The organism is Bellilinea caldifistulae (assembly GCF_001306055.1).
Taxonomy (GTDB): domain Bacteria; phylum Chloroflexota; class Anaerolineae; order Anaerolineales; family Anaerolineaceae; genus Bellilinea; species Bellilinea caldifistulae.
In genome coordinates, this window is the sequence record NZ_LGHJ01000006.1 from 56,793 (window position 1) to 112,784 (window position 55,992).

The window sequence follows — 55,992 nt, forward strand, 5'->3', positions numbered from 1 at the left end:
CGCCATGCCCGGGCGGTGATGGGCGAAATCCGCCGCCTGCAAAACCTGCCGGATGAGGAAGTGATGGCGTTTGCCAAACAAATCGGCGCGCCTTATGAGCTGGTGCTGGAAACCCGCCAGCTGGGCCGCCTGCCGGTGGTCAACTTTGCGGCCGGCGGGATTGCCACCCCGGCCGATGCCGCCCTGATGATGCAACTGGGCATGGACGGGGTGTTCGTCGGCTCCGGGATTTTCAAATCGGGCGATCCGGCCCGCCGGGCGGCGGCGATTGTCAAGGCCGTCACCCACTACAACGAACCGAAGATTCTGGCCGAAATCAGCCGTAATCTGGGAGAACCAATGGTCGGGCGGCAAATTTCCGCCATCCCCGAACATGAACTGATCGCCGGGCGCGGTTGGTAAGGCTTTTTTCTTCACAACGGTGGCTATGAAGATCGGAGTACTGGCTTTACAGGGTGCTTTTATCGAGCATCAAACCGTACTGGAAAAACTGGGTGTGGAAAGCGTGCAGGTGCGTCTGCCCGAACACCTCGACGGCCTCGACGGTCTGATCATCCCCGGCGGGGAATCCACCACCATCAGCAAACTGGCGATTGCCTTTGGGCTGATGCAGCCGCTGCGTGAATTTGCCGGGGAGCACGCCGTTTGGGGTACCTGCGCGGGGGCAATCTTCCTTTCCCGCGAAGTCGGCCGTGATCAACCCGTGCTGGGGTTGATGGACATCACCGTGCGGCGCAACGCGTTTGGGCGGCAGGTCGATTCCTTTGAAACCCTGCTGGATGTACCGGCGCTGGCCAGGGTGGATGCGATTAACCCGCCCTTCCCGGCGGTGTTCATCCGCGCGCCGTTGATCGAGAAGGCCAACGGCAGCGCCGAGGTGCTGGCGGCATTGCCGGACGGCGGGATTGTTGCCGTGCAGCAGGGGCGCTGGCTGGCAACCTCCTTCCACCCCGAATTGAGCGATGATGACCGCTTTCACCGCTATTTTTTGGAGTTGGCAAGATAGAGATTCGACTGTTTGCCTGGCATGACCTGTTGAACCTGTTCCGCTACCGCGATCAGGCGCAATGTCTGGATACGACTCTGGCGCTGACGCGCGGCAGCCCGGTTGGCGCGTGGGCGGTGCTCGATCATCTGCGGCTGGATAAGGGCAGCACCACCTGCGTGTTGAGTGCTACCGGTGGCAGTCCAGCGCTGATTGGGCAGGTGCGTTATGAAAGCAGCCACACCGCCCGGCTTTCCTTCGTTCTCCCCGCTCAGGCTGCCCTGCCGGAACGGCTGACCGCCTTGCTGGAAGGTCTCGTCCATCAGGCCGGGGCGCACGGCAGTCAGGTTGTGCTGGCCGAGGTTGAAGAACACAGCCCGTTGTTCGAGGCATTGCGCCGGGCCGGGTTTAGCGTGTTCACCTGGCAGCGCATCTGGCGAGTCCTTTCCCTGCCGCCCGGTGAAAGCAATGCCAGTTGGGAATTTGCCAGCGAGCTGGATCATCTGGCGGTGCGCAATCTGGTGCAAACCCTCATCCCGCCGCTGGTTCAAAGCGCCGAAGCCTTTCCGCACTCGCTGAGTGAGTCATGGGTGCTTTTTCAACAGCAGGAAATCCTCGGCTACGCTGCCCCGGTTTTCGGCCCGCGCGGGATTGTCGTTCAGCCAATCCTCCACCCCGCGGTGGAAGATGTGGCGGCGGCTTTGCGCGGTTTGATTACCGCCATGCCGTTTGTGCTCGGCCGCCCGGTATATGTGGTGGTGCGCGCCTATCAATCCTACCTCGAAAACGGGCTGGAAAAACTGGGCGCGGAAAGCGGCGAACGGCAGGCCGTGCTGGTCAAGCACCTGACCAGTTTACAGCGCAAGGCCATCTTTGTCACCCGCAACGGCAGCCTGGAAAAGCACCAGCCGGCATTGGTTGAACAAATCGGTGGTGAAACTTCCCTGCCGCTGGTACAATATGACTTAAGAGAAAGATTGAATTAGTTGTTGATATGACGCAAAGAAGAATAACCGACGATTTACATGCATTACTGGATGTCCTGCCGCCTCACATCCGTCAGGCGGTTGTCAAGGCAAACGACAGCGATAACCTGCTGGAAATTGTGATGGATTTGGGCCGCGTGCCGCTGGCGCGGTTTGTGCAGGGCGAGGTGGTTCTCGATCAAAACGAAATCACCCGCGAGGACATTGACCACGTGGTCAACAAAATTGGCGAATTTGACGCCGATAACCGCGCTGGTTTGGAGCGCACTCTGCACCGCATTTCAGCCATCCGCAACCGGCATGGCCACATTGTGGGCCTGACCTGCCGGGTTGGACGGGCGGTTTACGGCACGATTGACATCATTCAGGATTTGCTCGAATCGGGTAAGTCCATTTTGCTGCTCGGCCGTCCCGGCATTGGTAAAACCACCATGCTGCGCGAATCGGCGCGTATTCTGGCGGAAAAACACCGCGTAATCATCGTGGATACCTCCAACGAGATTGGCGGGGATGGCGATGTGCCGCACCCGGCGGTTGGACGCGCTCGCCGCATGCAGGTGGCCCAGCCTTCCTTGCAGCATGAGGTGATGATCGAGGCGGTCGAAAACCACAATCCCGAAGTGATCATCATTGACGAGATTGGGCGCGAGCTGGAAGCGCTGGCTGCCCGCACGATTGCCGAACGCGGTGTGCAGCTGGTGGCAACGGCTCATGGCCGTACCCTTGAAAACCTGCTGCTCAACCCGACCCTGTCCGACCTGATCGGCGGGATCGAATCGGTGACGCTTTCGGATGAAGAAGCCCGCCGGCGCGGTACTCAGAAAACCGTGCTGGAGCGCCGCTCGCCGCCTACTTTCGATGTGCTGATCGAGATTCAGGAACGCGACCGCATGCACGTTCATAAGGATGTGGCTGCAGCGGTGGATTCGCTGGTGCGCGGCTACCCGCTGCCTCCCGAAATCCGCTACCGCGATGAAAACGGTGAAATTCACATCGAAACGCCACCTGTGCAGGCTGCCCCGCGTCCGTTGCCGCAAACCAGCCGGCGTGCCTACGCCAACGGCAGCGATACCCAGCCTTTTAACCGCAAAAGCGGGCGTTCAACCCCGCCTGCCGGCCAGATGGTGAACGAAGAAATGCTGCTGCCTTCCGAGATGAACGCCCAGCCTTCGGCTCCGCTGCAGACCATCCGCATTTACCCCTACGGCGTGGCCCGCAATCGGCTGGCGCAGGCTGCCAAACGGCTGGGTGTGCCGGCGCTGGTGGTGCAGAATCTGGACGAAGCAGACGTGTTGATGACCCTGCGTACCTACTACCGCTCGCGTCAGCAGCCGGTGGTCGAGGCGGAAGAACGGCGAATGCCAATATATGTGCTGCGCGCCAATACCATCAACCAGATGGAACAGTCGCTGGGGGAACTGTATAACCTGAGCATGGATAGCAACTCTGCCGAGTGGGAAATCATTGCTGCCCAAACACAGGTGGCCATCCAAAATGTGCTGAACGGTCAACGGTTTGTGGATTTGCCCCCCGCACCGGCCAGCATCCGGCGGATGCAGCATGAGATGGCGCGCGCCCAGCAGCTGGTCTCACATTCCTACGGCAAAGAACCACACCGCCGCGTGCGCATCTTCCGCGATTGAGGCGGGTAGAAAACCGCCCCTCCCGCAAGGCCCCCACCTGCACTGCGCTCGACATGACGTGAACAAGGCCATGTCATTGTGGGCCGCCGTCAGGCGGCGTGGCAATCCTCCACTACGCCGATGGGGAGGCAGGGCGGGGAAACAATTTTCTCTACCCTAAAATCCCCGAATTTTGAACGCTCATCCCGCCAAGGTGCTATAATCGGCTGCGTTACCCATGGAACTGAACCTGTTCACCTGGACCCTGGCGCTGCTGCCGGTGCTGGTCGTCTTGATTCTGATGCTGGGCTTCAAGTGGGGTGGCAGTCGTGCTGGTGCAGCCGGCTGGGTTACCGCCGTACTGGTTGCCTGGATCTTCTTTGCCGCCGGCCCGCGTTTGATTGCCTACACCCAGGCCAAAGCAGTCCTGCTCAGTCTGGATGTGTTGTACATCATCTGGACGGCGCTGCTGCTCTACCACACCGCCGATGAAGCCGGCGCTGTGCGGATGATTGGCGTCAGTCTGCCGCGCCTGACCGCCGACCGCACCATGCAAGGACTGTTGATCGGCTGGCTGTTCGCCTCGTTTTTACAGGGTATGGGCGGTTTCGGTGTGCCGGTGGCCGTGGCGGCACCGCTGCTGGTTGGACTGGGTTTCAACCCGGTTCAGGCGGTGGTGATGGCGTGTATCGGCCACGGCTGGGCGGTCAATTACGGCTCGCTGGCAACCTCCTTCCAAACCCTGATGGCGGTTACCGGCCTGCCCGGCGAACTGCTGGCGCCCGATTCGGCCTGGCTGCTGGGACTTTCGGCGTATGCCTGCGGGGCGATTGTGGCACTGGTGGCTGGCGGCTGGCGCGGCCTGCTGCGCAGCCTGCCGGCGGTGATCGTCCTGGGGAGTGTGATGGCGCTCAGCCAGTACGGACTGGCGGTCAACGGGCTGTGGAATCTGGGCGCTACCGGCAGCGCCATGCTGGGACTGCTGGTCGGAATGGGTTTATGCCGCCTGCCCCTCTACCGCGGCAACCCGCAATCCACGCCGGCAGCCGATTTCGCTCACCTGAACGGCGGGGACGGGAAACCCCGTTCGCTGAAAATTTCGCTCTCGGCTTACGCCATTCTGGTGGTGCTGACTTTTGCGATCAACCTCATCCAGCCGCTCAACGCCTTCCTCGACCAGATTCAACTGAACCTCAACTTTCCGGAATTGCGCACTGGCCTGGGATGGGTCACTCCCGCCGGGCCGGGACGCTCCATCAGCCTGTTTGGACATACCGGCTCCATTCTCCTGTATGCCTCGCTGATTTCCTACTTCATCTACCGGCGGGCGGGTTATTACCGGCCGGGTGCAGCCGCCAGAATTGGCGAAAAGACCGTGAAGGGAGCGGTCAATTCCAGCTTGGGTATTCTGGCAATGGTGGGCATGGCGGTGATCATGTCACATGCTGGCATGACCAACCTGCTGGCGCTGGGCATGAGCCGCAGTTTTGGCGCTGCCGCCTACCCGCTGATTGCGCCGTTCATTGGGGGGTTGGGAGCCTTCATCACCGGCAGCAACAACAATTCCAATGTGTTGTTTGCCGTGCTGCAAATGCGCACTGCCGAACTCCTCGCACTGCCCGTGCCGTTAATACTGGGTGCCCAGACAGCCGGTGGCTCACTGGGCAGCATCATGGCCCCGGCCAAGGTGATTGTCGGTTGCAGCACGGTCGGTTTGAGCGACCGCGAAGGGGAAGTGATGGCGGCTGTCATCCGCTACGGCTTGATCCCGATTGCTCTGGTAGCGCTGGCGGCCTGGCTGGCTGTGTGACCCGTCAAACCAGGTACACAATATCCGACCCGCCGGTTGGGTATGCCCATGGAATTGCCCGGATGTCTTCGGAGGTCAATCCGCCCGCCATGGCGGCGATACCGTCGCGTCCCTCTGACGCGGACTTCACACCTGCACTTCCGGCCAGACCGGGTAGAACATGGCCCACTGACGCGGATAAGCGCGGATGATCTTCTCGGCTTCGGCCAGCACCGCTTCGGTATTGAGCAGCAGTTCGCTGTCGCGGTCGGGGTGTGGCTGAGGCCAGATGGGTGGACTGCACACCAGCCGGTAAAAGTGAGGGCGCGGGCTGACGCAGGCCACCACGTACATCGGCACGCCGCATTGCAGCGCCAGATGCACATAGGCAACCGGCAGAGGCGCCGGCCGTCCAAAGAAGCGCGGTCGCAGGCGGGCATCCGCCAGGGGGCGGTCGAGACCGGTCAGCACCACCCCGCCGCTGCGCAGGCGTTGTTTGGCTTTTTGGGTCGCTTCGATGCCCATCGGGGTAACCTCGATGCCGACTTCGGTGCGGATGCGGTTTTGCAGCTGATAACCGGAGGGCGGGCGCGGAAAGGAAAGCACCTGAAAGTTCAACCCGCGCAGGGCCAGCGAGCGCCCTGCCAGGTCAAAATTGCTGGTGTGAGGGGTGAGGAAAAGCGCCGGGTGCTGCCCGCTTTTGACCTGCTCGAACAGCCCGGCAAAGGATGGGTCAAAATCCGTGCGGCGCAGAACTTCCTGCGGACGGTCAAGGTTGTGGTAGAAGTCATATAACCCGTGGGTGTGCTGGTGTAATACCTCATACACGGCGCGCCGCAACTCTTTTTCGCTGAGACCGCCGCCGGAAATGACCCACTGATTGGCACGCAAGGCGCGCACCAGTGGACTGTGGCGCCGGGCGGCGGTGATGGCTGCGCCGAAATCGGCAATCCGATACCCCAGCCACGGCGGGGTGTGTTTGCTAATAGCCAGCGCCAGCCAGACGCCAAAGCGGCTATTCGTCAGGGTTTGCAGATTGATCCTGGAGGTGGTCATCGAGCAGGCTGCGATCTTCTCCGAGTGGAGATTGATTGAGAACTTGTTGAATGCGCTGCTGCAGGCTGGTTTTGGTGGGCTGCCGCCTGCCCAGTCCACGCAGGGATTCGAGCAACATGGCGGTCAGCGATTGGGTCAGGTTTTGCAGTGCGGCGGCAGAAAGCTTCTCGCCGCGTTCGAACCAGATCACGGCGGCATAGCCCATGACCACCGTCACCGCCGAGGCAATTGCCGCGGCCAGCAGCCACCCCGGCAAACCGCCCAGCTTGCTCAATTCGCCAAACAGAGTGCGCCCCAGCAATCCCAGCCCAAAGGTGGCGGCCAGTTCGCGGGCGCGTTCCAGCGTGATGCGGTAATTATAAATGCGGGCAATCCCCAGCACCATCACCGATTGGGTGACAATCAGCGGGGCAAAATCAATCATCGGCAGCGGGGTCAGCGCAATCACCGCAGCCACCGAGGCAGCGCTGACAATCGAGCGCCACGCCAGCTGCCAGCGGTAGTGCGGCAAGCCCTGCCCCAGCGCGGCGGTGATCTCCGGCTGCAGGGCAGCGATGGCCGCCAGAATTTGCGGCAGACCTTCGCCGTTCTTCGCCACCAGCGGCAGTACCTGGGCGCTTTCCAGGCCAAGGTTTTGGGCAGCGCGGGCAATCACCGCTGCTGATTGGCGGCGCACCAGATCCATCTTGTTCAAAACGACCACGTAAGGCTTGTTCAGGGCTTTCAAGCGCTGGTACAAATCCAGCTCGGTTTGTTTGATGCCCTGAATGGCATCGAAGACGATGATCAGCACATCGGCCTCAGCCGCGGCCAGTAAAGCCTCTTCCCGTTCGCGTTCGCCCACCTGCCCGACTGCATCCGCACCGGGGGTGTCCAGGATGGTGAATAGACCCGTATCGGCTTCCTGATTGGTGCGGGTCGTGCCGGGCAGTGGGCCAACCTCGGCACGGTCGCTTTTTTGCTGGACAAACTGGTTATACAGAGTGGATTTGCCAACATTGGCCGGCCCAACGATGGCAATCCGACTTTTGTGCCCAAAGGCGGTGCGGAACTGATGGGCTGACAGGCGCATCAGCACGCGCAACAGATTGGCATCCGGCGGCAGACCGCCAAGCAGGGCTTGCAGGGTGCTGCGGTCGGTCGGCGAAAGCGACTCCCACACGATGCGGAAGACTTCGCGGGTTTCAGGGGGTAGTTTGCGTAAGAGGTCTTGAAGGGTGGGCATCTTAAGTGGGTTAAATGGTATCACAAAGGCGAAAAATGGGGTATGATGAAGCCGTTTGAAATTCATTGGAAGGTCAAGGCGTTGCAATCACACTCTCGTTGGATGGTTTTAGGGCTGTGCTGCCTGTTTTTCTTTTCGCTGGGCGTCACAGTTGCTTCTTTTGGGCCGTTGCTGCCGGAACTTTCGGTCTTGAATCAGGTGGATTTAAGCCGGATGGGGCAGATTTTCACTTTTTACTTTTTGGGCTCGTTGATTTCCCAGATTCTCAGCGGGCCGTTCAGTGACCGCTTTGGCGAAAAGCCGCTGATGCTGGCCGCAACCCTGCTGCTGATGGTCAGCGTGGCAACGCTGCCGTTTAGCCACACTTTTTCCCTTAGTTTGCTGCTGTTCAGCCTGACCGGCCTGGGCGGCGGGGCAATTGTACTGGCCACCAATGTGCTGATCGCGCGCGTGTACGCTGACCGTTCGGTCTCGGCGCTCAATTTGCTCAACCTGTTTTTTGGGGTGGGGGCATTTCTCAGTCCGGCGCTGGTTGGGTTGATTGCCGGACAAACCGGCAACGGACGGCAAATCCTGTGGCTGGTGAGCGCTTTGCTGGCTTTGCAGGTGGTTCTGTTTGGCTGGCTGCGCATTCCGCCTCCCGCCCGTACGCCGCAGGCAAATGCCGGAACGGGCATGCGTTTTTTGCTGCGCAGCCGTTTGGTCTGGCTGCTGGCTTTCTTGCTGATGCTGTATGTCGGCGTAGAAAACGGCTTTGGCGGCTGGATTACGGTGTACATGCAGCGCACCGCTAACCTGCCGTATGAGCAGGCTGCCCTTTCGGCATCGGCATTCTGGCTGGCGTTGACCGCCGGACGGCTGGTGACGGTCGGCTTGGGGATGCGTTTGAGTGCTATGCGCATCCTTGCCCTCAGTCTGGGCGGAGCGCTGGCCGGCAGCCTGCTGATGGTGTTGGGCAGGGGCAACCTGCCGCTCAGCACCGCCGGCATCCTGCTGACCGGTTTTAGTTTTGCCTCCATCTTCCCCTCGACGGTCTCGCTGAGCAGTGCTTTCTTCCCGGAACAGGCCGGGCGGGCGATGAGTATCATCAACGGGATGGCCAGTATCGGCGCCATGGTGCTGCCGTGGCTGCAGGGAGTGCTGCTCAATACCATTTCGCCGACCGCCAGTACCCTGCTGACGCTGGGTGGGGTGGCAGGCATGGTGCTTTTACTGGCGGCCGTCCGCCCGCTGACCCGTTCCACAGCGCCTTCGTCTCTGCCGGAAGCGGCAGGTGGTTTTTCGGATGTGTTGCCCCGTTGAGCATGCTGCCCAGACCGTTTGAAACAGCCGAACAAATTGACCGCTGGCTGAATTCCGCAAAACCCCTTGACTAGAACAGATTTTCTGATAAAATAGGATATAATCAGTCAACAATTGTAAGGTCGTATCAACCGCCGCTGGCTGACGGGCTTACTTCAAAAGGAGATCCAAAATGAGCAGTGTCCGCGTACTGGTTGGCACCCGGAAGGGAGCCTTTATTCTATCGTCCGACGGCAAACGGCAAAACTGGCAGGTGGACGGGCCACACTTTGGCGGGTGGGAAATCTTCCATCTCAAAGGCTCGGCGGTTGATCCCAATCGAATTTATGCCTCACAGGCAAGTGAGTGGTTCGGACAGGTCATGCACCGCTCGGATGATGGCGGCAAAACCTGGCAGACGGTTGGTAATCAGTTTCAATACCGCGGCGAGGTCGGCAGCCACCAGTGGTTTGATGGAAGCATCAAGCCGTGGACCTTTCGCCGCGTCTGGCATCTGGAACCTTCTCCGCTGGACGCCGATACGGTCTTTGCCGGGGTGGAAGATGCCGCTCTGTTCCGCTCGACGGACGGCGGGCAAACGTGGGAAGAATTGAACGGGCTGCGCCAGCACGGCACAAGCGCCGACTGGCATCCCGGAGCGGGCGGTCTGTGTTTGCACACCATTCTGCTCGACCCGCAAAACCCGCGGCGGATGTTCGTTGCCATTTCGGCAGCCGGCGCTTTCCGCAGTGATGATGGCGGTGAAAGTTGGTTGCCCATCAACCGCGGGTTGAAATCGGATTACATTCCCGACCCAGAGGCGGAATTTGGTCATTGCGTTCACCGGATTGCCCTGCACCCCGCCCGTCCGCAGGTTTTGTTCATGCAGAAACACTGGGATGTGATGCGCAGTGATGATGCCGGAGAACACTGGTACGAAATCAGCGGTAACTTACCCAGCGATTTTGGTTTTGTGGTGGCGGTTCATGCGCACGAGCCGGATACCCTCTACGTTTTACCCATCAAAAGCGACTCGGAACACTACCCGCCCGAAGGAAAATTGCGGGTGTACCGCAGCCGAACGGGTGGAAACGAGTGGGAGGCGCTCACCCACGGTTTACCCCAGCAAAATTGCTACGTCAACGTCCTGAGAGACGCCATGGCGGTGGATGAACTCGATCCGGGCGGGGTGTACTTTGGCACCACCGGCGGGCAGGTGTATGTTTCAGCGGATGGCGGGGATCACTGGCAGTCCATCGTCCACGATTTACCGGCCGTGCTTTCGGTTGAGGTGCAAACCCTGCCATGATACGCGTCATCCTGCCGGCTCATTTACGGCGTCTGGCAAACCTCAGTGGCGAAGTCCACCTGGATCTCTCGCCGCCGGTCACGCCGCGCCGGATTGTGGATGAGATCGAACGGCTTTACCCGGCTCTGCGCGGCACAATCCGCGATGCGCACACCCGGCAACGCCGCCCCTACCTGCGTTTTTTTGCCTGCCGGGAAGATGTCTCTTTTGCCGACCCTGACCAGCCGGTAGCCCCGCCGGTAGCAACCGGAGAAGAGCCGTTCATTATTTTAGGCGCCATTGCCGGCGGTTAGGCAGCCAGTTTTTTTCTTGACATTACACCTTACCAGCGGTACAATTTGACCGCAATCGCCGAGATAGCTCAGTTGGTAGAGCACGCGACTGAAAATTGCGGTGTCGCCAGTTCGATTCTGGCTCTCGGCACACCCCCCGCTCCCTGCGCGGGGGTTTTTTCTTCCCGCAAAACTCTGTTAGAATCAGAGGAATGAACCACCTTACCAAACGATGGACTCTGGCAGCCGGTTTGTGCGTGCTGATTGGCAGTGTTCTGCTTTTCTTCGGCTTGCAGCGGCCGGTTACGCTGGTGGTAGATGGTCAACCTTATAGCCTATTCAGCCGTGCCTTTTCGGTGCGTGCTGTGCTGGCTGAGAGCGGTCTCCCCATCCATGAAGCCGACCGGATTACTCCCCCCTTGAACGCCGCGCTCGGCTGGGAAGCGGCCGTCCGGGTGGACCACGCCCGGCCGGTGCAGATTTTGGACACGGCATCCGGCAAAACTTTTTCTTTGACAACCGCCGAACGCATCCCGGCCAACCTGCTGGCGCAGGCCGGTCTGCGCTTGTTCCCGGCCGACCGGCTGGAATGGAACGGTGCGCCCTTCGACCCGGCTTCTCCCTTGCCGGATGCCCCTGCCTACCTGCTGGTTTACCGCCCGGCAACCCGTGTGGAAGTCATCCTCGACGGTCAACGCCTGCAACTGATTTCGGCACAGCCCACGTTGCTGGGTGCGCTGAACGAAGCCGGTATTCTTCTGCGGGCGGCTGACCAGCTCTCGCTGCCGGTTGACACCCCGCTCACCGGCAAGCCGCTGAGCCTGACCATTGAACCGGCCCGCACTGTGCAAATCATCGCCGACGGCAAAACCCACCTCTACCCGGTCAACGCCGAAACCGTCGGCGAGGCGCTGGCGCAAGCCGATATACCCCTGCAGAATCAGGATTACAGCATCCCCGCCGAAGACCAGCCCATCCCACCCGACCGGATCATCCGCGTGGTGCGGGTGCGTGAGGAAGTACTGCTGGAACAGAAACCGATCCCCTTCAAGTCCACCTACCAACCCGACCCCAACACCGAACTGGATCAGCGTTCGGTGGTCAGAGCCGGGGAACTGGGGGTGGAAGTTTCGCGGGTGCGCGTGCGCTACGAGGATGGTATCGAGATCAGCCGCCAGAGTGAGGCGAGCTGGGTTGCCAAACAACCGGTGGATCAGGTGCTGGGTTACGGCACGCAGGTGGTGGTGCGCACGCTGGAAACGCCGGAAGGAACGATTGAGTACTGGCGCAAAGTGACCGCGTTTGCCACCTCATACCACCCCTGCGGATTCAAGGCCGGCTGTTCCTACACGACCGCCAGCGGGGCAACCCTGCAAAAAGGGATTGTGGCCGTCACCCGGGCGTGGTACTCGTGGATGCGCGGTCAGCGGGTCTACATTCCCGGCTACGGTTCGGCGGTGGTAGCCGATACCGGCGGCGGCTACCCTGACGGGCGCAACTGGATTGATTTGGGCTACTCGGACGCCGATTACGTCCCGTGGGCCAGTTATGTCGAAGTCTATTTCCTCACCCCGGTACCGGCCAATATCCCATGGATCCTGCCCTGAATCCCGTCCCGGTGGATGTGCCGCGGCTGCTGCGCGCCCATGGCCTGACCCCCCGCAAGGGGCTGGGGCAAAATTTTCTGGTGGACAGCAGCGCCCTGCGTAAACTGATCGAAGCCGCCGAAATCCCGCCGGATGCCGAGGTGCTGGAAATTGGGGCGGGGGTTGGCAGCCTGACGGTATGGCTGGCGGCGGCGGCGCGCCGTGTGGTGGCGGTGGAGGTGGACAGCAACCTGATTCCGCTGCTGCGCCAATCGCTCGGCGGGTTCGAGAATGTGACGCTGGTGGAGGGGGACATCCTGGAGGTGCGTCTTTCGGACTGGATACGGGAGGAGGGCTATCTGGTGGTTGCCAACATCCCCTATTACATCACCTCGGCGATCATCCGTCACCTGCTGGAAAACCGTCCACGCCCGGCCCGCATGGTGCTGACCATGCAGCGTGAGGTTGCCGAGCGGATTTGCGCCGCGCCGGGGGAATTGAGCCTGCTGGCGCTTTCGGTGCAGGTCTACGGGCAGCCGCGCCCGGTGCTGCGTATTCCTGCCGGGGCGTTCTACCCGCCGCCGCAGGTCGATTCGGTTTCGCTGCGGGTGGATCTGTATCCCCGGCCGCTCATCCCGCCTGATCAGCTGAATGATTTCTTCCGCCTGGCAAAAGCCGGATTTGCCCAAAAACGCAAAACTCTGCGCAACAGTCTTTCGGCCGGGCTGGCCATCCCGCCGGCGCAGGCAGCAGCCCTGCTGGAAGCAGCCGGGATTGACCCGCAGCGCCGTGCTGAAACGCTCGGCATCCCGGAATGGGAACGGTTGAGCCGGGTTTGGGCGCAGCAGCGCGCCAGCGCGGAAAGCAAATAATTCGGAAGCGACCACGGCGGCGGTAAAGTTTGCGCCAGCGCAAAGAACTTCACCATTCGCTGACCGATAATGGAATCACCCCGCCCTGTTGAATGGCGGGAGATTTCCCTGTTTCCCCAAAGGAGGTGAACCGTGAAACGCCATCTGCTTTTTGTGTGGGCAGGTTTGGTCATGCTGCTGGCACTCCTGGCGGCCTGTACATCTGCCCCAACCACCCCACCGCCCCTACCCACCCAGCCGGAAGCCACCCGCGCCGAAGAAGCGCCGGCCGAGCTGGATGCCGCCGCTCTGCTGCAAAAAGGCGGCTGCGGGGCGTGCCACGTCATCCCCGGCGTGCCGGGCGCAGTCGGGGTGATTGGCCCCGACCTTTCTCAAATCGGGCTGACGGCTGCCGAGCGCATTCAAGATGCTGCTTACACCGGTACTGCCAAAACCGCCCTCGATTATCTGCACGAGTCCATTGTTAACCCGGATGTCTTTCTGGCGCCGGACTGCAACGGCGCTCCCTGCCAGAAAGGACTGATGACCGCCGCACTGGCGGCCCAGTTCAATGAAGCCGAGCTGAACGCCATTGTTTCTTATCTGGCCGGCCTGAAAGGCGAAACCCCGCCGACTGGCGGCGTGGAGGCCACCCCCGCCGTTGAATTGGGCGAAGCCCCCGTCTTGACCACCGAAGAATTTGAGCAGGCCCGCCAGATCTTCTTCGACCGCTGCGCCGGATGCCACGGGGTGCTGCGCAATGGCGCCACCGGCCCGGCGTTGACCCCCGACAAGACCCTGCCCAAAGGTACCCTGGCCCTGGCTTCGATCATCTTCAACGGCACGCCGCGGGGTATGCCGGACTGGGGCAAGCAGGGTGTGTTGACTGCCGAACAAGCCGAATTGATGGCGAAGTACATCCAGAACGAGCCGCCTGCTCCGCCGGAAATGTCCATGGAGCAGATGCGTGGCTTCTGGAAGGTGCTGGTTGCCCCCGAAGACCGCCCGACCGAGCCTCAGCACACCCGCAATTGGGAGAATTTCTTTGCCGTCACCCTGCGTGATGCCGGTCAGGTGGCAGTGATTGATGGGGATACCTACGAAGTGGTGGCCACTGTCAACACCGGTTACGCCGTCCACATTTCGCGCATGTCGGCCACCGGACGGTATGTATACACCATCGGGCGCGACGGTAAAACCGCGCTGATTGACCTGTGGATGGACCCCCCGGCTGTGGTTGCCGAGGTTAAAACCTGCTACGACGCCCGCTCGGTGGAGGTGAGCAAGTACAACGGTCCGGAAGGCGACTTCACCGACCGCTACGCTATCGTCGGCTGTTACTGGCCGCCCCATTTTGTGATTGTGGACGGGTTGACCCTGGAACCGCTTAAAGTCGTCAGCACGCGCAGTTACACCTATGACACGCAGGAATATCACCCCGAGCCGCGGGTTGCCAGTATTGTCGCTTCGCATTTCAGCCCCAAGTGGGTGGTCAATGTCAAGGAGACCGGTCAAATCTGGCTGGTGGACTACACCGATGTGCAGAACCCGGCGATTAAGATGCTCAACGCCGAGCGCTTCCTCCACGATGGTGGATGGGATGCCAGCGGCCGCTATTTCCTTGTGGCAGCCAACAATGCCAATAAGATTGTGGTGCTGGATGTGCAGGAAGAGAAAGTTGCCGCAATTGTGGAGACCGAGAAGATACCCCACCCCGGGCGCGGAGCCAACTGGATTGACCCGGTTTTTGGACCGGTATGGAGCACCTCGCATCTGGGTGAAGGCGCGCTGGTTGCCATCGGTACCGATCCGGTCAATCACCCCGAATACGCCTGGAAAGTGGTGCGCACCATTCCGCTGCCCGGAGCCGGTTCGCTGTTCCTCAAAACTCATCCCAACAGTGATTGGATCTGGGTGGACCACACCCTCAACCCGGATGAGGAAATTCAGCGGACGGTATGTGTGATTGCCAAAGCCAACCCGGTCGAGCCGTATAAATGCTGGCAGGTAGCCGATTACGGGCGGGCGGTTCACTTTGAGTACAACATGGAGGGAAATCAGGTGTGGGTGAGCGTGTGGGGGCGCGCCGATGATCCCGGTCGGACGGGTGAAATTGTCGTCTATGACGATAAGACCCTTGAAGAAATTGCCCGCATTCCCAATCTGGTCACTCCAACCGGTAAGTTCAATGTTTACAATACGGTGAAGGACATTTATTAAGGTCGGTTTTGGCCTGCGGGTCAACGGCTGGTTGGATGCGTCTGCCTCCCCCGAACCGATGTGCGGCTTTGGGGGAGGTTTCTTTCTGTTGTCTGGTTGATGAGATTGACTGTCGCGTGGCGGTTTCCCGTAAAGCAGTTAACCATGCGGTGGGGGGAGATGCGCGGCTGCCTTGCACCCAACGAAAGCCAATTCGAAACGGCTGTACAGCCGGTTGATTCAGCCAGCCGGACGAAATTGGAGTACAATTCAACCCAAACCCCTGAACAAAGAAAGGGACGCTGCTGGGCTTGTTCATTACGTTTGAAGGACCGGAAGGCTCCGGTAAGACCACCCAAATCCACCCGCTGGCCGACTACCTGCGCACTGAGGGCTGGGATGTGCTCACCCTGCGCGAACCGGGCGGCACGCCGATCAGCGAACAGGTACGGGCTATTTTAATGAACCTCGCCAACACCGCCATGCACCCGCGCACCGAGATTCTGCTCTTTCTGGCTGCCCGCGCCCAACTGGTGGAGGAAGTCATCCGTCCGGCGCTGGCACAGGGCAAAATTGTGCTGTGCGACCGTTACGCCGACTCGACCCTCGCTTATCAGGGTTACGGCCATGGGACCGATCTGGATACCCTGCGTCGGTTGCTCCACTTTGCCACCGGCGGCCTGCAGCCCGACCTGACATTTTTGCTGGATGTGGACCCGTTAATCGGTTTGCACCGCAAACGCAAAGAAGGTGAATGGAACCGGCTGGATGCCTGCGGTGAGCAATTCCACCAGCGCGTTCGCGATGGTTACCGTCTGCTGGCTCAGGCTGAACCTCAGCGCTGGATCATCGTGGATGCCGCACAACCGCCGGATGCGGTACAATCGGTCTTGCGCCAGCACGTTCTGTCACGTTTGCGGACGCAAACCGCCCCAAACTCTGGATGAGAAAGGTTATTTTAGGTACTCAGTGATGAAGAAACACCCCTTGTTGTGGATTGTCCTGTTGATTGCCCTTGTGCTTTCGGCGTGTGCGCCGGCTGCCACTTCAACCCCGGCCGAGCCGACCGCCGTGCCTACTCGCACACCCCGCCCGATGCCGGAAGGCACACCGATGGCCTGTACCCTGTTCAGTCTGTTCCCCGAACCGCGTGACCCGGCATCGGTTAAACTGCCGCCGGTCAGCGATGCCGATTGGTCGCGCGGCGCAAAGAATGCCCGCCTGACACTGATTGAATACAGCGATTTTCAGTGCCCGTACTGCTCGCTGGCAGCTGGCTACTTGAAGGAATTTGAGCAAGCCAACCCCGATCAGGTACGGGTTGTCTTCCGCCATTTTCCGCTGACCTCGCACGATAAGGCGCTGCTGGCCGCTCAGGCAGCCGAGGCCGCCGGCTTGCAGGGCAAATTCTGGGAAATGCACGACTTTCTGTTCGATCAGGCTAACTGGCAGGTGTGGACGGCTCAGTCCAAAGCCGACTTTGAAAAGTGGCTGAATGAGCAGGCCGCTTCCATCGGACTGGATGCCGCCCGCTTCGGCCGAGACCTCAATTCCGAGGCAGTCGTCCGCAAAGTGGAAGGCACTTTCCAAAATGGCATGGACATGGGGCTGACCGGCACCCCTTCCCTGTTCGTCTTGATTGACGGTGAATTGATCTTCGTCCCCGAAGATCAGGTGCCGTATGACCCGGCCACGCTGGATGCCATCCTCAAACTCGCCACGCTGCGGGATATTCAGTTTGACCGCTGCCCGCCCATGGTGATTGATCAAAACAAACAATACACCGCCACGCTCAAAACCGAGAAGGGCGACATCAAAATCCGCCTGTTTGCCGATAAAGCCCCATTGGCGGTCAATTCGTTCGTCTTTCTGGCACGGATGGGCTACTTTGACGGGATGATCTTCCACCGCGTCCTGCCTGACTTTGTCGCGCAGACCGGCGATCCTTCCGGCACCGGCTTTGGTGGTCCCGGTTACCAATTCGCCAATGAGATCAGCGAAGATCTGAAATACGACCGGCCCGGTCTGGTGGGCATGGCCAATGCCGGGCCGGATACCAACGGCAGCCAGTTCTTCATCACTTACGCAGCCCTGCCGCAACTGGACGGCGGCTACACCATCTTTGGCGAAGTGATTGAGGGCATGGACGTGGCCAAAGCTCTGACGGCCCGTGACCCGGCCAGCGCCGCCCCGCAGGACCTGCCGCCCGGCGATAAAATTCTTTCGGTGATCATCGAAGAGCAGTAAACCGCCTGATGCAGAGCAAAGTCGAACCCGGCTGGCGTTTCTGGCTGTTGATGGTGCTGTTTGGAGGCGGCGCGGCCCTCTCGCTTGGCGTGGCGCTACTGTTTCTACTGCTCGGTCTGGCCATGACCACCCCCCTGCTCGCTCTGCCAGCGGGTTCGGCGGTTTCTTTTCTGAACATTGCCTTTACCAGCGGGCTGGTTGGGGTGGTGATGCTGCTGGGGTTATCCTCCCTGTTGCGAACACCGCCCCCGCCGGCTGCCGTAGCTGCTGCCAGCCGCCGCCGGCTGGCGCTGGCCAGTCTGGCGATGATCCTGTGGCTGCCGCTGGTCGGTCTCTTTCGGATTGTGGAGACTTCGCCGCTGGTGTGGCTGTTTCTGCCGCCGCTGGTGGTGATTGGCGCAGCCATCCCGGCCTGGTGGCTGGTCGAGATTGCCCGGCGCGGGCTGGATGTTCTGCCGCGTGGGCGCGGCTGGCAGATTCTCTCCACCTCGCTGGCGCTGACCATCCCGTTGACGCTGGTGCTTTCGCTGGTCATGCTGGCGGTTTTCGTGGTTGTGCTGGGCGTCTATCTCAATACGCAGCCGCAACTGCTGGCGGATTTGCAACAATTTTTTGAACAATTCGACCCGGCTCAGATGGATATGCAGCAGCTGGAAGCCCTTGCCAATCAGGTGCTTTCCAACCCGGTCATCGTCGCCCTGTTGATCAGCCTGGTAGCCGGGGTTACGCCGATGCTCGAAGAACTGCTTAAACCGCTGGCCCTGTGGTTATACGCCGGCGACCGCCTGACTCCCGCCCAGGGTTTTGTGGGTGGGGCGTTGTGCGGGGCAGCCTTTGGGCTGTGGGAAAATTTGAGCGCGCTGGCCGGGGCCGGTGAGGGCAGCGGGGTGCTGATTCTGGTGGCGCGGGTCGGCTCGCTGCTGCTGCACACCACCGCGACGGCCGTGTTGGGCTGGGGGCTGGCCTCGTTCTGGGCGCAGCGCCGTTATCTCGGCCGGCTGATCGGCGCTTACCTGCTGGCGGTTGGGCTGCATGCCTTCTGGAATCTGTTCGGCGTGCTGAGCGCCGTACCGGTCACTCCCCAATTACCGCTGATCAGTCGTCTGCCGGCCTCGCCGGAGACTTTTAATCCGCTCTGGCTGGCGCTGCCGGGCATGGCATTGCTCAATCTATTTCTGCTGGTGGGATTAAACCGCCGCTTGCAGGTTGAAACCAGGCGGATGATGGCTGCTGCGGTGTCTGGCGATAATTCGCCCGCCCCGACGGACGATACCTTTATAAAACAGGAAAATTGGAATGGATTGGATTCGGCTGGCAATTGATTTTGTACTGCACATTGACCATTATCTGGATGTGATCATCCGCAGTGTGGGGATTGGCACCTACGGCGTCTTGTTTTTGATCATCTTCATCGAAACCGGGCTGGTGGTGACGCCGTTCCTGCCGGGCGATTCGCTCTTGTTTGCGGCGGGGGCTTTTTCCGCCAAGGGTTCGCTGGAAGTGCTGCCGCTCTGGCTGCTGCTGATGGCTGCCGCCGTAATCGGTGACAGTGCCAATTACTGGATCGGCAACAAGGTTGGTTCGCGGGTGTTTGAAGAGGATACCCGCTGGGTCAAGCGGGAGTATCTGGAACGCACCCAAAAATTTTACGAAAAACACGGTGGCAAGACCATACTGCTGGCGCGCTTTGTACCGATTGTACGTACTTTTGCGCCGTTTGTCGCCGGCATTGGCAAGATGCGCTATGGTTACTTTCTCACCTACAACATCGTCGGCGGGACGCTGTGGGTCAGCCTGTTTCTGTGGGGCGGGTACTTCTTCGGCGGGCTGCCGTTTGTGGAAAAGAACTTTTCGCTGGTGATCATTGCGATTGTGCTGATCTCGGTGCTGCCGGCGGTGTGGGAGACGCTCAAAGCCCGGCGGGAGAAGCGCGCCGCGGCGGTCGAGTAAAGCCATTACGCAGGCGGGGGGGGAGATTCTCCTGCACTGGCGAGTGTTGTTGCGTTCGGAGTAACGTCAAAGGGTTTACGTCATTGCGCGCCGCCGCAGGCGGCGTGGCGGTCTCCTGCCTCACTCCCAGCGCTGTGGGCAAGTTTCATGACGTTCGGGGTAGTGGAATGCGTGTGGGGAAAAACGGTCGCAAATTTAGTCAAAACCGCCCTTCTCACATACCCCGTTGAATTTCCAATTCTTAAGTTCTATAATCAAAGAAAACCATATTTACTTCACAAATTGTCCTGTATAATGCCCGATTAAACCCTGGAGGGAATCAGACCTTCAAAGGTAGCCGGGTTGGTGCTCGAAATGGCTGCTTGTGGGAGGGGAGGCATCCATGAAACGCTTGTTATCTTCACTCGTGATCGTAGTCTGCTGTTTATCAGCATGTGTGGATATTCCTTCGCAATTCGGCGTTGATCTTAATGTAGAAACCAGCAGTGAACTGGGTCCGGATACCCTCGCCCGCATTGACGCCGTCAACCAGACTCTGGCAACCGGTGTGGAAGTTGGACCGGAAACCCGCCAGGTGGTTCGTGAACTCAACGAAACCATTCGCCAGGGGGTCAAGGCCGGTTTTGACGAAGCCACACTCTCGCGCGTGGATGACCTGCTGCGGGTGGTCGAGGATGGCTTGAAGATTGGACTGGACCAAGAAACGCTGGACAGCATCAACGGAATCGTGGACGCCATGGACCGCATGCCCGGTAACTGGGAAATTGCTGCCACCGAAATTGTGCGCACGCTGGAACGCAGCGGCGGTACCCTCGCCGGGCGGATGGCGGATGAAGTCAAAACCGTGATGAACGAAGCCCGGTTGAACATGCAGCAGATGACCGCCATTGCCGGGACGGAATTCCGCTGCAATGTGGATTTTCTCGGCTCCAAGGCCGGGGCAACCGTCAACGAATTCATCGGCCGCAGCATCATCGGCCGCTTGAAGAACATCCTCTCCGGTAAGCCGGCAAAGGAAGAAATTCCGACACCGTGGGTGTGTCAGGTCATCCCGGAGCGCATCGAACTGATTCAGGTGGGCGGGCGGTTGATCTTTCAAGACGGTATTTTGACCCTGACCGGTTATAACTACGTGGAGGCAAACTCTCCGCGTGCCTACGTGGTGGATGAAGCCGGCAACCGGCTTGAGTCCATTCAGTTATTCCCCTACCGCACCAGCCCATATCAAATCCAGCTCAACCTGCAGGATTTGGATTTCAGCGCCATTCCGCCCCGTTCGCGGATTGTCTTTCAATGGCCGAACGTTCCGGAAACCAGCGGGGTGGCCATTCTGATGCCGGCGGTCAACCCTCCGGTGGCACGCTTTACATTCAGTCCCGCCGGCGGGAGCGCACCGTTGACCGTCCAGTTTACCGACACTTCTACCGGCGACCCCTCGCAGTGGTCCTGGTCGTTTGGGGATGGGGCAACCTCCAACGAACGCAATCCCACCCACACCTTCATGGAAGCCCGGCGTTATGAAGTTCAATTGACGGTTTCCAATCCGCTGGGTTCTTCAACCGTTTCGGAAGTGCTGGTGGTGGGCGAGCAGCTGGCGGCTGATTTCACCTTTACCCCCCGGCAGGGCGATGCTCCGCTGATCGTTGAATTTACCGATCGTTCGAGCGGCAACCCGACTGCATGGGAATGGGATTTCGGCGACGGCGAACGCTCCACCGAGCGCAACCCCATTCACGTGTATAATGTCCCCAATCCGGAGGGTTACACCGTGACTTTACGGGTGAGCAATGCGCAGGGAAGTGCGCTCAAAACCAACCCCGACCGGGTCATCGTCAAGGAGAAACTGGATGCCGATTTTACCGCCGATACCACCAGTGGGCGCGCGCCGCTGACCGTCAGGTTCCGCGATACTTCCAAAGGCAGCCAAATCACTGGCTGGTTGTGGGATTTTGGCGACGGCACTACCTCGACCGAGCGCAACCCCACCCACACCTTCACCGAAAACAGCCTCTACGATGTAAGCCTGACCGTTACCAACCCTGAAGGGCAAACCAGCACCGAGGTCAAACGTGGTTACATCAACGCCTTCAAACTGGTCTACCTGCGTCCGGGCTTCATCACCATTCCTGTTTTCTCCGTGCTCAATGATTTACAGGCCTACACGCCGTCCTTCTCACTGGCAATGGGCGGTGAACAAAAGGACACCGGCATTTCTTCTGATCGCTATGTGTGCGGGATCATCGGTATTTCCGCCGTGGAGGGAGACATTCAGGAAGACGATGCCGGGGATATCCTCAAAGCATATCTGTTCCGGCAGTACAGCCCGGCGCTCGGAAAAGACTCGTGGTGGGTGACGGCTGACTTCCGCACTCACCGTGACAGAAAAGAACGCTGGAATATCAAACTGCTCTGTCTTGACCGAAAAACGGAGAATAGCGCTTTTGTGTACCGGGAATACACCGGCATGGAAGGCGGAAAACAGCACCTGACCGGACTCTCAACAGCGGACTACTTCTTCTGCGGGGTGGTGGGGCAGGCTGCTTTGTTCGGTGATATTCAGGAGAGCGGCGTTCAACCGGTGGTCTGGCAGGCGTATCTGGACGGCAGCGGCCCGGAGTGGAAAATCGTTGTGGATTTTGCCACCCACGGTGTTAACGAAACCTGGAATGTCAATGTGCTCTGCCTCAAGCGAGGTTCGTATCTGGCAACCGATAAACCGGCTTTTGTGACTCAGCATTTCAATTACCTGGCTCTGCCGGAGCCGCGCTTCCGCACCAGCATCCCGGTCAACGATTATTCCTGCGGTTTGGTGGGTGTTTCTGCCGAAAGGGGCGATATTCAAGAGAATGACCGGCAGCCGATTTTGCTGCTTGCCGACATGATCCCGGATGGCAGTATCTGGGCAATCCGCACCTATTTCGCCTGGCACAATAAAGCCCCCGACTGGCAGGTGGACATGCTGTGTATCCACAATGAATACGTCAAGGGTGAAATTCCACCCCCGTAAACAATCGGCCCGGCCAAACTCTTCCGAGGCGGTTGGGGGTTCAACCGCCTCAACTTTTTTACCACCCGCTTGCCGCAAAGATGCTTTCCAGCAAGGCCTGTCGTTCCTCGGTGGTCATCGGACGCGAGCGCAGAAAATCCTCGAAGCGCAGGGTGAGCAGTTGCGTGCCGATGTACCGCCCTTCGTAGAAAACATGCCGGTCAACGAAGGCGCGCTCGAATGGTTCGCCCATCGAATACTGGTCAAAGAACAGGTTGCCCAACCCGTAGTGCAGAAAACTGCCGTCGTAAAATTCCATAGCCTGCGGCAGGTGCCCCTGACTGCCGGAGACAACCACCGCCCCCGCCTGAGCGACGCGCTCAAAATCTTCCACCGCTTGCGGCCGGGCGCTGAAGGTTTCGTATTCAAGGTGCGAAAAGGTTACAATCGGCAGGTAGCCCTCCGCCCGCAGGCGGGCAATTTCGGCGGTCAGCCGGTCGAAATCGCACAACACTGCGCCGGGGGACTCGGCTGAAGCCTTGGCGTAAGCCGGTCCTTTGGCGTTACAGCCGATGAAAGCGATGCGGTTGCCGTTGTGATCAAACAACGCCGGCTGCCAGCTCTCTTCCAGTGTTGCGCCGCCGCCGTAAGTCTGCCAGCCACGCCGGTGGTACTCTTGCAGGGTGAACAGCACATCCTCCGGCTGAGCGTCAATAAAGTGATCACCGGTCATCTCGACCACATCGGTGCCGACGGCTTCCAGCAGTTCAATCCAGCGGATGTCGCTGCACGGAAAGATGATCACTCCGGTTTCGTTCAACCCCTCCTCAGGTGGCGAACAATTCTCCCGGAAGGCCACTTCGTTGTTGATGTGGGTAATGTCCGCTTCTTTGAGCCAGTCGGTTACTTCGCCCAGGGCGTATTCCACCCCGTGCAGGCGCAGATACAGCGCGGTGGCGCGCACCAGTGCCGTGACACCGGTCACCGCCACAACCGTCATCCGGTTTTCATCACGGTTGCCGGGCGGTATGCCGGCAGCCAGTTCCCCGGCATGGCTACCGCTCAAGGCATAGGGAATGGCCAGCGCGTAACCGGCTTCATCCAGACCGCGTTGCAGGGGTGAGAGACCGTCCACTGCCAGCACTTTCAGTTCGGGTTCAAGGCGCTCGAAGGGGACAATGCCGCGCGCTTCGGGTTGCTGCCAGAGCGCTTGCGTCATTCCCCCAAGCGGCACAACCCGAACGGTTGACTCGCCGGGCGCTCCCCACCAGCCGGTCAACATTGCCAGCGTATCGGGTTCAACCAGCAGAGGAAAAGCCGGATCGTCCAATCCATACCACGCCCGCTGCAGGCTGACCGAGGTGATCCCGTCCTCCACCGTAGCAAAGCGGGCAACCAGCGCGTACACCCACCGGCCGGCCGGCAGTCCTTCCTCCCCCAGCCGCAGCTGAACATCGGCATCTGCAGAATGCTCGCTCAATTGCCAGCCGTTCGGCAATTGAACCGCCCCGCGCAAGCCGGGAGGCAGATGATCGTCCAGCCACACCCGCCGGGATGGCGAGGCTATCGGCTGTGGTTCATTGATCTTTGTTTGGGGCTGGAAAGGCGTGGGAGTCTCAATGCTGTTTAGATAAATCGGACGAAAGGAGGAAACTTCCGGTAAAATCTGGCAGCCAGCCAGCCACACAATCCACAGCAGGTACCATAAATTGCGTTTCATGGGCAGAATTATAGAATATAATCAACCCATGACCGTCGAAATCACCCCTTACAAAAGTGAATGGAAGACAGAATTTGAGCAAATTGCCGCATTCTTGCGGCAGGTGTTAGGAGATACGGCACTGCGCATTGACCACATCGGCTCAACGGCCGTGCCGGGGCTGGACGCCAAGGATATCCTCGATATTCAAGTAACGGTAAAAGCGCTGGACGAAACCGTGATGAACGCCTTGACCACAGCCGGTTTCATTCACCGCGCCGACGTTACCGGTGATCACCTGCCGCCCGGCCGGGATGAAGACGAAGCCAGCTGGCGGAAGTGGTTGTTCAAACCGCCGCCCGGCTGGCGTGAGGTTAACCTGCATGTGCGCCTTGCAGGTGCGCCCAATCAGCGCTATGCGCTGCTGTTCCGCGAATTTTTACGTTCGCACCCCTTGTTTGCTCAGGCCTATGCGCGCCTGAAATGGGGTCTGGCTGCCCACATGCCTGACCGCCACACCTATTCGGATGTCAAAGACCCCGCCGTGGATTTGATTATTCTGGCAGCCGAGGAATGGGCCGCCCAAACCGGCTGGCAGCTTCCGCCCCCCGATGCCTGAACCATCCCCCTGATGACAACGGCGCTTACGGGGCGATCACCTGCTGCTGGACGGTTTCCGGCAGTTCGGGCGAAAAGTCCCGCAGGTTTTGTCGGATTTCATTCACCTGTGCAGGACGCAGGGCGTAGAATGCCACCGTATCGCTGGTACAGACGATGTTGTCGGCGATCCGCCAGCGGCCAACCTCGACCCAGCCGGCCGGTTTGGAATACAGGTCAAACCACTCCGGGTAGAGAATAGCCAGCGCTGCCCCCTCGGATTGGGCGAGATCATCCACGTTGGCGAAATTCCAGCTGCCCTCCTGCCACCAGCGGCCGGTTTGGCGGTTAGCCAGCCCGAGGATGTCAATCAGGTGTATATCGGCGTAATAACTGATTGCGCCGATGTCATTGGCAACAATCCTCTGGCCGTTGTAAAAGCGGCTGACAAAGCGCGCCATTTGTACCTGCTGTTCGTGAATGTTGCGCACGGCCAGGGGGTATGCCGAAAAGGCGTTACCGCCGCGGTAAGCCAGCGGAAGCAGCAAAAGCAGGGTGAGCATCAGTGCGGCTGCGTTCAACGGCGTGAAGCGCTCCTGCGGCCGGCTTTGCAGCCATTTGAGCAGCACTCCCAGCAGCTCCATCAGCAGCAAGCTGCCGGTAAAAACCAGATAGGCCTCATAACGGAAGAACCAGCCAACCCTGGCCAGTTGCAGATGCAGGCTGAACATGCCCACAAATAAACCCACCCGCCAGCGCTGGGGCGAATTGAGCAGTCCGAGACCCTCGCCCAGCCCAAAGGCGAGCAGCACCGCCACAATCAGCCCGAACAGGGCCGGCGTATCCAGCAGGTTGTAAATTCCCTGGGTTAGAAATTGAGCCAGCCCCGCGGCAGAAGACACATCCACCACGCTTTTGACCAGCACCGAATTGGGGAAAAATGCCCAGCCGTTGGCGAGCGAAATCAGTCCGTAGAGGGTCATCAGCGAAGCACCCGCCGCAGCCAGGGTCACTGCGGCACGCAGGCGTTTTTGCCAGAGCAGGGCAAGCCCCACCCAGAACAGGAGAAACAGGCCTTCGTAGCGGGTGACGGGCAGCAGCGCACATAAAGCCAACAAACCCCAACCCGGCCGGTTTGACCGTTCTGGCGCGGCTAGCAGTTCAGAGGCTGACCAGAGCACCGCCGCGCTCAGCAGGGCGTGCAGGGCGTGTTCCATACCGGTTAAGGCCAGCACCGGCAGGGGGGTGAAGAGCAGCACCAGAATGACCAGCACGACCTGCACCAGCCGCCGCCCGCTGTTTGCCAGCAGGCGCTGAGCCATCAGCAGGGCGGCCGCTCCTGCCAGCAGGCTGAGCAGCAGGGCAGCCCAGTCGCGCACACCCCCCAGCCGGAAGATGACTCCTAGCAGCAAAGTCCACAACGGGGAGGAACTGGCCGAGGTGAAGGGGCTGAGATCCACACTCCAGTGTCCATCTTCGGCAAAATGGCGGGCAATTGCCATGTGAATGAAGGCGTCGTCCACCGGATAACCGATTTGCCCGCCAGTGTTATTCAGAGCTTGCCAGAACAGGGTCAGGGCCAGCAGCAGGTAGAGAAACAGGGGCAGCAGGTCAAGAAGTGTGTTTTTCTTCATCGCAAATGATGGTCTCTGATGAGATTATACATCCCAAGACCCGAATCAAAATCCGTAAGGGCTTACAACGCCCTTACGGATGAGGTGCTTGAATTCCGCCGGGTATTCTTAGCGGGCGGCTGCAGCGCGCTTTTCCAGCGCCGAGCGAATCATCAAAAACTCACCAATGTTTTCCATGGTGACCAACCCGACCAGCTGCCCGTCGGCTACTACTGGCAGGGTGTGGCACTCGCGTTCCTGCAATTTGCGCGAGACTTCTTCCAGCATGTCGTTGATGTGGGCGCTTTCGAATTTACAGTCCATCGCCGCCGAAACCGGGGCGTTCTGCCCCAGCCGCTGAAGGGCATCCACCAGACTTTTGCGGGTCAAAATTCCCACTACGCGGTCACCCGAAAGCACGGGGAAGTCCTGCTGGGTACTGCTCATCAGCAGTTCAATGGCGCGGCTGAGCGGCTCGCCTTCCTGCAGGGTACGGAAATCGGTGACCATTGCCTGCGAAACCGGAATCCCGCTGAGGGCCGATTTCATCTGTACCATGCTGGCTTCCTGGGCTGCGCCGATATAGACAAAGAAGGCGATGAACACCAGAAACGGATTGGTAAACAGACCGATGAAGCCAAACACAAACGCCAGGGCTTGACCGAGGGTGGCGGCTGCCTGAGTAGCCTGAGTGTAGGGCAGGCGGGTTGCCAGCAAAGCCCGCACCACCCGTCCGCCGTCCATTGGGAAGGCCGGAATCAGGTTGAAGCCCGCCAGAAACAGGTTAACCACCATCAATCTTTCAAGGAACGGCCCGCCGGTCATGCTCAGCGAACCGATTGGCTGCAATGTGCCGGTCAACAGCAACCCGATGAACAACACCGCTGAGATGACCACATTCACCAGCGGGCCGGCCAGCGCCACCCACAATTCCTGCATCGGTTTTTCCGGCATGCGTTCCAGTCGGGCTACACCGCCGATGGGCAGCAGGGTGATGTCTTTGGTTTGAATGCCAAAACGACGGGCGGCAAGGGCGTGGCCGAGTTCATGCAGCACCACACACAAAAACAACGCCAGTAAAAAGCCAACCCCCACGGCTACCGCGTTGAGCGAACGCCCCACCAGATAGTAACTGAATGCCACCCAGCCCAAAATCAACAGGAAAGTGGCATGGATTTGAATATCAATTCCTGCCACCCGTGCAATTTTCAACGACCATTTCATTTCTCATCCTCACTCACTTAAACTTTACTTGAACAATCAATGTCCATACGGATAACCTTATCTTACTATATTGATGAGTAAGTATCAATTTTTGATTAACGATCTGTATAAAGCATGTTAGTGAGCAAGTAAACTTCGTTGATGTTGAGAATGTATCTCCAAAGACAAAGGAGGTTACAATGTCCGAATGGATTTTCAATGATGAAAAAACAGCTCGAAGAAACACCATCAGATGATTCTTAACATGAAAATTTGATGAAAAGTTGCCTCTTGACTAGAACAAATATTCTGATAAAATGGATGTATATAATCCAAATTAAGATTCGTCCTGATCACGCATCCTCTCACCTCTCAGATGAATCCCTTACCGGCAATACCGGACCACCAAAGGAGTAAAAGGTATGAATCCGATAAACCGTAAAATTGTTCCGTTTCTCTGGTATAACCAGGAAGCTGGCGAAGCAGCAAAGCTTTACCTGCACGCTTTTCCAGATTCGTCTCTTCGCAGTGTCACCACCTTTACTGAGACCCCCTCCGGCACTGTGAAAATTTATGCAGCCGATCTTTGGGACAGCGAGTTCCATTTGATGAGCGCCGGCCCGGAGTTTAAATTCACGCCGGTAATTTCTTTCCTGGTGGCTTGTAGTAGCGCAGCGGAGGTTGACAGTGTCTGGCAAAAACTCTCGCCGGAAGGTTCTGTGCTGATGGAACTGGGAAGTTATCCATTTAGTGAACGCTTTGGGTGGTTGCAGGATAAATACGGCGTATCGTGGCAGATGATGTTGTTTTCGGGAGATCGGCCCATCCGCCAGAGAATGATCCCGTTTTTGATGTTTACCGGTCAACAGTTCGGCCGGGCAGAAGAAGCCATTCGTTTCTACGCCTCAATATTTCCGAACAGCGGTGTGGAGGAAATTCAACATTATGAAAAAGGAGAAGAACCAAATCAGCCCGGCACGGTTAAATTTGCCGAATTTACCCTGCATGGGCAGTCGTTTGCCGCCATAGACAGTTCCTATGAGCATGGTTTCACTTTCAATGAAGCCATTTCGTTTGTGGTGAATTGCGAAACGCAAGAAGAAATTGATTATTATTGGGAAAAACTTTCGGCTGATCCCGAGGCGGAGATGTGCGGCTGGCTGAAGGATCGTTTTGGTGTATCATGGCAGATCGTCCCAACAATTATGTATGAAATGCAGCAGACAAATGACCCCATCCGGTTGACACGCTTGACCAGGGCCTTTCTCCAAATGAAGAAATTTGATATTGCTGCCTTAGAAAGGGCTTATGAAGGCAGCTGATCGGTTAATTGAATTGGAGTGGATTTTTTCCGGCGGTAGAACCGGCCAGTGGTTTGGATAAGGGAGAAATCCGTTAATTGAATAAAATTCCTGCAGCCATCCTGTTCGTTGGGTGGCTGCAGTGCCGTGTGCGTTTTTCTGTTACGCCGACTCCAAAAGAGGATGACCGATTTCCTGATCCCACTCCCATTGATTCAATTCGGGGAAGAGGGAGTAGGCGGTCAGGTCGAGTTTAAGAGGGGTGATCGAAACAAAACCATCCGCCACGGCGCCGATGTCGCTGCCCCGTTCGGGAATGCCGGTTGGCGAGTCCCCGCTGATCCAGTAATACGGGCGGCCGCGCGGGTCTACCCGCGAATCGAGTTTGTCGTGATACACGCGCAGTCCCATCCGGGTCAGACGGTAACCTTTGATTTGATTCATCGGTAAAAAGGGAATGTTGACATTCAGTAAATTCCCTTCCGGCAGGCCGTTCTGAATGACGGCGCGGGTGATCTGGCGGGCAACCTGCTCGGCAGCCTGAAAATCGGCCAGGGTGAGGTGGTTTTTGGGTGAATCGAGCGAGAAAGCAATCGCCGGCAGTCCCCAAATGGCTGCTTCCATCGCCGCGGTAACTGTCCCGGAGTAGGTGACATCATGCCCAAGGTTGGCGTAGGGGTTAATTCCGGAAACCACCAGATCCACTTTTTCGCCCAAAAAATTGCAGATTGCCAGTGCCACGCAGTCCGAAGGTGCGCCGTCAGTGGCAAAGGCGGAGGTGCCGTCTTCCAACGGCATTTCTTTGACTCGCAACGGCCGGTCAAGTGTTTTGACATGCCCGGAAGCCGACCAGTTGCGGTCAGGGGCCAGCACACTGACCTTGCCGAGCGGTCTGACCGCCTGCGCCAGCGCCAGCAGCCCCGGCGCGTGAATGCCGTCATCATTGGTGACCAGAATGTGCATGAGATTTCCTCCCGTCCAGAATGTGCCTTGCGGTTCGGTTTCTGTGGCTAAAACGCAGCCAAGGCCTGATCTTATCTTACCTGCCCAAGATTAGCAAACCACAAAAAATGGATTAAGAACAGGTAAAAAATCTTTTAATGCTCAAAACAAATCGGTTGGGCAGTGTTTCCACGTCACCCCAACAAAGCCCTGATGAGGTTGCGTCTATGGGTTGAACCTGATCTTGCCGGAACGAAATAAAAGGTCGTGATCACGCGTCCGCATAAGTGATGCCGATGATCCGCAGGTCAACCGGATTCTGGCGGAAGTTCTCGAAGGTCAAATCGCGCAGGCTCAGGCCGCTGACGGTTTTCAACTGCTCGAACAAGGTGTAGTACCCCATGGCGATGCGGGCTTCCCAGTTCAGGTTAAGTCGCCGGGCCATCTGGTGAATCGTGTCTGCATCCGGCGCTTCGATTTCACAAAACAGCCCGAAAGGCATCTCATCCAGCACAATTTCAGCCTCTCCCAGCCGGTAGGTGGTGCGGTACTTTTCATACATCATGCTGACCTGATAGCCCAATGCTTCCAACAACCGCCGGCAAGCCTCCGCATCGCTGACCTCCACCTCCACTTCCTGACGGACGGCAACTTCGGCTCCGGCTTGACCGGCGCCCTTGTAGGTGAGCAGGGGGCGGCCATCCTGACGCAGGCGCAGGACGCGGTGAGCGCGGGTCAGGCTGCCATCCGGCAGGTCGAAACGCCAGTTGAGTTCATGGTGCCTTGGCTTCACCTGTACCGCACCGATGTTTTCCAGTCTCCGGCGGAAGGCGGACAGATCACGCAGAAAAAACTTGGCTTCAATTTCCATGTCGTTGTGATTCATGTGGCTCTCCATTCTTTCCATAACACCCAACCCGCCAGCGCAACCAGCAGCACCGAAGCCGCCAAACTGAACGGCAGGTTGAACCACTGCGGCGAGCGGGCAAAAACCAGCCGCTCAAACCAGTCCCAGCCCAGCCAGAGAACGAGCGTCAGGGTAGCCAGCCCGACTCCCCAGCGGCGACCCAGCCATAGACCCACCGCGGCGGGGAACCCCAATATGCCAAAGAACACACCGCTGGCGATGAAGTAACCCATTCCCAGCGGGAGGTCGAGCCGGCTGTAAAAATCCGCATTGCGGAGCGTTTCAGCCAGCCTCAGCCAGCCGCCAAGCCCGATGAACAAATTGGCGAAGGCGATCACCTTCAAGCCGAATGAACGCTTGCGCCGGGGAGGGAGCTGGTTTATTGCCATCGCACATCCCACAGGTGGACGTGGGCGCTTTCGCCGTCACGGGTGCTGTAAATCTCAATGTCTATCTGACTGGCGGTCAGTTCTGTATCGAACAGCACGGTAACTTCGCGCGGATCGGGGGTTTCTTCTTTTTCGGCCTCAAACCGGCGCGGATTTTGACCATCCGGCGGATAGACCCACACCACCACCCTGCCCGGCACCCCGCCGATCCGCGTCGTCAGCGCTTTCAGGCTCTGCGGTGTATCGAAAAACAGGTTGAGGACGAGCGGATTGGCTTCCAGCGTGCGGATCAGCGTACCCGGTTGCCCGTCGAAGGCGTGTTCAATTTCGCCCATGTCCAGTCGGGAATAGCGCACATTCAGCAGTGTCCCGTCATTCAAACGCAGCGCTTTTTCCTGCAAGGCGCGCCGTTCCTGCCGTTCCTGCTCAAAGAGGTCTTGGGCATTTTCGACATAGCGCAGGCGCACAAAGTAGAATCCGGTTTTGCCGTTGGGGTAATTCAACCTGCGCTCCACCTGAACGTCGGTGAATTTGTTGCTTTCCTGAACCTTTTGCCATTCCTCCGGAATCATGACGAAGCGGGTGTTTTCGGCCAGCGGCTGATAATCGTTCAGATAGCCTTCAATGCTGCCCAGCCGGAAGGGCAACGGGTCGTCGAAGAAGAAACGCGCGATCACATCGGTACCATTTGCCCAGGAAGGCGAAACCACCAGATCCACGCCGGGGTTTTGGCTGAGGTAGTCGCTGACTTCGGCAAACAACTGGCGAGCGCCCCACTGTAACCCGCTCAGCCCATAATCACTTGACCAGAATGGCGCGTGATTCAAGGCATCCTGCAGCATGGAAAAGGCGGCAATGGTAAGAAGGAGGAACAGAACGAGGCTCAGCCAGACCGTCCAGTTGGGACGCGGCCAGCGCTTCTGCAAGCGGCGGCTGAGCCAGTGAATCACGCTTTCCAGTCCCAGCCCGCCCAATAATGCCGCCGGGATGACCATGAACAGCGCCCGGGTGATACCCAGTTTGACCAGTGCCGCTCCGCTGGGAGCAGCCAAAAGAGCCAGTAGAATCAGCCGGTACTCGCTTCGGCGCAGATTTTGCAACGTCCGCCCCAAACCCACCGTCACAAATGGCAGGCTGATCCAGCCCAGATGACCGTAACCCTTCATCACATGGCGAATCAACTCGCCGGTCTGCGGAATGAACCAGTACAGGGGATTCAGCCCGCTCACGTACTCGCTCAGGTAAATACCCACTTTTTGAAGCGGGGTGCGGTCGGACAGCCAGTAGGAATTGAGCAGGGTCAGGTGGCGAGTCATTTCGCCGGGGTGTTCGATTTGGAAACGCAGGTAGGGCAGGGCAAACATGGCCACCAGTCCCAGCGCCAGTAACAAACGGCGGCGCTGCTGCCAGTGGTAGTGCCAATCGGAAATGAGCAGAAACAGAGACAGGCTGATGATCACCATTTGCGCCGGGCTGTAGCTGTAAAAAGTCAGGGCTGCTGCGCAGACGGCCCCGTAAATCCACGCCGGTTGACCTTCCCGGTAGCGCCAGTAGGCGTACAGAAAGACCGCAAAGAAGGTCACCGCCAGACCGACTTCAAAGGCCGTGCGGGAGTGTAAAAACCAGGCCGGCATTACGGCAAGCAGCAGAGCCGCCCCCCAGCCAAACGGACTGCCGAACCCCCTGCGCAGCAACAGGCCAACCGAAAGGGCTGCCAGCAAACTGATGACGGCCGGAACGGCGCGGGTGACCCACACCGATTTGCCGAACCACAGGTAGGGCAGTACCTGCACGTAAACCGAAAGGCTCAGGTTGTACATCGAGCCGTTCGGGAAGTAGGCCGGTAAAAATTCGCCGTTGTAACCGCGAAAACCATCCCGCACCAGATCGGCTGCCAGCACGGTTTGGACGGCTTCATCGGTGAAGAAGTAGACCGGAAAATCCGGCAGAGCGATCAGGCGGGTGGCGAGGTAGACCAGCAAGGCCAGCCCCAGCAGAAAGGACGGCAGATGAGCTGTCGTCCTTTCCCACCGGCTGGGGTGGGGTTGAACCTCTCCGGTTGGGGCTTCAAGCCAGTCCGGCAGGGGTAAGGGCGGGTTCGCAAAGGTCAGCGTATGGCTTTCCAGCCTTTTGCCCTCCGGTGAGCGGCTTTCGATGGTCAGGTGCAGGGTAGTATGGGCGGGCACTTCCACCTGCATCCGCAGGTGAACTTCGGCTGAGGGGGAGGCTGCTTCGCCTTCCGGCGGGGTTGGAAGGGAGTCGGGGCTATTTTGCGGCTGGAAATCGGGGGAAGATTCGGCTGCACACATTGCTACTGGGATTATAGCATGAGGCGAACTAATCGCCTCTCATCCAGATGCGTTTGGGATAAAAGGTATCGGCTGGCGGGCGGAAAATTTCGCGGAAAGGTGTTGATCTACCCCTTTCTACAACAGCATATTTGGTTTGTTCCTCTCCTTCCATAGTGCTATAATCCAAAACGATGAACCTCTTTTCGCTGATGGTCGGAATAGGCGCATCGCTGGGTCTGCTGCAAGTCTGGCGGGACGCGCCGCCGCGCAGGGAGTTTGCCTGGCTGCTGAACGGCTGGCTGATTCTGCTGACGGCGCTGATCGGCGGGCGGGCCGGTTTCGTCTGGCTCAACCCGCACCTGTTTGCCGGGGACTGGCAGGCGGCGCTGCGTTTTTGGGAAGGCGGGCTGATTTTTCCCACTGCCTTACTGGCGGTTCTACTGATGATTCCCCTTCTGACCATCCTCCGTCGTCTATCCATCCCGCAGGCGGCCGATCTCACCATTCTTCTGCTCATCCCCCTGGCGGTGAGCCTGTGGCTGGGTTGCGGTGTAGCCGGATGCGCTTACGGCATGGCACTGACCGATCAGTATCCCTGGGCGCTGCCGGTGCTCGATTCGGACGGCACACTGACTTACCGTTTGCCGCTGCCCTATCTGGCGGCGTTCGTCCTTCTGCTGATTGCCCGCCCGGTGGAGAAGAAAGCTATCGAACTTCAAATACCGGGGGCACGCGCCAGTTTGCTCGGTTTTGTGCTGGGTGTGCACACCTTAATCTTTTCCTCGTGGCGTGCCGATGCCGTACCCACCTTTCAAAACATTCGGCTGGATTTGGCTGTCGGTACGCTGTTAGCCGTGATTGGCCTGTTCGGCGCGCTGGTGATTGAGGTTATCCGTCTTTCCAAAGCCCTCAACCGCCGCCGTCTCTCTGCCAGACGCCCCCCTCATCCTTCTACTTAGGAAAAAGCAACCCATGAGATTGACGCTCGGATTGGCTCAAATCAATACCGTGCTGGGCAAGCCGGAAGCAAACCTCGAAAAACACCTCGCCCTTGCCCGGCAAGCCGCTCAGGATGGAGCGGATTTGCTCATCTTCCCCGAACTTTCACTGACCGGTTATGTGCTGCAAGACCTGACCGCGGCGGTGGCTCACCGCCCGCAGGCCGATGACCCGCTCTTCCAACCGCTGCTGGAAGCCTCTCGCAAGATTGACTTACTGGTGGGCTTCGTGGAAGAAGACACCCGTAACCGTTTTTACATCGCTGCCGCCTATCTTTCCAAAGGGGAAGTATGCCACGTTCATCGCAAGGTGTATTTACCCACCTACGGGCTGTTTGACGAGGGGCGTTTCTTCGCCTGGGGAGATGCGATTCAGGCGTTTGAAACCCGTTTTGGGCGGGCGGGGATACTGATCTGCGAGGACTTCTGGCACGCTTCGCCGCCTTACCTGCTGTGGCTGGACGGCGCCGACCTGTTTCTGTTTACCTCCGCTTCGCCAGGGCGCGGCCTGAACAGTGCGCCAATTCTCGAATCGGCACGCTGGGTGGAGCACATCAACCACGCCTACGCCAGTTTGTTTACCGCTTTTGTGGCACACACCAACCGGGTGGGTTACGAGGACGGCCTGAATTTTTGGGGCGGCTCAACCGTCTTTGACCCGAACGGGGAATTGATTGTGCAGGCCCCCTACTTTGAAGAGGGAGTCACGCTGGCAGAATTAGACCTCAATCAACTGCACCGCACCCGCGCCCGTCTGCCGCTTTTGCGCGACGAACGCACCGCCCTCGTCCAGCGCGAACTGAACCGCATCCTCACCAGCCGCACCTCCGGCAGATAAAAAGAGAATGGCCATGAAACCGATTGACCTGACGATTAACACCGACCTTGCCCGGCGTATTTTAACCGGCTTCATCCGCAGTGAAATTACCCGCATGGGCTTTTCGCGCGCTGTGATTGGCCTTTCCGGGGGGATTGATTCGGCGGTTTCCTGTTTTCTGGCAGCCGAGGCGCTTGGCGGGCAGAATGTACTGGCCGTGCGTATGCCCTACCGCACTTCCTCGCCTGATTCGCTGGAAGACGCCCAAAAGGTGATTGATGCCACCGGCGTGCAATCGCTCACGGTGGAAATTACCCCAATGGTCGAACCGCTTTTCCAGCGCTTTCCCGATATGGATAATATGCGCCGCGGCAACATCATGGCGCGCCAGCGCATGATTATTCTCTACGACCAATCGGCGGCTTTTGGCGGTCTGGTGGTGGGCACCGGCAACAAGACCGAGATTTTGCTGGGATACACCACCCTGTACGGCGACTCGGCCTGCGCCCTCAACCCGATTGGCGACCTGTATAAAACCCAGCTGCGCCAGTTAGCCGAGGCCCTGGGCGTGCCGGAGTCCATCCGCCGCAAAGCCCCCTCGGCAGACCTGTGGGCGGGGCAGACGGACGAGGGCGAACTGGGCTACACCTACGCCGAAGTGGATCAGCTGCTCTACCTGCTGGTGGATCAACGCTATACGCCTCAGGAATGTATCGAAGCGGGTTTCGATGCTTCCTTTGTCCATAAGGTGGTGGATCGGATGCGCCGTAATCAATTCAAGCGCATTTTGCCGCCGATTGCCAAACTCAGCAACCGAACCATCGGATACGATTTTCTCTACCTGCGCGATTGGGGTACTTAATAAACCGTCTGGTGAAGTTCTGTCCAGCGTTCCAGGCGCTCATCCAGTTTGCGCTGCACCTGCTGATATTCTTCCCCTAAACGGCTGACTTCCAGCGGATCAGCCGGCGGGTTTTCTAAACGGCGGCTGATGTCCTCCAGCCGTTTTTCCAACTCGCTGATTTCGGCTTCCAAAGCATCTATGACCGCCTGCCGGCGCTGCTGCTGATTGCGGGACGGCTCGTTGCGGGCGGTCTGCCGCTCGGCTGCAGTGGCCTTTTCCTGACTGCGCCGGGCGGCTTCGGCAGCCGCCTGCGCCGCCACCCATTCCTTGTACTGGCTGTAACTGCCCTCGAAGACGCGCAGGGCGCGTTCCTGGGGCAGCACTTCCCAGATTTGAGTGGCGAGGGCGTCTATCAGATAGCGGTCGTGAGAAACCAGCAGAATGGTGCCGTTGTAATCGGCCAGCAGGGATTGGAGGGCTTCCTGGGAAGGCAGATCAAGGTGATTGGTCGGCTCGTCCAGCAGGAGCAGGTTGGCGCCCTGCAGAGCCAGCCGCGCCAGCGCCAGACGGCCGCGCTCGCCGCCGGAGAGCATTGCCACTGTCTTAAAGACATCATCGCCGGTGAAGAGAAAGCGCGCCAGATAGTCGCGAATCTGAGCCGGCAGCCAGTCCGGGACGATTTCGGCAATCGAATCCATCAGGGTATGTTCGGGATTCAGGCCTTCGTGCGCCTGCGCAAAATAACCGATCTTCAAGCTGGCGCCCAGCAACACCTCACCGCTGAACGGCGGGACTTGTTCCAGCAGGGTTTTGAGGAAGGTGGTTTTTCCGGCCCCGTTCGGGCCGATGATGGCAGCGCACTCCCCCCGCCGCAAGATCAAATCGGGAGCGTAAAAGAGCGGTCGGCCCTCATCCTGATAACCGACTGCCAGCCCCCGCGTGCGGATGACCAGATCGCCCGAGCGGTTTGCGGCCTGCATCTGAAATTGCAGCCGGCGTGGCTGGCGGGGCGGGGCAAGCCGGGCTTCTTCCAGCAGCCTTTCCAGCCGTTTGCGCCGTCCCTGCGCCTGACGGGTGTTCTGACCGGCGATGTTGCGGCGGATGTAATCCAGTTCTTTCTCGATGAATTCCTGTTGTGCCTGATATTCCTCCAACCGGCGCTGATAACGTTCCTCGCGCTGCACCAGATACGCCGAATAGTTGCCGGGGTAAATTTCCAGTGCGGGAGTCATCTCCCAAATGGTGTTGACCACCTGATCGAGAAAATAGCGGTCGTGCGAGACGATGACGACACCGCCTTCCCATTCACGCAGGTAGGTTTCCAGCCATTCGATGGCTTGAATATCCAGATGATTGGTCGGTTCGTCCAGCAGGAGCAGGTCGGGGTTTTCCAGCAGCAGTTTGGCCAGCACGGCGCGGGTGCGCTGTCCGCCGGAGAGGTGCGCCAGAGGACGGTTGAAATCACTGCGCCGAAATCCCAAACCGCTCAGAACCTGGGCGGTGCGGGTTTCAAAGGTGTACCCGCCCAGCTGCTCAAACTCGGCTTGCAGTTTCCCGTAGGCTTCCATGGCCGATTCGGCCTGAGATGGGTCGGCCATGGCGGTTTCCAGTTCGGCCAGTTCTGCCTGCCGTTTCAGCAAGTCGTCAAACACCGTCAGGCATTCCTGCCAGAGGGTGCGCTGCGAATCGAGGCGGGCTTCCTGCGGCAGGTAGCCAATGCGCAGCCCGCGCGCCCGTTGGACACTGCCGGCGGAGGGTTCTTCCAATCCCAGCAGGATGCGCAGCAGGGTGGTCTTGCCGACGCCGTTGGCGCCGACCAGCCCGATGCGGGCGCGGGGTGGTATGGCAAATGACAGGTCGCTGAATAAATCCAGGGCGCCGTAGGATTTGCCTAAGCCAGAAACGGTAATCAGACTCATGCCGAGAAACAGTATACCGCAGTTTGCCAGAGTGTACAGCGGTGGAGTTGTTTGGAATGATTGTTGATATTAGCAGTAAAGGTTGTTAAAATAAATTAGCGAAACATGTTTAGACAAGAATGCGAGCATTGCATCGGTAAGGTCCTCTGTTTGTTCTCCCCCCTCTCAATGCCGGAAAGTCTGGTCAAACCAAATGAACATAACCCTGATTTACTTCTCTCAGACGGGTAACACCCGTCGGATTGCGAATGCCATGGCGGAGGTGTTTTGTGAATCGGGTTACCCCGCTCGCACCCTCTCCCTCAAAAGAGCATCCCCCAGGGACGCCGTCGAGACAGATGTGATTGGGATTGGCAGCCCCTGTTTTTCCAGTCAGGCGCCGACGCCGATAAAAAATTTTTTACACAGCCTGCCGCCCATACCTGGAAAACCCGCCTTTGTTTTTGCAACCTCCGGTACGGCGCCGGGGCGGGTATTGTATGATCTGTCTTCAATCTTACGTGAAAAAGGTGCCAGCGTGCTGGGCGGTTTTCTAGCCCGCGGCACGGTCCGTCACCCCGCACCCTGTCTTTATGGGAGACTACCCGACCGTCCGAATGCGGAAGACCTGGCTGAGGCGCGCCGGTTTGCCCGCGAGATTGCCGAGAGTCTTGCGAACGGCCGCACCGAGCCGGTTGCCACCAGCCGGCCGGACACCTTCCGCTTGCACGGGGGTTTCTATGATTTCGTGGCTCTTATCAGCACAGATTCCGCCCTTCGGTTGCTGATGCCAAAACCAAAACTCAATCCAGCTCAATGCAACCGCTGCCGTTGGTGCGAATTTGAATGCCCGGTCCACAACATTGAACTTAAACCCTTTCCGGTGATTGCCGGTGAGTGTATTCGCTGCTACCGGTGTGTCAATGGCTGTCCGCAAAAGGCTTACACGGTGGATTGGCGCATCGGCAACCTGATTGTTTATGCTTTGTATAACAAAACCTTCACGCGCTGGTTTGGAACCTGAACGGTGCGCTGAAAAGTCAGCGTGACCGTTAGCCTCTGGCCATTGGTTGGGTTGACCCTTTCAGTTGGGTGTCCTTCGGTGGGTTTAAAAAATCAGAGCGGTCATTCCGCCGCTCTGATTTCTCAAGAAGGAGAGACCAGTAAAAGTTCAGGCAGGCTGGGCAGCGCCGGTCGGGCAAACATCGGCGCATGCGCCGCAGTCCTGGCATTTGGAGGCATCAATCACATACAGGCCGTCCACCTCAGAAATTGCGCCTTCCGGGCATTCGGCTTCGCAGGCGCCGCACTGAATGCAATCATCGGTAATCACATACGCCATGGCTGCTTTCCTTTCTTTTGTTTGTGAAATCATGTACTTTCAGCGGTAAGCATAACATATCCGCTCAGGTTTGTTAGCGGTCTTTTGTCATTTAATCGGCGTAAAAATGTCATATTTTAACCGCTGCAATCTTCCCGCAGCAGTTCTGCGCTCATTTCGAAATTGGAATGATCTGGACTTCAAATGACTGCCACTTTTCGCGCATCTGTTGAACCCAGTGGTTGATTTCGTCCTCTTCAATTTCAAAGATATCCACCGTTTCCGGCGGGATACCCAATTCATCCAGCCAACCGCGAATGCGCTCGCGGGCGCTGATGGCGTCCGGCTGGTTGGTTGAAGGTGTACCTTCGCTGGAAGGTTGGGTGTCTTCAGCCTTGTGTTTGGGCTTCAGCAGAACAAACTGCACCGACTCGCCTTTTTCCAACAGTGCCTGAATCAATCCGCCGTTGGCGTACAGGCTGTTTTCATCCTCGATTTTTAAGATGATTAATCGGCGCAGGCTTTCCAGTGTGATGGGCGGCAGGCTTTCCGTCCCAACCTGAGCCGAAGCCGTCAGCGGTGCAGATACATACAACAGCGAGAACAGGACGAACACAATCCCGGCCAGCATCAGCAATGGGCGAAATGCCGGACGGTGGGGCCCTGGAACGGCGCCGGGTTGAACTGCGGTCTGCGGCCGAGTCTGCCGGTACAGGTTCTCGTAACGGGTAAGGGTGTTTTCCAGGCGGTGCTGCTCGGCCCGCCGCAGGCTGATCTGTCCCATCTCCGCCCAGCGGGGGCGGTTTTCCAGCAGCCATTTCAACCCTTCGGCGGCCGATTGCGGGTTTTTGGGCTGGAAAAGATAGCCATTTTGCAGGTGAGTGACCAGTTCCGGCAGCGCCGAAGCGTGGGCTGCCAGAACCGGTTTGCCGCACGCCATTGCCTCCAGCGTGGCAATGCTGAAGGATTCGGCATCACCGGGCATGAGGAAAATATCGCTGGCCGAAATCAGGGCGGGCAGGTGCTCGTGAGGAACGTTACCCAACAAATGAACACGATGTTCCAAACCCCGCTTTTGGATCAGTCGCCTGATCTGCGGCAGGCTGGCCCCGCTTCCGGCAATTGCCAGATGAACCTGCTCATCCGGCAGGGTTGCCAGGGCTTCAATTAACACATCCACCCGTTTCTCCACATCCACCCGCCCCACATACAAGCCGATCACCCTGTCTGCCGGTAAACCAAATCCCCTCAGGATTTGTTCTCGATCCACTTTCGAAGGCGGGGTAAATTCACTCAAGCGGATGCCGCAGGAAACCGGTTGAGCCGGGCGGCGGATGCCGTGGGCTGCCAGCATTTGGGCAGAACTGCGCGAGGGAACGCTGACCGCATCGGCGCGGTTGAGGTGCCGGGCGACAAAACGCCAGCCAATGGCTTCTACGCCGCGCTTGAAAGGCAGGGGAAGACGGGCGAAATAGGGTGCGCTGATCTCCGGGCCGGGGTGATGGGTGGCAATCGTCGGTATGCTGCGCTGCCTGGCCTCGCGCACCGCGCTCTGGCAGAAGGGAGAGGGGTCCTGGACGTGCACCACATCCGGATGGATCTGCTCGAACAAACGCTGCAAAAGCCGCCGGTAGCTCACTGCCAGCCGCAGGTCTTTGTGAATAAAGCTCAATTGAACGGCTGGCAGACAGATGACTTTCACATTCCCGTCGGAAATTTGGGTAAAGCGCAAAGCCGTGCCGGGGCGCACCACCCAGACCTGATGCCCGCGGGCAGCCAGCCCGTGTGCCAGATTGGCGGTGAAAATCGCCTGCCCGTTCAACTCCGGTAGATAGGTTGTCGTACACAACACAACGCGCATCTTGCCCTCCCTTCACTGCTCGGCTTTGTCGAGCAGGGTCACAACATCCTTACGGCTGAGCAGATGACGCACGTAAAAAGACGCTGCCAGTAAAAACAGGAGTGTCGCCGCAAAGGCTGCGTAACGCAGGCCTTGCTGGACGCGCAACAGGCTGGAAGCCATGTAATAACCCACGGCTACCATGACGAGGCTGGTCAGCAGATTGGTCACAAGAATAATCGGGAACCATTTGCGCCACGGGACACGCGCCAGTCCAGTGGCAATCAGCACCGGTACGATTAAGCCGTTGGTCAGTTTGGCAAAAATCAGCAATTTGACGGCTTGCTGGTGAATGACCTGCCGGAACAGGTTGAGTTTTTCGGCATCCACCCCAAACCAGCCGCGCCGGCGCAGCAGCCAGTCAATTTTGCCGATGTAACCCAACCCATACCACAGGGCATCGGCAATCAAATTGCCAACCGTGGCGGCTATGAACACCGGCAGCGGATTGAGAAAACCGGCCGAGGACGCCCCGGCAGCCAGTAGAATGGAGATCGGCCCTTCGACCATGACCAGTAAGGTGATGACCACATACAACCACAGGTGAGCAGAACTGGCGCTGCCGCTGCTCAATGCCGCCCAGAAGTTTTGTCCAAAGCCAAGGATTTGCTCAATCACTCGTTCCGTCCTCAATGATGACGCGCTGTTAATCCATTTTGATTAAACCACATCCAGCCGTTCTGACAAGGGGTGAGAAATCGCTTCTTATGGCTTTCTAAAAAACGCCCGTTTGGGGATGAGATTCACTCCATCCCCGGTCATTCGACCTCGAACGAGGCGACTCTTTCCGGTGCGGGGGCTCTGCGGGGGATTGCCGCGCCGCCTGACGGCGGCTCGCAATGAAATGTCCTTTTTTAAATTCACTCTGAACTTGTTTGAGAAGGCCGGCTCAAACCAGCCCTAGTAAATCACGCAATACAGGCGACGGGCAATCACCTTGCCGCTGTCCGCTTCGATCAGAAGGTCGGCCCGGTAGAGAAACGGCTCGGGGATACGTGGTGGAGCGGTGGGGGAGATCGTTTCAGCATCCACCGGCTCAGGTGTGGCAGGGACTGGCTGAAACTGAACGTACCAGTATGTACCTTGTGCGGCAATTTCTCGATTGGCGGGCAAGGCTGGCCCGGGCACGCAACCACCGGCAGCCGGCTCGGCGTTGAAATTTTCGGCAATCTCAGCACCACTCACCTGTTCGATCAGGCTGATTTGCCAGGCGGCGCGGTCACCGGAAGAGGTGTTCGGTCGCAAAGCCTGCCAGGCCAGGTCGCCGGCTTGATTTTCGTCCAATTCCAGGGGTTTGGGGGCACATGCGCCGAGCAGAGCCAGGATCAGCATCCAGAAAAAGCCATTCACCCGCAAGCGGGCGCATTTGTTTAGAGAGGTCGTCTTGTCCATTTACCAGAATTATAATACCGGATTTGTCGGATGGGGGAAAGCGGTGGTTGGATGCGTGAAACAGCCGGAACCGTAAGGGCGGTAGGTGTAATTATGTACAAGGGATTGTATTTCGGATAATAAAGAGTATAATAGTGATAGTTATCACTTTCACAAATCAACGGACTCAAGAAAGGAGTTCCCGATGAAAACCTTTCCATCTTCCTTTCCCCATGTGGTCGTGGTCGGGGCCGGCTTCGGCGGGTTGCGCGCCGCCCGGCGCCTGGCTGGTCTGCCGGTTCGAGTCACCGTGATTGACCGCAACAACTACCACCTTTTTCAGCCCCTGCTCTATCAGGTGGCCTCGGCCGGACTCTCGGCGGGCGATATTGCCTTCCCGGTGCGTTCGGCTCTCCGCCGCCAGAGGAACGCTGGCTTTCTGCTGGCCGAGGTTCAGCAGGTTGATCTGACCAACCGCCGCCTGTTGACCAGCGCAGGTGAGGTTGAGTACGATTTTCTCATCCTTGCGGTGGGCGGGCAGACCCATTTCTTCGGTCAGGAAAGCCTGGCCCGCCATGCTTTTGGGCTGAAAACCCTGGCGGATGCCGACGGCATCCGCAATCATGTGCTGAGCCTGTTTGAACGCGCCAGTCATGAAAGCGATCCTCAGCGCCGCGCGGCGATGCTCACCTTTGTGGTTGCGGGCGGCGGACCAAGCGGCGTGGAAACCGCCGGAGCCCTTGCCGAATTGATCCGCCTGGGGCTGAGCCGTGACTTTCCCAATCTGGATGTGTCCGGGTCGCGGGTTGTGCTGCTGGAAGCCGCCGATCACCTGCTGCCGGCCATGCCGCCCGATTTACAGGCTGCCGCAGAAAAGGTTTTGCGTGCCAAGGGCGTGGAGGTTCGGCTGGGCGCGCGGGTGGATGCCTACGACGGCCAGGTGATTGAGCTGGCAAACGGTGAAAAACTGCCCGCCCGTACGCTGATCTGGGCTGCCGGCATCCGCGCGGTTGAGCTGGTGCAAAACCTGCCGGTCGAACATGGAACGGGCGGGCGGGTGCGGGTGCTGCCTACCCTGCAATTACCCGGTTTCCCGGAGGTGTTTGTGATCGGTGATGCGGCTCTTCTGGAAGACGAACGGGGCAAACCGCTGCCGATGGTTGCGCCGGTAGCCATGCAGCAGGCCGATACCGCCGTGGAAAATTTGGGACGTCTGTTGCGCGGTCAGCCTCTCCAGCCGTTCCATTATCGCGATCCGGGCATGCTGGCGACGATTGGGCGCAATCAGGCCGTGGCGCAAATTGGACGACTGCACCTGCGCGGTTTCATCGCCTGGCTGATGTGGGTGGTAGTGCATGTCTTTCAACTGATTGGCATCCGCAACCGGCTGGTGGTGATGATTAACTGGGTGTGGGACTACTTCCTCTATGAGCGCGCCCTGCGCCTGATTCAATCTCCGCCATCCACCAGCCGGCTCAGCGGGCAGGAAGCCCCTCAGGCGCGCTGATTTTTTGTCGAGCCACAGGTTCAGCCGCCCCGACCGATTAAGTTTTCCCGCAGGCGAATAAGCAGGCTGCGGAGCAAATCCACCTCATCCGTGCTCAAACACTGCCACGGCGCGTAGAAATACTGATCGGTGCGTTCTTCAGCCGCCTGACGGATTTGCCCGCCGAGAGGCGTGAGGAGGTAGCGCTCCTTTTCGGCTTGCAGCCACCCCCGCCGAATCAGATCATCGAGGGCCTGGCGGTACTCCTCGCGGCTGAAACCGCGCCGTTCCAGTTTGACGCACAATTCTTCCAGCGTGTCGGCTTCCGCGCGCCACACCAGGGTGAAGGCTTCCCAGGCCTGTCCGCTGCATTCGAGCGGCCGCCAGGCCGCCAGATGGGCATCATCGCGGTAAGCCGCCAGGTCGCTGAGGTACTGGTCAATGCGGATGAACGGGTGAGCATCTTCGCCGCCATCCAGCCGCCGCGAGAGTTGAATGCACCACTTCTCCGGGGGTGGCGGCGCCTTCAAACAGGCATCCACCAGCCGGTGTAACAAAGCGGCCAGCTGCTCCATTTCGGAGCGGGGCAGCGGCTGTAATCCGCTCATGCATTCATAGGCGGCTTGGATGATTTTTGCGGCTGCCTCACGGCCGGAGGGGGTCAAGCGGTATGCTCCTTCCGCGTTTTCTACCTCCTCCATCAGGCCGAGTCCGGCTGCTTCGCGCAAACGCTGCGAAAACAAGGAGACGGCGGTGTAAGCCCCTCTAAGGTGAATCTTTTCGGCCGTCACCGGTTCGGGATCGAACGAGAACGCCGGGAACAAAACGGCGGTGCAGCCTGCCGGCAAATTGAGTTGTGTAATGATTTGCCCCATCGCCGGTCTGTAGTGACCGGCGAGGGCTTGCAGGGCCCCCAGCGCAACCGGCCACATTTCGGTTTGGTTCATTTTTCCCCTCCCACTATTGTGCTTTCTTCCACCATTTGTAGTATAGAGAAGTTTGGAGCAGTCTGTCAATTCACCACCTTCTTCTCCGTTCAAAGTACAGCGGGCTTTTCTCACTCTGTTAAAAGCAGATGGATAGGGGGTTGCGCGGGGCGGATTTCCTCCTTGACCTCCCCGATTAAAGGTAGTATTTTATGAAGTATGAGAAAAATCATCCAATTTGTCATCGGCTTGCTGGCGCTCGTGTCGTTTTCCGCCGGCGTGGTTGCACCGGCGCTCGCCGAGGGCGGTGGGACGACGCTCTACCTGCCGCTCATCTCCAAGGGACCGCCGCTGCCGCCGGCGGACGAAGCCGCCGCCCGCATTCAAGTCCCGCCGGGTTTTCACATCCGCATCTATGCCGAGAACCTCGCCAGCCGGCCGCGCTTTATGGCCATTGGCCCGGACGGCCACCTTTACCTGAGCCTGATGAACGCCGGGCAGGTGGTGCGCCTGCCCGACCGCAACCGCGACGGGCTGGCTGACGGCACGGAAGTCATTGCCAGCGGTCTGAATTTGCCGCACGGATTGGCGTTCTACAACGGTTATTTGTACGTTGCCGAAGGCGATAAAGTTGAACGGCTGGCCGGCCCCCAGCCGGACGGCTCGTTCGGCGCGCCTGAGCGGGTCACCGACAACATCCCCGGGCCGAGCGGCCACAGTAGCCGCACGGTCATTTTCGGCAGCGACGGCAAGATGTACGTCAGCGCCGGTTCATCCTGCAACGTGTGTGAAGAAAGCGACCCGCGCCGCGCGGCAGTCCTGCGCTTCAACCCGGATGGCAGCATCCCACCCGATAACCCGTTTGCCAATGACCCCGACACCCGCAGACGTCCGCTGTGGGCGTGGGGACTGCGCAACAGCGTTGGGCTGGTGGTTGCGCCGAACGGCGGGCTGTGGGCCAATCACAACGGCAGCGACGGCTTGGGCGATGACCTGCCACCGGAAGAAATCGTCATCGAGGTGCAGGGCGGAAAGCACTACGGCTGGCCGTACTGCTACACGCCCGGTGTGGGCGTGTAGCAGTACGGCACGCAGGAAGTGCGCGATACGCGAATTGACCTGCCCGCCGGTTTTAGCTGCGCGCAGGCTGTGCCGGCTCTTTTCACTGCCCCGGCACACTCCGCCCCGTTGGGCATGACGCTGGGCAGAACCGGCAACTTTCCGCCCGACTACGCGGATGACCTGTTCGTTGCCTACCACGGCTCGTGGAACACCACCGCCGCCAACATCCGCGATTGCAAGGTGGAGCGGGTGCTGCTGGAGAACGGCAAACCGGTCGGCAGCCAGACTTTTGCCACTGGCTGGCGCGCACCGGGCAAACCCTGCGGGGATGCTGCCACGTGGGGCCGCCCGGCGGATGTGGTCTTCAATACCTACGGCGAGATGTTCATCTCGGATGATAAGGGCAACCGCGTCTACCGGGTAATTTACGCCCCGTAGCCAGCCGGTTTTCAGCGTTCCTCGGCAAAGCGCACGTCCACGGTCATACCCCAGCGCAGGCGCGGGTCGCTTTCCAGCAGGCGCAGGCGGACGCGGTAGACCACATCCCCGCCACGGGTTTGCGGGTAATCGGCAATGCGCTCGATTTTGGCGCGCAGGTGCACCTCCGGCAGGGCATCCGGCGTGATTTCGGCTTCTTCATCGCTGCGGATGCGCACCACGTCCTTCTCGCTCAGGTCGGTGGTTTCGGCGTACCACTCCGAAAGATCAGCCAGCACCAGCACGGTTTGAGCAGGCGCAACGCTCTCGCCGGGCGAGTAACGCACCTCCACCACCGTTCCGTCGAAGGGGGCGCGCAGTTCCAGCCGGCGGAGGGCTTCCTCGGCAGCGGCAACGGCCGCCTGAGCCGCCTCTACCCTTGCCTGCGCCAGGGCCAGTTCATCCGGGTCGGGTTTCAACTCTTGACGGGCTTCGTAGGTTCGGCGGGCGTCCTCCAACCGCTGGTTGGCCAGATCCCAGCGGGCGCGCGCCAGTTCGACCTCATTCGTCAGCAAACCCAGTTCGCGGCTGGCGTCGTTGTAGCGCAGGCGGGCCTGCTCCACATCGTCCTCGGCGCGCTTGCGGGTGGGGTTGTCGGCGGCCAGGTTGGTGTAGCGGCCGAGGGTTTCCTCGCGGTCTTGCAGTTCCTGCTGAAGATCGGCAACTTGCTCACGCAGGTCGTCAATCCGGTCGCGGGTGGCGCGGGTATCCAGCCGGTCAAAAGCCTGCCAGGCCTGCACGGCTTCGCGTTCGGCTTCGAGCATGGCCACCCGCGCCTGTTCGGCGGTCAGGGCAGCTTTTTTGTTGAGGGTATCCAGCGCCTGCTGGGCGGCCAGCAGTTCGGCTTTAGCCTGAGCCAGAGTTGCCTGTGCCTGGGCGCTTTCCGAGAGGCGCGCCAGCACCTGCCCGGCCTGCACCTGCTCACCTTCGCTGACCAGCACCTCCGCCAGCGTTCCGCCGGTGTTGAAGAACAGCATCGCATCATCGCGCGGCACAATCCGCGCCTCGGCGATGATGCCGCCTCGGCTTTCTACCGAGGGGGGCGGCGCGGGGGTGGGGGTGGGCGAAAGCACCGATTGAACGGCGGTACAGCCGCCGGTCAGCACCAGCAGCACAATCATTCCAAAAATCAGGCCTGTTTTGGATTTCATGGTCATCCTCCCAGCAAGGTTATTCATAAGCCAGTACCTCTCGAATGGTCAGGCGGGCGGCGGTGCGGGCCGGCAGCACACTCGCCAGGGTCGAAAGCACCAGCACAATTCCCAACCAGACCAGCAAGCTCCACGGCGCAAAGTTAAGCGGGGCCTGTGCGCCGAACAGAGCGTAGTTAATTGTGTTCGCCAGCAGGCGGCTGATCGGCAGGGCGGCCAGCGCACTCAATACCCACGAAATCAGTCCAATCAGCATGCCTTCCACCAGCACAATGTTCATGATCTGCCGGTCACCTGCACCGATGGCGCGCATGACGCCGATTTCGCGGGTGCGTTCCAGCACATTCATGCTCATGGTGCCCATCAGCCCAATTGCGCCGACCGCGGCAATCAGGCCGGAGAGCAACAGCAGCACGGTGGTCAGCAGATCCAGGCCGTTGGCGGAGATTTCCTTCAGGCGCAGGCCGGCGGTGATTTCTTCGACCCGGTATCCCCGCCGTTCCAGTTCCTGCTCCACCAGCCGGCCGAATGCCTTTTGTTCCTCCAGGGTGAGGTTGTCCCGCTCGGCCAGCACGCGGAAGTTGGTGGTGCGGTTGCTCTGCCCCAGTTCGGCCTGAATCACCTCGCCGTTGGCGTAAGCCAGCAAACCGGCGCTGCGTCCCACCAGTTGAAAGATGCCGGTCACCACCCAGTCCCGCTCGCGCCCGTTAAGGCGCAGGCGAATGGTATCGCCCGGTTTCAAACCGGGGTACACATCCAGAAAACGCTCGCTGACGGCAAGGGCATGGTGATCGCCCGGTTCAATCCAGCGTCCGCTGATCAAAATCGGTTCAACCATCCGGCTACCAGCCGGCGGGGCGATGATCGAGAAGCTTTCGCCGCTGCCATCCGCCAGCACCAGCTCCCCGCGGGCTCCGCTCCAGCCCTCCACCAATCGAACGCCCGGCAGGCCCAGCAGGTCGGCTTCTACCTGACTGAGGCGGTAAGGCTGCTGAAAGGTAATGCTGATGTCGGCCAGAAAATAATACCGCAGGCGGTCAATGTAGGATTGCAGGGAAATGCGCGTGTTCAACGTGCCGATGAAAATTGCCCCGCCAAGCGTCAGCGTGATCAATGTCAGAATCAACCGGCTGCGGCGGCGGAAGGTGTTACGCAGTGAAATGAGCAGCGGGCGCGAGAGGCCGCGCACCCGCCGCAGCGCCCGTAGAAGGCGTCCCTCGCGCAGGGCGGCTTGCAGCGGCGAGATGCCGCTGAGTGCCTGCTGAACCGGGATGCGCACTGCCCGTTGAATGGGCAGCCAGCCCGCCCCGGCCGGCACAACCAGCGCCAGTGCCGCCATCAGCGCCACTGTTTCGGGCAGCAGGTGGGGTTGACTGGCGGGGATGTTGATGCCGGTCTGCATCATCCCCAGCAAGACGCCGGTCATCCAGCGTACCGGGTAAAGCGAAAGGAGCAGCGCAATCAGACCGTACAGTTCGATCAGCACCAGATACAGGCGGGCAATCTGTCCGCCGGTTGCCCCCACCGACTTCATCACCCCAATCTGCTGCACCTGTTGGGCCAGCAGGGCTTGCAGGGTGTTGGTGATGAGGAAACCGCTCAGAAAAACCACCAGCAGTCCCAGCAGGACGAGAATGCTCGCCAGGGCATCCGTGTAGGTGCTGTTGGGGTGATCGTGCCGGCCGTTGACAGCGTAACTGTACACGATGTGGCCGTTCTTTTCGAGTATATCGGCGGCAGCCCGTCCCAGGGCGCGCAGGTGATCGTAGTCATCGGCATTCTGACTGGCGGTCAGATACACCAGATTGATGGATTGAGGCTGTTCCAGCCATTCCAGCGAGTCCCAGGTGGTAAACGCCTGGGCCGGGGCGAGGAAGAAACCGCCGTCGGCCCGCGATGCGCCGATGGTCTGATCCTGCACCACGGCGCGCACTGGCACACGCTCCACCCGCCCGGAGGGCAACTGCACTTCGAGGGTGTGATCCGGGTAGAGGGTCAGTTCGGGCAGTTTGAACTGATCCACCGCAAAGGTGCGCTCGGCAGGTGGAAAATCACCCGCCAGCACCAACACTTGATTGATCCGTTTTTCGGCGTAGTCCGGCGGGGCAATCACATTCAGGCGCACCCAGTCACCCTCGTTGTTGCGTACCCGCAGGTTGAAGGTGCGCACACCCTCGGCTTCAGCGACGCCTTCCATGTGGCGCAGCGGGAAGAGATCCTCTTCCGTCAGCGGCGAAGTGATCAGCATGACGTTGGCGGGGTTGACCGAGGCATAGGTCTCGCGCATCAGATAGGCCGATTGCAGGCGGGTATTGGTGATGCTGCCCACCGCCAGCAGCCCGACCGCAATCGAAAGGATGACCAGCAGCGAGCGGGTGGGGTTGCCGAGAAAATCAGCAAGGATTTTTCTCCAGCGGGGCGGCATCATCGTTTGAATCCTCCACCGGGGTGGTGCTTTAGGAAGACCTGCTTCAACCCGCTGGATTGCAGCCAGTCCCGCCAGCCGGCCGGTTCGATCACCAGCGCTTCGCCGCCTTCGATGGCGCGCAGGCTGGCAGCCGGGGAGATTTCAGCCAGCGTTTCGGCGCTCCAAAACATACCGGGGTGGTATTCGGCGGCCGGCTTTTCGGCTTCCGCTTCGGTTGGAAAGAGACCCACCCGTCCGCTGACCAGCACCCACAGACCGACGGCTTCGCCCGGGCGGGCAAGGATTTGGCCGGCTTCAAATCGGCGCGGGCTGGCCAGGTGAGTCAGTTGCAGCAATTGGGGGTGGGTCAGCCAGTTCAGCGCGGCTGCCAGATGCGGATGGATGATTTCCCCATCCGAGAGCAGAATCGTGCGGTGGGTGCGCGCCATCAGGGCTGGGTCGTGGGTGACGATGATGACGGTCTTGCCCTGCGCCACCAGGCCGTCGAACAGGTTGAGTACATCTGCAGCGGTACGTTCGTCCAGATTGCCGGTCGGCTCATCGGCAACGATGAGCGGCGGATCGTTGGCAAGGGCGCGGGCAATGGCGGCGGCCTGCTGCTGCCCGCCCGAAACCGCCCCGGGCAATTTGTCCATCACATCCGCCAGGCCGACCTGTTCCAGCAGGCTGCGGGCGCGCACCTCGCGTTCGGCGGGGGTGTAGCAGTTGCACAAATCCATCGGTAAAAGGGTGTTTTCCAGCAGCGAGAGCATCGGCAGCAGCTGGAAGAACTGAAAGACAATCCCAATCGTCACCCCGCGCCAGGCAGCCAGTTGATTTTCGGTGAGGGTGTGGGGCTGAACACCGGCGACTTCTACCAGCCCGCGGGTGGGGTGGTCAATCCCGGTGATCATGTTCAGCAGGGTGGATTTGCCGCTGCCGGACTTTCCGACAATGCTGACATATTCCCCCTGCTGAATGGAAAGGGAAATGCCCTTCAACACCTCAACCTGACCGCCGGGCGCAGGAAAGGCCTTGACCACGTCCTGAAGGCGCAGGTAGCCATTTGTCCGGCTCATGCTGTAACCTCCGCCGGTAATTGGGCCTGACACTCGTGCAGGCGGCCATCCTCCAACCGCAGGCAGCGGGTTGCCCGCTCCATCAGGCTGGTATCGTGGGTGACCATCAGAACGGCTTTTCCCTCTTCGGCAAGGCGGATGAAAATCTGGATGATTGTTTCGGCGGTGACCGAATCCAGCCGGCCGGTTGGTTCGTCGGCCACAATCAGGGGCGGGTCGTTAGCCAGGGCGCGGGCAATTGCCACGCGCTGCTGCTGCCCGCCAGAGATGGCTGCCGGGCGTTTGTAAGCGTGATCCTTCAGCTCAACCGAGTCGAGCAATTGCAGGGCGCGCTGCGGACTGCGCAGAGGATGAAACTGCCTGCAAAAGTCCATCGGCAGCATGACATTGTCCAGCAGACTCAGGTTGGGCAACAGGTAAAACGACTGGTAGATGATGCCAATCTTTTGACCGCGAAAGCGCGCCCGCCGGCTTTCGTTCAAGCGGTGCAGGCTGACGCCATCGCACAGCACCTCCCCGCCGCTCAGGGTGTCTATGCCGGCGATCATGTTGACCAGGGTGGTCTTGCCCGCCCCGGATTTACCGTAAATCAGCACGAACTCGCCGGGGAAGACCTGCAGGTTGATCCCTTTCAACACCGCCTGCCCGCCGCTTGGGGAGGGGTAGGTTTTCTGCACATCCACCAGTTTCAAAATGGGGCTGGCGCTCATTCCAAACAACCTGTATAATAATAGACAGACTGTTTATGATTATAAATCAGCAAGGACGGCTGTCAAGAAGCAATTCTCGGAGGCTGTTCAGAATTGAACAGCAATTCAGGTTAGGATAACATGAGCACACCTGCCCAACGACCTGACCGGCGGGTCAGCCGGACGCGGCGGCTGCTGCGCGAAGCGCTGACCAGCTTGATTCTCGAAAAAGGCTACGATGCGGTGACGATAGAGGACATCACCCGCCGTGCCGATCTCGGCCGAACCACCTTTTACCTGCACTACCGCGACAAGGAACACCTCTTTCTGGAAAGCATCGAACAGAGCGCCGATGAACTGGCCCGTCAGATTGTGCAGATACCGGCGGAAACGTTGTTCAACGAAAACGGCGAAGGCGCCGGTCTGCCGATTGCGCTGGTCTTTGAACACGCTGCCCAAAATGCGGATCTGTACCGTGCCATGCTGCGCAGCGAGGGTTCGATTAAAGCCACCAGCCGCCTGCGGGAATTAACCATCCAGTACGCGCTGGAGTTCACCCGCCGCTGGTGGGAGCGGCGCGGGTTGACCAGCGAGCCGCACATACCGCTGGAAGTGATTGCCCAGTTTTTCGCCGCCAGCCTGCTGGGTACGCTGGTGTGGTGGTTGGAAGCGGGCATGCCCTACCCGCCCCGCCAGATGGCGGCCTTCTTCCGCCGGCTGGTGCTGGATGGACTGCGCAGCGTCACCGAATCTCATTAATAACAAGTTGCTTTGATCATAATTGTCTTTCATGCCCGAATCTTCTACAATAGAAACGGTTCTTTCTTCTCCCCATTTCCCAAAATCTTCCAAAGGAGGTCAATATGCCAAAAACCGTTGTGCTGGTTGGGGCGCTGGATACGAAAGGCAAGGAATTTGCCTTCGTGCGCGATTTAATTGCCGCGCAGGGACTGCAAACGCTGGTGGTGGATTTTGGCGTGATCGGCGAACCGGCCTTTGCGCCGGATATTCCGCGCAGTGAAGTGGCGGCAGCCGGGGGCGGCGATCTGGCGGTGCTGGCGGACGGCAAGCACAAAGACGAGGCCATGCGCGTCATGGCAGCCGGGCTGGCGAAGGTGGTGCGCAAACTCTACGACGAAGGCAAACTGGACGGCATTCTCGGCATGGGCGGTTCGGGCGGCACTTCGATTGCCACGGCAGCGATGCGCACGCTGCCGGTGGGTGTGCCAAAGGTGATGGTTTCAACCGTCGCCGGCGGGGATGTTTCGGCATATGCCGGCACGAAGGATATCACTTTCATGCCCTCGATTGTGGATGTAGCCGGCATCAACAGCATCAGCCGGGTGATTTACACCAACGCCGCCGGGGCAATCAGCGGCATGGTCAAGATGGAAGCCCCCGCCGCCAAAGCCGACAAACCCCTGATTGTGGCTTCCATGTTCGGCAATACCACCCAGGCGGTAGATCATGCCCGTTCGATACTGGAAAATGCCGGTTATGAGGTGCTGGTCTTTCACGCCACCGGCACCGGCGGACGGACGATGGAAAGCCTGATCAGCGATGGTTATATCACCGCGTGCCTCGACATCACCACCACCGAGCTGGCCGATGAGGTGTGCGGCGGGGTGCTGAGCGCAGGCCCGGAACGCTGCCTGGCGGCAGCCCGCAAGGGCATTCCTACCGTGCTGGTGCCGGGGTGCGTGGACATGGCCAACTTCTGGGGCATCGAAACCGTGCCGGAAAAGTACAAAGGCCGCAAATTGTACCAGTGGAACCCGAATGTGACTCTGCTGCGCACCAATGTGGAAGAAAACATCAAAATTGGCGAGATGCTGGCGCGGGCAGCCAACGAATCCACCGGGCCAGTGGCAGTTCTCATTCCCCTCAAGGGCGTTTCAATGCTCGACAGTCCCGGCGGGGATTTTTGGGACGAAGAAGCCGACCGGGCTTGCTTTGAAACCATTCGCAAAAATCTCAAACCGGGTATCCCGTATATTGAGATAGACGCCAATATCAACGATCCGGAATTTTCCGGCAGGGTTGCCGAAACCCTGTTGGAGATGTTGAAAAAATCTTAAGTCAAGGAGGGAAGCATGGCATTCACCCGTCAGGAAATTTTAAACCGTTTGCAGGCGCAGGTTGCCGCCGGGCGCGCCATTGTCGGCGCGGGAGCCGGCACCGGGATTTCAGCCAAATTTGCCGAAGCCGGTGGGGCCGACATCATCATCATTTACAATTCGGGACGCTACCGCATGGCCGGGCGTGGCTCGCTGGCTGGCCTGCTGCCCTACGGCGACGCCAACCAGATTGTGGTGGAGATGGCCAGCGAAGTGCTGCCGGTGGTCAAGAATACACCGGTGCTGGCCGGGGTGTGCGGCACCGACCCGTTCCGGCTGATGCCGGTCTTTCTCAAGCAGCTGCGCGAAATTGGCTTTTCGGGCGTGCAGAACTTTCCGACCGTCGGGTTGATTGACGGCAACTTCCGCGCTAACCTGGAAGCCACCGGCATGGGCTATGACAAAGAAGTCGAGATGATTCGGCTGGCGCACGAGATGGATTTGTTCACCTCGCCCTACGTGTTCGATGCCGATCAAGCGCGCGAGATGGCACGGGTCGGCGCGGATGTGCTGGTAGCGCATGTCGGGCTGACGACTTCCGGCAGTATTGGCGCCGGGGTGGCGATGACGCTTGACGAAGCGATAGACAAGGTGCTGGAGATTGCCGAAGCCGGCAAGCAGGTGCGCAAGGACATTCTGGTCATCTGCCACGGTGGGCCGTTTGACGAACCCGATCAGGTCGGCAAGGCACTGGCGCGCATGCCGGGCATTGTCGGCTTCTTTGGGGCGTCCAGCATCGAGCGTCTGCCCACCGAACGCGCCATTCGAGCGCAGGTGGAGGCGTTCAAGAATATCCGGCTGGCGTAGATCTCTATCCCGAAGATTAGACTGGCGGGTATTGAGCCCGCCAGTTTTGTTTTTTGATTCCATATCACCGCCCATTTGCTCGCCGCCTTTTAGGAGGCTTTTTCTCACCAGTCAGCCCCATACCTCACCAGGAAATTGGAGTTTCACTATACGCCTGAACACAACTGAAGTCGAAATCTCTGTTCTGACTGAACAATGCTTGGATCGCAGGTTGGGTAGCCAAGCAATGGTAGCAAGCCAAATCGGCGCTTGGGAAGCTGAACGGAACGCCGCCCGGCAACCAATGATTGACGTTTCACCATCCCGAATGCCAGGGATAAACTCAAAAAATTGTACCCGGTGAAAGAAGAACAATGATTGACCCGGCTCCCCGACGTTTGACTCACCTGCGCCGCGAAGCACAGCGAGGCGGTGTCAGGGGAAGCGCATGTTGGGCGGCGTTCTTTCAGGAATTAATCATCTTCAAAGAAAAAGAGCCCGTTTCCATCCATATCAAGCGCGACAAACTCTTTCCTGCCCCAAGACTTTTCTTCTAAAGCCCCGTTTGGATGGATAACCTCTGCTTGCTGGTACTCCTTATACAACACTTCAATATTGTCTACCGCTATCCTGCAAGCAGTGTTTTCGGCGATATTCTTATCCTGACATTCCCATAAATGAATTTCCACCGAGTCACGCTTCACGGCAGCATAATCGCCATAGTTGAAAAGCTCCACAAAGCCAAATTTGCTCTTATAAAATTCGACCGAAGCCTTTACATTAGCAGCAGGGAATTTAGGGACAACATATTTAAACATAGTCTGCTCCTATCTATGAACGCCTACAAAATCGGAACACAAAAGTCCATAGTATGCTCGTAGTAGACCTCATAACTGGGACGTTGCGGGTCTACAATCAGTTGATGTTGTGGCACATACTCCGCAAAGAAACGCCCGATAGTCTCTCCTATCGTATTTGAGTCTTTCTCAAGTGATAGGATTGCATAACGCCCACCTGGTAGTTCTTTTGTTTGGACACCTTCGGTGTCTCGGGAAATGGACTCAGGAAGTTCTAGTGCGCACTCATAACCAACTAATTGAGCGCCGTTGGTGCGTGGGATGCCAATTACCTTTAGGGTTGAAGGGTCGAAGCCGCACCGTTGAGCCCAGTCTTTTATATGTTGAAAACCATCCCGAATTTGTTCGTTATAACTACCCGTCGCTTGTTGTAGTTGGCAAGACACATAGACGATAAAGGCAGGTGTCAAATCTTGTATAGTAACGTGTAATGGTTGTTCAGTAAAAGTGTTCATAAAAAGTCTCCCATGCTGAAATTGTGAACGACAAAGCGTGTTGGTGTGGTGGAACGGATTAAGCC

General features: G+C 59.0%; 51 protein-coding genes and 1 tRNA gene (1 of these 52 cut by a window edge). 29 read left to right on the forward strand and 23 right to left on the reverse strand.

What is annotated here, in order from left to right:
* From pdxS to AC812_RS01580, 5 genes are all read left to right on the forward strand, one after another.
* Window positions 1–402, forward strand: the 3' end of a protein-coding gene (gene pdxS, locus AC812_RS01560; RefSeq protein ID WP_061913094.1) for a pyridoxal 5'-phosphate synthase lyase subunit PdxS. It extends 486 nt beyond the left edge of the window; only the last 402 of its 888 coding nucleotides appear in the window; its start codon lies beyond the left edge, outside the window; its stop codon occupies window positions 400–402.
* A gap of 25 nt (window positions 403–427) precedes the next feature.
* Window positions 428–1,006 carry a pyridoxal 5'-phosphate synthase glutaminase subunit PdxT gene (gene pdxT, locus AC812_RS01565; protein WP_061913095.1) on the forward strand — a complete coding sequence of 193 codons (579 nt, stop codon included), beginning with the start codon at window positions 428–430 and terminating at the stop codon, window positions 1,004–1,006.
* A 29-nt stretch (window positions 1,007–1,035) separates the two neighbouring features.
* Complete coding sequence (locus AC812_RS01570) at window positions 1,036–1,971, forward strand: hypothetical protein (RefSeq protein ID WP_061913096.1); 936 nt, start codon at window positions 1,036–1,038, stop codon at window positions 1,969–1,971.
* 8 nt (window positions 1,972–1,979) lie between these two features.
* A complete protein-coding gene (locus AC812_RS01575; protein WP_061913097.1) occupies window positions 1,980–3,614 on the forward strand; it encodes a R3H domain-containing nucleic acid-binding protein in 1,635 nt (544 codons plus the stop codon).
* Between the two features lie 217 nt (window positions 3,615–3,831).
* On the forward strand, window positions 3,832–5,403 hold the full coding sequence (locus AC812_RS01580; protein ID WP_061913098.1) for an L-lactate permease: 1,572 nt from the start codon (window positions 3,832–3,834) through the stop codon (window positions 5,401–5,403).
* A gap of 4 nt (window positions 5,404–5,407) precedes the next feature.
* On the opposite strand, the gene AC812_RS18245 is transcribed toward AC812_RS01580, so the two are convergent.
* From AC812_RS18245 to AC812_RS01590, 3 genes are read right to left on the reverse strand one after another with little or no spacing between them, the layout of a single operon-like run.
* Complete coding sequence (locus tag AC812_RS18245) at window positions 5,408–5,533, reverse strand: hypothetical protein (RefSeq protein ID WP_272897773.1); 126 nt, start codon at window positions 5,531–5,533, stop codon at window positions 5,408–5,410.
* Window positions 5,530–6,438 (reverse strand): lysophospholipid acyltransferase family protein, encoded by a 909-nt coding sequence (locus AC812_RS01585; RefSeq protein WP_061913099.1) that lies wholly within the window; start codon window positions 6,436–6,438, stop codon window positions 5,530–5,532. The genes AC812_RS18245 and AC812_RS01585 overlap by 4 nt, the downstream gene beginning before the upstream one ends.
* Complete coding sequence (locus tag AC812_RS01590) at window positions 6,398–7,729, reverse strand: GTPase (protein ID WP_062158751.1); 1,332 nt, start codon at window positions 7,727–7,729, stop codon at window positions 6,398–6,400. Before AC812_RS01590 ends, AC812_RS01585 begins: the two co-directional genes overlap by 41 nt.
* On the opposite strand from AC812_RS01590, the gene AC812_RS01595 reads away from it, so the two are divergent.
* From AC812_RS01595 to AC812_RS01650, 12 genes are all read left to right on the forward strand, one after another.
* A complete protein-coding gene (locus AC812_RS01595) occupies window positions 7,706–8,965 on the forward strand; it encodes an MFS transporter (RefSeq protein WP_061913101.1) in 1,260 nt (419 codons plus the stop codon). The two genes, AC812_RS01590 and AC812_RS01595, sit on opposite strands and share 24 nt — an antisense overlap.
* Before the next feature lie 172 nt (window positions 8,966–9,137).
* Window positions 9,138–10,253, forward strand: coding sequence for a WD40/YVTN/BNR-like repeat-containing protein (locus tag AC812_RS01600; protein WP_061913102.1), 1,116 nt, complete (start codon window positions 9,138–9,140; stop codon window positions 10,251–10,253).
* Window positions 10,250–10,546 (forward strand): MoaD/ThiS family protein, encoded by a 297-nt coding sequence (locus AC812_RS01605; RefSeq protein ID WP_061913103.1) that lies wholly within the window; start codon window positions 10,250–10,252, stop codon window positions 10,544–10,546. Before AC812_RS01600 ends, AC812_RS01605 begins: the two co-directional genes overlap by 4 nt.
* A 57-nt stretch (window positions 10,547–10,603) precedes the next feature.
* Window positions 10,604–10,676, forward strand: a tRNA-Phe gene (locus AC812_RS01610).
* Between the two features lie 61 nt (window positions 10,677–10,737).
* Entirely contained in the window at window positions 10,738–12,132 is a 1,395-nt protein-coding gene (locus tag AC812_RS01615; RefSeq protein ID WP_061913104.1) for a ubiquitin-like domain-containing protein, read from the forward strand.
* Complete coding sequence (gene rsmA, locus AC812_RS01620) at window positions 12,117–12,983, forward strand: 16S rRNA (adenine(1518)-N(6)/adenine(1519)-N(6))-dimethyltransferase RsmA (RefSeq protein WP_061913105.1); 867 nt, start codon at window positions 12,117–12,119, stop codon at window positions 12,981–12,983. The genes AC812_RS01615 and rsmA overlap by 16 nt, the downstream gene beginning before the upstream one ends.
* Window positions 12,984–13,505: 522 nt before the next feature.
* Window positions 13,506–15,182, forward strand: a complete 1,677-nt coding sequence (locus AC812_RS01625; RefSeq protein ID WP_419714816.1) for a cytochrome D1 domain-containing protein — start codon at window positions 13,506–13,508, stop codon at window positions 15,180–15,182.
* A gap of 290 nt (window positions 15,183–15,472) precedes the next feature.
* Complete coding sequence (tmk, locus tag AC812_RS01630) at window positions 15,473–16,108, forward strand: dTMP kinase (RefSeq protein ID WP_114676072.1); 636 nt, start codon at window positions 15,473–15,475, stop codon at window positions 16,106–16,108.
* Window positions 16,109–16,133: 25 nt separating this feature from the next.
* On the forward strand, window positions 16,134–17,408 hold the full coding sequence (locus tag AC812_RS17030; RefSeq protein WP_169787244.1) for a peptidylprolyl isomerase: 1,275 nt from the start codon (window positions 16,134–16,136) through the stop codon (window positions 17,406–17,408).
* An 8-nt stretch (window positions 17,409–17,416) separates the two neighbouring features.
* Entirely contained in the window at window positions 17,417–18,730 is a 1,314-nt protein-coding gene (locus tag AC812_RS01640) for a PrsW family glutamic-type intramembrane protease (RefSeq protein ID WP_061913107.1), read from the forward strand.
* Window positions 18,705–19,358 carry a DedA family protein gene (locus AC812_RS01645; protein ID WP_061913108.1) on the forward strand — a complete coding sequence of 218 codons (654 nt, stop codon included), beginning with the start codon at window positions 18,705–18,707 and terminating at the stop codon, window positions 19,356–19,358. The genes AC812_RS01640 and AC812_RS01645 overlap by 26 nt, the downstream gene beginning before the upstream one ends.
* A 382-nt stretch (window positions 19,359–19,740) precedes the next feature.
* Window positions 19,741–22,365 (forward strand): PKD domain-containing protein, encoded by a 2,625-nt coding sequence (locus AC812_RS01650; RefSeq protein ID WP_061913109.1) that lies wholly within the window; start codon window positions 19,741–19,743, stop codon window positions 22,363–22,365.
* A 58-nt stretch (window positions 22,366–22,423) separates the two neighbouring features.
* Here AC812_RS01650 and AC812_RS01655 read toward each other — a convergent pair whose 3' ends face one another.
* Entirely contained in the window at window positions 22,424–24,064 is a 1,641-nt protein-coding gene (locus AC812_RS01655; protein ID WP_061913110.1) for a CapA family protein, read from the reverse strand.
* A 28-nt stretch (window positions 24,065–24,092) separates the two neighbouring features.
* Here AC812_RS01655 and AC812_RS01660 point away from each other — a divergent pair, with 28 nt between their 5' ends.
* Window positions 24,093–24,662: a GrpB family protein gene (locus tag AC812_RS01660; protein WP_061913168.1), complete on the forward strand. Its 570-nt coding sequence runs from the start codon at window positions 24,093–24,095 to the stop codon at window positions 24,660–24,662.
* 25 nt (window positions 24,663–24,687) lie between these two features.
* Here AC812_RS01660 and AC812_RS01665 read toward each other — a convergent pair whose 3' ends face one another.
* Window positions 24,688–26,274, reverse strand: a complete 1,587-nt coding sequence (locus AC812_RS01665) for a hypothetical protein (protein ID WP_061913111.1) — start codon at window positions 26,272–26,274, stop codon at window positions 24,688–24,690.
* 108 nt (window positions 26,275–26,382) lie between these two features.
* Window positions 26,383–27,477 (reverse strand): site-2 protease family protein, encoded by a 1,095-nt coding sequence (locus AC812_RS01670; RefSeq protein ID WP_061913112.1) that lies wholly within the window; start codon window positions 27,475–27,477, stop codon window positions 26,383–26,385.
* 401 nt (window positions 27,478–27,878) lie between these two features.
* Between AC812_RS01670 and AC812_RS01675 the strand changes: the two genes are divergently transcribed.
* Entirely contained in the window at window positions 27,879–28,778 is a 900-nt protein-coding gene (locus AC812_RS01675; protein ID WP_061913113.1) for a VOC family protein, read from the forward strand.
* Window positions 28,779–28,919: 141 nt separating this feature from the next.
* Here the strand turns inward: AC812_RS01675 and surE are convergent, their stop codons facing one another.
* The 4 genes from surE to AC812_RS01695 all read right to left on the reverse strand — a co-directional run bounded on the left by surE (window position 28,920) and on the right by AC812_RS01695 (window position 33,304).
* On the reverse strand, window positions 28,920–29,720 hold the full coding sequence (surE, locus tag AC812_RS01680) for a 5'/3'-nucleotidase SurE (protein ID WP_061913114.1): 801 nt from the start codon (window positions 29,718–29,720) through the stop codon (window positions 28,920–28,922).
* A 250-nt stretch (window positions 29,721–29,970) separates the two neighbouring features.
* Complete coding sequence (gene cyaB / locus AC812_RS01685) at window positions 29,971–30,585, reverse strand: class IV adenylate cyclase (RefSeq protein WP_061913115.1); 615 nt, start codon at window positions 30,583–30,585, stop codon at window positions 29,971–29,973.
* Window positions 30,582–30,995: a hypothetical protein gene (locus AC812_RS01690; protein ID WP_061913116.1), complete on the reverse strand. Its 414-nt coding sequence runs from the start codon at window positions 30,993–30,995 to the stop codon at window positions 30,582–30,584. Before AC812_RS01690 ends, cyaB begins: the two co-directional genes overlap by 4 nt.
* Entirely contained in the window at window positions 30,986–33,304 is a 2,319-nt protein-coding gene (locus AC812_RS01695; protein WP_061913117.1) for an ArnT family glycosyltransferase, read from the reverse strand. Before AC812_RS01695 ends, AC812_RS01690 begins: the two co-directional genes overlap by 10 nt.
* Before the next feature lie 173 nt (window positions 33,305–33,477).
* Here AC812_RS01695 and AC812_RS01700 point away from each other — a divergent pair, with 173 nt between their 5' ends.
* From AC812_RS01700 to AC812_RS01710, 3 genes are read left to right on the forward strand one after another with little or no spacing between them, the layout of a single operon-like run.
* Window positions 33,478–34,245, forward strand: coding sequence for a prolipoprotein diacylglyceryl transferase family protein (locus tag AC812_RS01700; protein WP_061913118.1), 768 nt, complete (start codon window positions 33,478–33,480; stop codon window positions 34,243–34,245).
* Window positions 34,246–34,258: 13 nt separating this feature from the next.
* Window positions 34,259–35,122 carry a nitrilase-related carbon-nitrogen hydrolase gene (locus tag AC812_RS01705; RefSeq protein WP_061913119.1) on the forward strand — a complete coding sequence of 288 codons (864 nt, stop codon included), beginning with the start codon at window positions 34,259–34,261 and terminating at the stop codon, window positions 35,120–35,122.
* Window positions 35,123–35,135: 13 nt separating this feature from the next.
* The gene (locus tag AC812_RS01710; RefSeq protein WP_061913120.1) at window positions 35,136–35,963 is read left to right on the forward strand and encodes an NAD+ synthase; all 828 of its coding nucleotides are present in this window, start codon (window positions 35,136–35,138) and stop codon (window positions 35,961–35,963) included.
* On the opposite strand, the gene AC812_RS01715 is transcribed toward AC812_RS01710, so the two are convergent.
* On the reverse strand, window positions 35,960–37,864 hold the full coding sequence (locus AC812_RS01715) for an ABC-F family ATP-binding cassette domain-containing protein (RefSeq protein WP_061913121.1): 1,905 nt from the start codon (window positions 37,862–37,864) through the stop codon (window positions 35,960–35,962). The two genes, AC812_RS01710 and AC812_RS01715, sit on opposite strands and share 4 nt — an antisense overlap.
* A gap of 193 nt (window positions 37,865–38,057) precedes the next feature.
* Here AC812_RS01715 and AC812_RS01720 point away from each other — a divergent pair, with 193 nt between their 5' ends.
* Window positions 38,058–38,867 (forward strand): EFR1 family ferrodoxin, encoded by an 810-nt coding sequence (locus tag AC812_RS01720; protein ID WP_061913122.1) that lies wholly within the window; start codon window positions 38,058–38,060, stop codon window positions 38,865–38,867.
* 147 nt (window positions 38,868–39,014) lie between these two features.
* On the opposite strand, the gene AC812_RS01725 is transcribed toward AC812_RS01720, so the two are convergent.
* The 4 genes from AC812_RS01725 to AC812_RS01740 form a co-directional block, all read right to left on the reverse strand.
* Window positions 39,015–39,185: a DUF362 domain-containing protein gene (locus tag AC812_RS01725; RefSeq protein ID WP_061913123.1), complete on the reverse strand. Its 171-nt coding sequence runs from the start codon at window positions 39,183–39,185 to the stop codon at window positions 39,015–39,017.
* Window positions 39,186–39,336: 151 nt separating this feature from the next.
* Complete coding sequence (locus AC812_RS01730; protein ID WP_061913124.1) at window positions 39,337–41,025, reverse strand: glycosyltransferase; 1,689 nt, start codon at window positions 41,023–41,025, stop codon at window positions 39,337–39,339.
* Between the two features lie 12 nt (window positions 41,026–41,037).
* The gene (locus tag AC812_RS01735) at window positions 41,038–41,682 is read right to left on the reverse strand and encodes a DedA family protein (RefSeq protein ID WP_061913125.1); all 645 of its coding nucleotides are present in this window, start codon (window positions 41,680–41,682) and stop codon (window positions 41,038–41,040) included.
* Window positions 41,683–41,964: 282 nt separating this feature from the next.
* Window positions 41,965–42,456 carry a hypothetical protein gene (locus AC812_RS01740; protein ID WP_145962465.1) on the reverse strand — a complete coding sequence of 164 codons (492 nt, stop codon included), beginning with the start codon at window positions 42,454–42,456 and terminating at the stop codon, window positions 41,965–41,967.
* Between the two features lie 184 nt (window positions 42,457–42,640).
* Here AC812_RS01740 and AC812_RS01745 point away from each other — a divergent pair, with 184 nt between their 5' ends.
* Entirely contained in the window at window positions 42,641–43,942 is a 1,302-nt protein-coding gene (locus AC812_RS01745; RefSeq protein ID WP_061913127.1) for an NAD(P)/FAD-dependent oxidoreductase, read from the forward strand.
* A gap of 20 nt (window positions 43,943–43,962) precedes the next feature.
* Here the strand turns inward: AC812_RS01745 and AC812_RS01750 are convergent, their stop codons facing one another.
* A complete protein-coding gene (locus AC812_RS01750; RefSeq protein ID WP_061913128.1) occupies window positions 43,963–44,868 on the reverse strand; it encodes a helix-turn-helix domain-containing protein in 906 nt (301 codons plus the stop codon).
* A 189-nt stretch (window positions 44,869–45,057) separates the two neighbouring features.
* The gene (locus AC812_RS17930) at window positions 45,058–45,252 is read right to left on the reverse strand and encodes a hypothetical protein (RefSeq protein WP_201797684.1); all 195 of its coding nucleotides are present in this window, start codon (window positions 45,250–45,252) and stop codon (window positions 45,058–45,060) included.
* Window positions 45,253–45,258: 6 nt separating this feature from the next.
* Here AC812_RS17930 and AC812_RS17935 point away from each other — a divergent pair, with 6 nt between their 5' ends.
* Window positions 45,259–45,927 carry a PQQ-dependent sugar dehydrogenase gene (locus AC812_RS17935; protein ID WP_419714817.1) on the forward strand — a complete coding sequence of 223 codons (669 nt, stop codon included), beginning with the start codon at window positions 45,259–45,261 and terminating at the stop codon, window positions 45,925–45,927.
* An 18-nt stretch (window positions 45,928–45,945) separates the two neighbouring features.
* Window positions 45,946–46,347, forward strand: coding sequence for a PQQ-dependent sugar dehydrogenase family protein (locus tag AC812_RS17940; protein ID WP_061913130.1), 402 nt, complete (start codon window positions 45,946–45,948; stop codon window positions 46,345–46,347).
* Window positions 46,348–46,358: 11 nt separating this feature from the next.
* Here the strand turns inward: AC812_RS17940 and AC812_RS01765 are convergent, their stop codons facing one another.
* The 4 genes from AC812_RS01765 to AC812_RS01780 are packed head-to-tail and all read right to left on the reverse strand — an operon-like array spanning window position 46,359 to window position 51,733.
* Window positions 46,359–47,537, reverse strand: a complete 1,179-nt coding sequence (locus AC812_RS01765) for an HlyD family secretion protein (RefSeq protein WP_061913131.1) — start codon at window positions 47,535–47,537, stop codon at window positions 46,359–46,361.
* 19 nt (window positions 47,538–47,556) lie between these two features.
* A complete protein-coding gene (locus tag AC812_RS01770; RefSeq protein WP_061913132.1) occupies window positions 47,557–49,965 on the reverse strand; it encodes an FtsX-like permease family protein in 2,409 nt (802 codons plus the stop codon).
* On the reverse strand, window positions 49,962–51,023 hold the full coding sequence (locus AC812_RS17035) for an ABC transporter ATP-binding protein (protein WP_082148875.1): 1,062 nt from the start codon (window positions 51,021–51,023) through the stop codon (window positions 49,962–49,964). Before AC812_RS17035 ends, AC812_RS01770 begins: the two co-directional genes overlap by 4 nt.
* Window positions 51,020–51,733 (reverse strand): ABC transporter ATP-binding protein, encoded by a 714-nt coding sequence (locus AC812_RS01780; protein WP_061913133.1) that lies wholly within the window; start codon window positions 51,731–51,733, stop codon window positions 51,020–51,022. Before AC812_RS01780 ends, AC812_RS17035 begins: the two co-directional genes overlap by 4 nt.
* A gap of 120 nt (window positions 51,734–51,853) precedes the next feature.
* On the opposite strand from AC812_RS01780, the gene AC812_RS01785 reads away from it, so the two are divergent.
* The 3 genes from AC812_RS01785 (at window position 51,854) to AC812_RS01795 (ending at window position 54,636) form a co-directional block, all read left to right on the forward strand.
* Complete coding sequence (locus AC812_RS01785) at window positions 51,854–52,471, forward strand: TetR/AcrR family transcriptional regulator (RefSeq protein WP_061913134.1); 618 nt, start codon at window positions 51,854–51,856, stop codon at window positions 52,469–52,471.
* Window positions 52,472–52,575: 104 nt separating this feature from the next.
* Window positions 52,576–53,790 carry a Tm-1-like ATP-binding domain-containing protein gene (locus AC812_RS01790; protein WP_061913135.1) on the forward strand — a complete coding sequence of 405 codons (1,215 nt, stop codon included), beginning with the start codon at window positions 52,576–52,578 and terminating at the stop codon, window positions 53,788–53,790.
* A gap of 15 nt (window positions 53,791–53,805) precedes the next feature.
* A complete protein-coding gene (locus AC812_RS01795; RefSeq protein WP_061913136.1) occupies window positions 53,806–54,636 on the forward strand; it encodes a phosphoenolpyruvate hydrolase family protein in 831 nt (276 codons plus the stop codon).
* 452 nt (window positions 54,637–55,088) lie between these two features.
* Here the strand turns inward: AC812_RS01795 and AC812_RS01800 are convergent, their stop codons facing one another.
* Window positions 55,089–55,433 (reverse strand): VOC family protein, encoded by a 345-nt coding sequence (locus tag AC812_RS01800; protein WP_061913137.1) that lies wholly within the window; start codon window positions 55,431–55,433, stop codon window positions 55,089–55,091.
* A 23-nt stretch (window positions 55,434–55,456) separates the two neighbouring features.
* Entirely contained in the window at window positions 55,457–55,927 is a 471-nt protein-coding gene (locus AC812_RS01805; RefSeq protein WP_061913138.1) for an AraC family transcriptional regulator, read from the reverse strand.
* Between the last annotated feature and the right edge of the window lie 65 nt (window positions 55,928–55,992).

What these genes read in the sequence shown, in the direction of transcription:
- pdxT (WP_061913095.1), top strand. Translation starts at nt 428, where the DNA reads ATGAAGATCGGAGTACTGGCTTTACAGGGTGCTTTTATCGAGCATCAA.
- AC812_RS01575 (WP_061913097.1), top strand. Translation starts at nt 1,980, where the DNA reads ATGACGCAAAGAAGAATAACCGACGATTTACATGCATTACTGGATGTC.
- AC812_RS01580 (WP_061913098.1), top strand. Translation starts at nt 3,832, where the DNA reads ATGGAACTGAACCTGTTCACCTGGACCCTGGCGCTGCTGCCGGTGCTG.
- AC812_RS01585 (WP_061913099.1), bottom strand. Translation starts at nt 6,438, where the DNA reads ATGACCACCTCCAGGATCAATCTGCAAACCCTGACGAATAGCCGCTTT.
- AC812_RS01595 (WP_061913101.1), top strand. Translation starts at nt 7,706, where the DNA reads ATGATGAAGCCGTTTGAAATTCATTGGAAGGTCAAGGCGTTGCAATCA.
- AC812_RS01590 (WP_062158751.1), bottom strand. Translation starts at nt 7,729, where the DNA reads ATGAATTTCAAACGGCTTCATCATACCCCATTTTTCGCCTTTGTGATA.
- AC812_RS01600 (WP_061913102.1), top strand. Translation starts at nt 9,138, where the DNA reads ATGAGCAGTGTCCGCGTACTGGTTGGCACCCGGAAGGGAGCCTTTATT.
- AC812_RS01605 (WP_061913103.1), top strand. Translation starts at nt 10,250, where the DNA reads ATGATACGCGTCATCCTGCCGGCTCATTTACGGCGTCTGGCAAACCTC.
- AC812_RS01615 (WP_061913104.1), top strand. Translation starts at nt 10,738, where the DNA reads ATGAACCACCTTACCAAACGATGGACTCTGGCAGCCGGTTTGTGCGTG.
- rsmA (WP_061913105.1), top strand. Translation starts at nt 12,117, where the DNA reads ATGGATCCTGCCCTGAATCCCGTCCCGGTGGATGTGCCGCGGCTGCTG.
- AC812_RS01625 (WP_419714816.1), top strand. Translation starts at nt 13,506, where the DNA reads ATGACCGCCGCACTGGCGGCCCAGTTCAATGAAGCCGAGCTGAACGCC.
- AC812_RS17030 (WP_169787244.1), top strand. Translation starts at nt 16,134, where the DNA reads ATGAAGAAACACCCCTTGTTGTGGATTGTCCTGTTGATTGCCCTTGTG.
- AC812_RS01640 (WP_061913107.1), top strand. Translation starts at nt 17,417, where the DNA reads ATGCAGAGCAAAGTCGAACCCGGCTGGCGTTTCTGGCTGTTGATGGTG.
- AC812_RS01645 (WP_061913108.1), top strand. Translation starts at nt 18,705, where the DNA reads ATGGATTGGATTCGGCTGGCAATTGATTTTGTACTGCACATTGACCAT.
- AC812_RS01650 (WP_061913109.1), top strand. Translation starts at nt 19,741, where the DNA reads ATGAAACGCTTGTTATCTTCACTCGTGATCGTAGTCTGCTGTTTATCA.
- AC812_RS01655 (WP_061913110.1), bottom strand. Translation starts at nt 24,064, where the DNA reads ATGAAACGCAATTTATGGTACCTGCTGTGGATTGTGTGGCTGGCTGGC.
- AC812_RS01660 (WP_061913168.1), top strand. Translation starts at nt 24,093, where the DNA reads ATGACCGTCGAAATCACCCCTTACAAAAGTGAATGGAAGACAGAATTT.
- AC812_RS01665 (WP_061913111.1), bottom strand. Translation starts at nt 26,274, where the DNA reads ATGAAGAAAAACACACTTCTTGACCTGCTGCCCCTGTTTCTCTACCTG.
- AC812_RS01670 (WP_061913112.1), bottom strand. Translation starts at nt 27,477, where the DNA reads ATGAAATGGTCGTTGAAAATTGCACGGGTGGCAGGAATTGATATTCAA.
- AC812_RS01675 (WP_061913113.1), top strand. Translation starts at nt 27,879, where the DNA reads ATGAATCCGATAAACCGTAAAATTGTTCCGTTTCTCTGGTATAACCAG.
- surE (WP_061913114.1), bottom strand. Translation starts at nt 29,720, where the DNA reads ATGCACATTCTGGTCACCAATGATGACGGCATTCACGCGCCGGGGCTG.
- cyaB (WP_061913115.1), bottom strand. Translation starts at nt 30,585, where the DNA reads ATGAATCACAACGACATGGAAATTGAAGCCAAGTTTTTTCTGCGTGAT.
- AC812_RS01690 (WP_061913116.1), bottom strand. Translation starts at nt 30,995, where the DNA reads ATGGCAATAAACCAGCTCCCTCCCCGGCGCAAGCGTTCATTCGGCTTG.
- AC812_RS01695 (WP_061913117.1), bottom strand. Translation starts at nt 33,304, where the DNA reads ATGTGTGCAGCCGAATCTTCCCCCGATTTCCAGCCGCAAAATAGCCCC.
- AC812_RS01700 (WP_061913118.1), top strand. Translation starts at nt 33,478, where the DNA reads ATGAACCTCTTTTCGCTGATGGTCGGAATAGGCGCATCGCTGGGTCTG.
- AC812_RS01705 (WP_061913119.1), top strand. Translation starts at nt 34,259, where the DNA reads ATGAGATTGACGCTCGGATTGGCTCAAATCAATACCGTGCTGGGCAAG.
- AC812_RS01710 (WP_061913120.1), top strand. Translation starts at nt 35,136, where the DNA reads ATGAAACCGATTGACCTGACGATTAACACCGACCTTGCCCGGCGTATT.
- AC812_RS01715 (WP_061913121.1), bottom strand. Translation starts at nt 37,864, where the DNA reads ATGAGTCTGATTACCGTTTCTGGCTTAGGCAAATCCTACGGCGCCCTG.
- AC812_RS01720 (WP_061913122.1), top strand. Translation starts at nt 38,058, where the DNA reads ATGAACATAACCCTGATTTACTTCTCTCAGACGGGTAACACCCGTCGG.
- AC812_RS01725 (WP_061913123.1), bottom strand. Translation starts at nt 39,185, where the DNA reads ATGGCGTATGTGATTACCGATGATTGCATTCAGTGCGGCGCCTGCGAA.
- AC812_RS01730 (WP_061913124.1), bottom strand. Translation starts at nt 41,025, where the DNA reads ATGCGCGTTGTGTTGTGTACGACAACCTATCTACCGGAGTTGAACGGG.
- AC812_RS01740 (WP_145962465.1), bottom strand. Translation starts at nt 42,456, where the DNA reads ATGGACAAGACGACCTCTCTAAACAAATGCGCCCGCTTGCGGGTGAAT.
- AC812_RS01745 (WP_061913127.1), top strand. Translation starts at nt 42,641, where the DNA reads ATGAAAACCTTTCCATCTTCCTTTCCCCATGTGGTCGTGGTCGGGGCC.
- AC812_RS01750 (WP_061913128.1), bottom strand. Translation starts at nt 44,868, where the DNA reads ATGAACCAAACCGAAATGTGGCCGGTTGCGCTGGGGGCCCTGCAAGCC.
- AC812_RS01765 (WP_061913131.1), bottom strand. Translation starts at nt 47,537, where the DNA reads ATGAAATCCAAAACAGGCCTGATTTTTGGAATGATTGTGCTGCTGGTG.
- AC812_RS01770 (WP_061913132.1), bottom strand. Translation starts at nt 49,965, where the DNA reads ATGATGCCGCCCCGCTGGAGAAAAATCCTTGCTGATTTTCTCGGCAAC.
- AC812_RS17035 (WP_082148875.1), bottom strand. Translation starts at nt 51,023, where the DNA reads ATGAGCCGGACAAATGGCTACCTGCGCCTTCAGGACGTGGTCAAGGCC.
- AC812_RS01780 (WP_061913133.1), bottom strand. Translation starts at nt 51,733, where the DNA reads ATGAGCGCCAGCCCCATTTTGAAACTGGTGGATGTGCAGAAAACCTAC.
- AC812_RS01785 (WP_061913134.1), top strand. Translation starts at nt 51,854, where the DNA reads ATGAGCACACCTGCCCAACGACCTGACCGGCGGGTCAGCCGGACGCGG.
- AC812_RS01790 (WP_061913135.1), top strand. Translation starts at nt 52,576, where the DNA reads ATGCCAAAAACCGTTGTGCTGGTTGGGGCGCTGGATACGAAAGGCAAG.
- AC812_RS01795 (WP_061913136.1), top strand. Translation starts at nt 53,806, where the DNA reads ATGGCATTCACCCGTCAGGAAATTTTAAACCGTTTGCAGGCGCAGGTT.
- AC812_RS01800 (WP_061913137.1), bottom strand. Translation starts at nt 55,433, where the DNA reads ATGTTTAAATATGTTGTCCCTAAATTCCCTGCTGCTAATGTAAAGGCT.
- AC812_RS01805 (WP_061913138.1), bottom strand. Translation starts at nt 55,927, where the DNA reads ATGAACACTTTTACTGAACAACCATTACACGTTACTATACAAGATTTG.